Source organism: Pseudomonas putida (assembly GCF_003228315.1).
Taxonomy (GTDB): Bacteria; Pseudomonadota; Gammaproteobacteria; order Pseudomonadales; family Pseudomonadaceae; genus Aquipseudomonas; species Aquipseudomonas putida_S.
Genome location: NZ_CP029693.1, coordinates 3,647,501 through 3,705,171 on the forward strand (window position 1 = coordinate 3,647,501; position 57,671 = coordinate 3,705,171).

A 57,671-nucleotide genomic window follows, 5' to 3' on the forward strand; every position below is an offset into this window, starting at 1 on the left:
TTCGCCGTCAACACTTAATTTCGGTTTATTCGGATTTAAGCGTAATACGCGCAAACGCCTTCTTCCCGGCCTGACACACATGGGTCGCACCCAGCGCATACATAAAGGAGCGATCCACTACCTCGCCATCCACACGCACACCGCCCGACCCCAGGAGATCCCGAGCCACAGCCGAGTTTTTCACCAAGCCCGCCTTATTAAGGACAGCCGCGATCGGCATATCTTCAGTAGCGCTCAACTCAATCTCAGGAAGATCATCCGGCAGCTCACCATCTTTCATACGGTTGCCCGCTGCCCGATGAGCATTGGCCGCAGCCTCTTCACCATGGAAGCGCGCAACAATCTCTTCAGCCAGCTTGATCTTGATGTCCCGCGGGTTAGCCCCCGCCTCTACATCAGCACGGAAGGCATTGATTTCATCCATGCTACGGAAGCTGAGCAGCTCGAAATAACGCCACATCAGCGCATCGGGAATGGACACCAGCTTGCTGTACATCACGCCAGGCGCTTCCTGAATGCCTACATAGTTGCCCAAGGACTTGGACATCTTCTTCACGCCATCCAAACCTTCGAGCAGAGGCATGGTCAGAATGCACTGAGCCTCCTGGCCATAACCGCGCTGCAGCTCGCGCCCCATCAGCAGATTGAACTTCTGATCGGTGCCACCCAACTCGACATCCGCGCGCAAGGCAACCGAGTCATACCCCTGAACCAGCGGATAGAGAAACTCGTGAATGGCGATCGGCTGATTAGTGGTGTAGCGCTTATCGAAGTCGTCGCGCTCGAGCATCCGCGCCACGGTGTATTGCGAAGTCAGACGAATGAAGTCAGCCGGCCCCATCTGATCCATCCAGGTGGAGTTGAATGCCACTTCGGTCCTGGCAGGATCAAGAATCTTGAAGACTTGAGTCTTGTAGGTCTCGGCATTTTCCAAAACCTGCTCACGGGTAAGCGGAGGACGCGTCGCACTCTTGCCGCTCGGATCACCAATCATTCCAGTGAAGTCGCCGATCAGGAAGATCACCTGATGCCCCAGCTCCTGGAACTGGCGCAGCTTATTAATAAGCACGGTATGACCCAGGTGCAAATCCGGCGCGGTCGGATCGAAGCCTGCCTTAATACGCAGTGGCTGGCCACGCTTGAGCTTTTCAATCAGCTCGGACTCGACCAACAGTTCTTCCGCACCACGTTTGATCAGCGCTAGCTGCTCTTCAACCGACTTCATAACAGACCCGCAAGACTCAGATTCAAAGGGACCCAACCATACAAGAACGCGCGCCAAATACAAAGTTTGCCCGGCGCACGGACACCCATCCATGAACAGAGTGTCCGCGGACTTGCTTCGATGATGATTTGGTTATATTTTATACAGTTATTTCATATTCATCATGTCATTCATCTTTTCCAATTCATCATTTTTCAAAGTCAAAATTACTTATGACCAAAGAATCGTCTAAAGCGCCACCGCTTTACCCGAAGACCCACCTGCTTGCGGCAAGCGGTATCGCCGCCCTTCTGAGCCTGGCGCTTCTGGTATTTCCTTCCAGTGATGTTGAAGCCAAAAAGACAACCCTGAGTCTTGAACTGGAAAGCCCTGCAGAACAACTGACACAAGATCAAGACGCCGCCGAAGCTGTTCAAGCCACAAATGAGCCGACCGAGTCCCCTTTTGCGCAGATCGACAACAGTGCAGAAGATACTGCGGAAACCGCTCAAGCCACCCCCGCGCCGGTAGCTGAAGAAAAGAAGGCACCAAACCACAGGGAAGTGATCGTCTCCAAGGGAGACACCCTCTCCACCCTGTTCGAGAAAGTAGGTCTGCCAGCCACTGCAGTGCATGAAGTACTGGCCAGCGACAAACAGGCCAAACAGTTCAGCCAACTCAAACATGGGCAGAAACTGGAGTTCGAACTGGGGCATGATGGCCAGTTGGCGAATCTGCACAGCAAGATCAGCGACCTCGAAACCATCACCCTGACCAAGAATGACAAGGGCTACACATTCAACCGCATCACCGCCAAGCCGACTGTGCGCTCCGCCTATGTCCATGGCGTGATCAACAGTTCGCTATCGCAGTCTGCCGCTCGCGCCGGCCTGTCCCATAGCCTGACCATGGATATGGCCAACGTGTTTGGCTATGACGTCGACTTCGCCCAGGACATTCGCCAAGGTGACGAATTTGATGTGATCTACGAGCAGAAAGTGGTCAACGGTAAAGCCGTCGGTAACGGTCCGATCCTGTCCGCGCGCTTCACCAATCGCGGCAAGACCTATACCGCTGTGCGTTACACCAACAAGCAAGGCAACAGCAGCTATTACACCGCCGATGGTAATAGCATGCGCAAGGCATTCATCCGTACCCCGGTTGACTTCGCACGTATCAGCTCCAAGTTCTCGATGGGCCGCAAGCACCCGATCCTGAACAAGATCCGCGCCCACAAAGGCGTGGACTATGCCGCTCCACGCGGCACACCAATCAAGGCAGCCGGCGACGGCAAAGTGTTGCTGGCTGGCCGTCGCGGCGGTTATGGCAATACCGTGATCATCCAGCACGGCAATACCTACCGTACGCTCTACGGCCACATGCAGGGCTTTGCCAAAGGTGTCCAGACAGGCAGCAATGTCAAACAAGGCCAGGTGATTGGCTACATTGGCACCACCGGCCTATCTACCGGCCCGCACCTGCACTATGAGTTCCAGGTCAACGGCGTGCACGTCGATCCACTGGGACAAAAAGTGGCAATGGCCGACCCGATCTCCAAGGCCGAACGCGCTCGTTTCCTCGCGCAAAGCCAGCCGCTTATGGCGCGCATGGACCAGGAAAAAGCCACCCAACTGGCTTCGAGCAAGCGTTAAGACATGGCGTTCTATATAGGTGTGATGTCCGGGACCAGCCTCGATGGACTGGACATCGCGCTGATCGAGCAGAGTCCGGCGATCCGACTGATCGCCACACACTACATCCCCATGCCTGACTCCCTGCGCACAGAACTGCTTGGTTTGTGCGCCAGCGGCCCGGACGAGATTGCCCGCTCTGCCATCGCCCAGCAAAACTGGGTGAAACTGGCGGCGCAGGGCATCAACGCCCTCCTCGCTCAACAACACCTCAAACCTGAAGACATTCGCGCGATTGGCAGCCATGGGCAGACCATTCGCCACGAGCCAGCGCGAGGCTTCACGATACAAATTGGCAACCCCGCACTACTGACCGAGATGACCGGCATCACAGTGGTCAGCGACTTCCGCAGCCGCGACGTGGCTGCCGGCGGTCAAGGTGCACCGCTGGTTCCAGCCTTTCACGAGGCCTTGTTCGAAGAGCAGGCCGGCAACCGTGCCGTGTTGAACATCGGCGGCTTCAGCAATCTCAGCCTGATCGAGCCCGGCAAACCTGTAGCCGGTTTCGATTGTGGCCCCGGGAATGTGCTGCTGGATGCCTGGATTCACCAGCAACGGGGTGAAAACTATGATCGCGACGGCCAATGGGCAGCCACCGGCAAGGTTGAACCAGCCCTGTTAAAAGCGCTGCTTAACGACCCGTTCTTTGTGACAAAGGGCCCGAAAAGTACCGGCCGCGAAGTGTTCAACCTGCACTGGTTGATGCAGCAGCTCGCGCAGTTGCCAGCTTTTGCTGCCAACGATATCCAGGCCACACTGCTTGAGCTGACCGCACTGACTATCATCGAGTCACTGCAAAGCGCACAGGCAGACACACAGGAATTGCTGGTCTGCGGCGGCGGCGCGCACAACACTGCGCTGATGAATCGCCTGGCCAGCCTGCTGCCCAATGCATCAGTCAGCAGCACAGCCGCCTATGGCGTAGACCCGGACTGGGTTGAGGCCATGGCCTTCGCCTGGCTGGCCCACTGTTGCCTCGAAGGCATCGCAGCCAACCGCCCGAGTGTCACTGGCGCCCGGGGTTTGCGCGTACTGGGCGCCATCTACCCCGCCTGAACACCACACAGCAAAACGCCGCATGACCTTGAGGCCATGCGGCGTTTTGTTGATACAGACGCGCAGATCAGATCGAGAACGAAGAACCGCAACCACAGGTAGTGGTCGCATTCGGGTTCTTGATGACGAAACGCGAACCTTCCAGACCTTCCTGATAATCCACCTCGGCACCCGCCAGGTACTGGAAGCTCATCGGATCGACAACCAGACTTACACCTTCGCGCTCGACGATGGTGTCATCATCGGCCACTTCTTCATCGAAGGTGAAGCCGTACTGAAAACCTGAACAACCGCCGCCCGTAACGAATACGCGCAGCTTCAAGCGATCATTCCCCTCTTCATCGACCAGGCTCTTCACCTTGTGCGCGGCACCGTGGGTGAATTGCAAAGCCGTGGGGGTGAAGGATTCGACGCTCATGCTGACTATCTCCCGGCGCTAAGCCGTCATATTGCGTGATGACGCGCATTATCCGCTTGTCCTAGAAAATCGGTCAACTATTGTTATGGTATATCAACCACTCCTTTCGTCGACCCCGAATGCAAAAAGGCCCGTTCAACGGGCCTTTTTACAGCTAAGGACTAACGCCTTACGGCAGCATGCCCGCGTGGGACAGGCCCAGACGCTCATCCAGCCCGAACAGGATGTTCATGTTCTGAACCGCCTGACCCGATGCGCCCTTGACCAGATTGTCGATCACCGACAACACCACCACCAGATCGCCATCCTGCGGACGGTGCACCGCGATACGACAAACGTTGGCACCACGCACACTACGGGTTTCCGGATGACTGCCGGCCGGCATCACGTCGACGAACGGCTCGTTGGCATAGCGCTTTTCAAACAGCGCCTGCAGGTCGACCGAGCGATCAACGACCGTCGCATACAGCGTGGAATGAATGCCACGGATCATCGGTGTCAGGTGAGGAACGAAGGTCAGACCAACATCCTTGCCCGCAGCACGACGCAGCCCCTGACGGATTTCCGGCAAGTGACGATGCCCTTTGACGGCGTAAGCCTTCATGCTTTCCGACGTTTCGGAATACAGCGAACCCACAGCAGCGCCGCGACCGGCACCACTGACACCGGACTTGCAGTCCGCGATCAGACGCGAAGCATCGGCCAGACCTGCCTCAAGCAATGGCAGGAAACCCAACTGCGTTGCAGTCGGATAGCAGCCCGGCACAGCGATCAGGCGTGCCTTCTTGATCTGTTCGCGATTGACTTCCGGCAGACCGTAGACAGCCTCGTCCAGCAATTCCGGCGCGCCATGGGGCTGGCCATACCATTTGGCCCACTCATCGGCATCTTGCAGGCGGAAGTCCGCAGACAGATCGATGACCTTGGTTCCGGCTGCCAGCAGCTCGCCCGCCAAGGCATGAGCCACACCGTGAGGCGTTGCAAAGAACACCACGTCGCAAGCACCCAGGGTCTTGATGTCCGGAACACTGAACGCCAGGCCGTCGTAGTGACCTCGCAGGTTCGGATACATGTCGGCCACGGCCAGGCCAGCCTCGGATCGGGAAGTGATGACAACCACTTCAGCTTGCGGATGTTGCGCCAACAGACGCAGCAGTTCGACACCTGTGTAACCCGTGCCGCCGACGATACCGACCTTGACCATAAACCTGCCCTCAACGAACCCACTGGAAAGCCGTCGATAATAGGGGCCGCGCGCCCCTGCGACAACCGGCAAGGTGACGATCGGAGGCTCAAGCCTCTACTATCCCGGCTACCGTGAACCTGGGAATAACCAAAATGCTTTATCTATGGCTCAAAGCTTTTCACATCATCAGCGTCGTATGCTGGTTTGCCGGTCTGTTTTATCTGCCACGGCTGTTCGTTTATCACGCACAAAGTGAGGATGCGATCAGCAAGGAACGCTTCAGCGTCATGGAGCGCAAGCTGTATCGCGGCATCATGGGGCCGGCGATGATCGCTACATTGATTTTCGGTATCGCAATGATCAGCCTGAACCCAGGCATCTTCAGTCTGGGCAAGTGGATTCACGTCAAGCTGACCCTGGTGGTCTTGCTGATCGGTTACCACCACATGTGCGGCGCTCAGGTGAAGCGTTTTGCCCGTGGCGAGAACACCCGTAGCCATGTCTTTTATCGCTGGTTCAATGAAGTGCCGGTTCTGATATTGCTGGCTATCGTAATTCTGGTCGTCGTCCGACCGTTCTGAATCCAACACGCACCAGTCACCGGGGTATTCCAATGTCGCTACCCGCTTTGCTCGAAAACCGTTTGCGCCTGCCCGTGGTCGCTGCGCCAATGTTTCTGATCTCCAACCCGCAACTGGTCCTCGCCTGCTGCCGTAATGGTGTCGTGGGCAGCTTTCCTGCTCTCAACCAGCGCGAGAGCAGTGGATTCAAGGCTTGGCTGGAGGAAATCGAAGCCGGGCTGGCAACATTGGAGAACCCCGCGCCGTACGCGGTGAATCTGATTGTCCACAACAGTAATCCGCGACTGCAGGCAGACCTGGATATCTGCATCGAGCACAAAGTGCCGATCATCATCACCAGCCTGGGTGCCGTGAAAGAAGTGGTTGATGCCGTCCACAGCTACGGCGGCCTGGTGTTCCACGATGTAACGACCCGTCGCCATGCCGAAAAAGCCGCCGAGGCCGGAGTGGACGGATTGATCGCCGTCGCCGCAGGTGCAGGCGGACATGCAGGGACCTGGAGCCCCTTCTCGCTCATCGCCGAGATCCGCCAATTCTTCGACAAGACGCTATTGCTGGCCGGGTGCCTGAACCACGGTCACGAAATACTCGCCGCGCAACTGCTCGGTGCAGACCTTGCCTACTTCGGTACGCGCTTTATCGGCACCGCCGAAAGCCATGCACCCGACGCCTATAAAGACATGCTGCTCAGCTCCAAGGCCGCAGACATCATCCATACTCCAGCCGTGTCCGGCGTTCCAGCCAGCTTCATGCGTCAGAGCCTGGAAGCTGCCGGTTTCGACATGCTGGCGCTGCAAAACAAGGGTGAGGTCAACTTCGGTTCCAAGCTCAAGCCGCTGAGCGATGAAGCCAAAGCCTGGAAGACCGTATGGTCCGCAGGTCAGGGCGTCGGTGAAATCGATGATTTGCCGAGTATCGAGGAACTGGTCGCACGACTCGACACCGAGTACCGCACAGCCCTGGAACAGGCCGCACAGCTTCGCCAGCACTGGCCACGCTGAACGGAATGGGTCAGTCATCTCCTGGCTGGCCCTGCACACCAAGCCATCTAAAACTTGTGACAAGGATGCCTCGGCAATGAGCGAAAACCGCTTCAAGATCGTGTTCGACGGCACGCTGTTGCCAGGTGTCGATATCACCACTGCAAAGCGCAATCTCGCCGCGTTGTACAAAAGCGAAGTCACCGCCGTCGAACGTCTTTTCAGCGGCCGGCCCGTCACACTCAAACGCGACCTCTCACAGGCCGATGCACAGGCTTACCTGCATGCATTGAAGAACACCGGCATCGATGCCCGCATCGAACCCGAAACCTCAATCGAACTGAGCCTGTCGGATGTCCACCATGACGGACCTGTTGCCACCCCGATAGAGCCCGAATCCCCTTACGCGCCACCGAGAGCCAATGTCGGTGAAAGCGTGCCCGGGTTTGCCACCCTCAAACCGTTCAGCGTCGAAGGCCGAATCGGCCGCCTGCGTTTTCTCGCCTGGACCATGGTGCTGAGCCTGGTGACCCTGCCCATTGTCGGCGTGTTCGCGCTCATTGGCCTCGGGCTGGTCAGCAGCGACTCAACCACAGGCCTCATCATCGGCGGCATCTTTGCGTTCTTCCTGTTCCTCGCGTTCTTGATCATCAGCATTCTGTTCACCGTTCAGCGCCTGCACGATATCGGCTGGTCAGGCTGGCTCTGGCTGCTGAATCTCGTCCCCTTCGTGGGCAGTTTCTTCCCGCTGGTGATCACGGTCGTGCCCGGCAATACCGGCACCAACCGTTACGGCCCGCCTCCCCCACCCAACAGCACAGCGGTCAAGGTGCTGTGTTCACTGTGGATTGTGCTCATCGGCCTGGGTTTCGTGGGTGCAATGATGGGCGGAATCTCCACGATCCAGCAGGAATACGAAAGCAGCCTGGAAAGCAGCTACGAAAGTGGCCCGGTGGTCACCGATGAAATAGACGTCGAGAGCGAATCACCCGCAAATTCCACCGACGATGCAGCCGAACCAGCCCAGCCCCCTGTAGACTCTGCGCAAGAATGAACAGCGCTCCCTGCCCGTGACACCTGCGGTGCAGCGCGCAGCTGTTGCGATGGAGAACTGCATGACCCGTTACGCTCTGATCACCGGCGCCTCCAGCGGCATTGGCCTGGCGATGGCCGAAGCACTGGCCCGGCGCGGCCGCAGCCTGATACTGGTGGCCCGACAGCGTGATCAGCTGGAAAGTATTGCGATTGAACTGACTCAACGATTTGGCGTGGAAGTGTTGTTCCGCGCCTGCGATCTGGGTGAGCCCTTGCGCCTGTCCGGCTTTTTGCTGGAACTGGAAGAAGGTGACCGACAGATCGACTTGCTGGTCAATTGCGCAGGAATCGGCACTTGCGGCCCGTTCCTGGCGCAGGACTGGATGACCGAGCAAGACCTGATCGAAGTGAACATCCTCGCGCTCACTCGCCTTTGCCACGCCATCGGCAACAGTATGGCGCTGCAAGGCGGCGGGCAGATTTTGAACGTCGCCTCGGTTGCAGCCTTCCATCCCGGTCCGTGGATGAGCACCTATTACGCGAGCAAGGCGTATGTGCTGCACTTTTCCGAAGGCTTGCGCGTCGAACTGAAAAAATGTGCGGTCAAGGTGTCGGTGCTGTGCCCGGGTCCGACCCGTACCGGTTTTTTCCGCACGGCGCAGTTGAACGCAGACAAACTGGCGAACAGCAAATTGCTGATGAGTCCCGAAGAGGTCGCACTCTATACCGTTCGGGCACTGGATAAAAATCGCGCAATCATCATTCCCGGGCGGCGCAACCGCTGGTTTGCCACCCTGCCCCGCTTCGGCTCGCGCTGGCTGATCAGGACAATCACCGGGATGGTCAACAAGGCTTACTGCCCACGCTAAATGGCTTGCTGGCAAAAGGCTGGGCTCGAGCATGTACCGTGAGTACACTCAGGCCAGCTCAAACAACGGAGAAAACTGCTGTGGATACTCTGTTCACCAAGATCATCAACCGGGAAATCCCGGCGAAGATCATTTACGAGGACGACAAGGTACTGGCCTTCCACGACATCGCCCCACAGGCACCGGTGCATTTTCTGGTGATTCCGAAAAAACCGGTACGCACCTTGAACGACCTGACCGAGGACGACAAGGCTCTGGCCGGACACATCTTGTTCACCGCCCAGCGCCTGGCCCTGGAACTGGGCTGTGAAAAAGGCTTTCGTGTGGTGATGAACTGCAATGAAGAAGGCGGCCAGACCGTCTATCACATTCACATGCACGTGCTTGGGCAGCGTCAGATGCACTGGCCGCCGGGCTGATTCTCCACATATTCCTGTAGGAGCAAGGCTTGCCCGCGATGGCGATCTTAAGGGCGCCATCGCGGGCAAGCCTTGCTCCTACAGATTAGTTAGTACCTCACTTGAAGTGACCCAACGCAAACCATCCCCGGCCGATTGGGTTAAACTGGCCGCCGAGATTCCTCCGGAGGTCAGCATGACTACCCAACGTCACTACTCGCCAATCGACCGCCTTCTGCTGCAAGCCGATGCCGCGATGCGCACCCTGCTGCCCTTCAGTGGCCAACCGTACCGTCCATCGCCCGCCATTGTGCAGCCCGATGCAAAAATGAGCGACGAAGACACCCGGCACGTGGCCGGCCTGATGCGCATCAACCATACCGGTGAAGTCTGCGCCCAGGCGCTGTATCAGGGACAAGCCCTGACTGCCAAACTGCCGCAGGTTCGAGCCGCCATGGAACATGCCGCCGAAGAAGAAATCGATCATCTGGTCTGGTGCGAGCAACGTATTCACCAGTTGGGTAGCCACACCAGCATTCTCAATCCGTTGTTCTATGGCATGTCCTTCGGGATTGGCGCAGTCGCGGGACTGATCAGCGACAAGGTCAGCCTGGGCTTCGTCGCAGCGACGGAAGATCAGGTGTGCAAGCACTTGAACGAACACCTTGAGCAACTGCCGGCGGAGGACGAAAAGTCCCGGGCGATCCTGGAACAGATGCGCATCGATGAAGAGCAGCACGCCGAAAGCGCACTGGAGGCTGGCGGTTTCCGTTTTCCGGCACCGGTGAAGTTCGGTATGAGCTTGATGGCCAAAGTGATGACCAAGAGCACTTATCGGATCTGATATCACCCTGCCTGGAAAATCGCTTTCGCGAGCAGGCTCGCTCCCACAGGGGAACGGCGATAGAAACGAAAAAGGCGACTGCCGTGAGGGAGTCGCCTTTTTTGTGTTCGAAGATCTTAGTTCGACATGTTGCGAGCGTAGAAGATTTCGAGCATTTCATGTTTCACACGTTCGGTCACCTGAGCACGTTGCTCGGTCGACAGGTTGCTGGTGGCGTCGCCGAACAGGTAGTTATCCAGTTCGAAGTTCTTCAGCAGCATTTTGGTGTGGAACAGGTTCTCCTGGTACACGTTCACGTCGGTCATCTGGTACGCGTCGCGGGTGTCTTCGGAGAGATAGTTCTGGATCGAATTGATCTCGTGGTCGATGAAGTGCTTTTTGCCTTCAACGTCACGGGTAAAGCCGCGCACTCGGTAGTCCACGGTCACAATGTCCGAATCGAACTGGTGAATCAGGAAGTTGAGCGCTTTGAGCGGTGAAATGACCCCGCACGTCGACACGTCGATATCCACACGGAAGGTCGCAATACCGTCGTCCGGATGGATTTCCGGGTAGGTGTGCACCGTGATGTGGCTCTTGTCGAGGTGGGCCAGGATGATTTCCGGCAATGGGCCTGGGGATTCTTCGATCTGGCTTTCGGTCGGCGTGACCGGCTCTTCAGAAATCAGAATCGTGACGCTGGCGCCCTGTGGTTCGTAGTCCTGACTGGCAATGTTCAGGATGTTGGCACCAATGATATCGACAACTTCCGTGAGGATCTGCGTCAGGCGCTTGGCGTTGTACTCTTTATTGATGTACTCGACGTAAGCCTGTTGGTCTTGCGGGGTTTCCGCGTAGCAGATGTCATAGATGTTGAAGCTCAAGGTCTTTGTCAGGTTATTGAACCCGTGGAGCTTGAGTTTGCTTTTCACCGTTAAAAACTCTCTATGTATTGCGGCCCGGCCGCGTGATCAAGCATGCCCGTCAGATGCGAACGACGCACCTGCGTAGGACGGTTAACACCTCTTCGCGATGGCGATTTTGGTTGTCTGTTCGGGCGTGCGGCCTGTCGACTGACGGGCCACTACCCTGAAAAAAAGGTGGCGCATTATGCAGACGTCAGCAGGGGATCGCCAGAGTCTGCACTGCTTTTATGATAGTTGAATGTCGGTTCAACCCAGCTCGATGATTTCGTAGTCGTGGGTGATCTCGACACCCGCGGCACCCAGCATGATCGACGCCGAGCAATACTTCTCTGCGGAGAGTTCAATGGCACGCTTGACCTGGGCTTCTTTCAGCCCGCGCCCCTTGACCACGAAGTGCATGTGGATCTTGGTGAAGACCTTCGGATCTTCGGTGGCGCGCTCGGCTTCGAGGAACGCTTCGCAGCTTTCGACCGCCTGGCGGGACTTTTTGAGAATGCTGACCACGTCGAAATTACTACAACCACCAACACCCAGCAGGAGCATTTCCATTGGCCGGACACCCAGGTTACGACCGCCGGCATCGGGCGGACCATCCATGACCACGACATGACCGCTGCCGGATTCGCCGAGGAACATGGCTTCGCCAGCCCATTGGATGCGTGCCTTCATCGCCAAGACTCCACTGAATAAAAAAGGGTCGCCAGCTTAGCACAGGCCCTTGCTAGACAGCGCTGGCTTCCTAGGACGCGTCCTACAGCCTTATAGGTAATTACTCGAATAATTCAGGAAGTGTCTGTTAAGCTGACGTCAATTCACTGGCGCATAGCCAGTTATACCGTAGCTTCCGCAATTCATAAAAAAACCAAACACACCGTGCAGTCTTTTCGGGATACAACCATGGTTGCTATTACCCCCACACCCAAGATCAAGAACCTCGACAAGCTATTGATGCATTGCCAGCGCCGGCGTTATCAGGCCAAGAGCAACATCATTTGCGCCGGCGACCGCGCCGAAACGCTGTTCTTCATCCTCAAAGGTTCAGTCACGATCCTGATCGAGGATGACGACGGCCGGGAAATGATCATCGCCTACCTCAATGCCGGTGACTTCTTCGGTGAGTTGGGTCTGTTTGAACAGGCAGGCCTGGAGCAGGAGCGCAGCGCCTGGGTACGCGCCAAGGTGGAATGCGAGGTCGCGGAAATCAGCTATGCAAAATTCCGTGAATTGTCGCAGCAGGACCCAGACATCCTTTACGTGTTAAGCGGACAAATCGCACAGCGGCTGCGCAACACCACTCGCAAGGTCGGTGACCTGGCCTTTTTCGACGTGACCGGCCGCGTTGCCCGCTGCCTGCTGGAACTGTGCAAGCAGCCCGACGCAATGACTCACCCCGACGGCATGCAGATCAAGGTCACCCGCCAGGAAATCGGGCGGATTGTCGGATGTTCGCGGGAGATGGTCGGTCGCGTGCTCAAGGACCTGGAAGAACGCAACCTGGTGGACGTCAAGGGCAAGACCATGGTGGTTTTCGGTACGCGCTAAGCGCGAAACCTAGCTGTTGAACATCTGCGCCAGCATCAGCCGATAGAGTTCATCGAGACGTGCCAGCGCATCCGGCGCCGTGAACTTCTCGTGCAGGGCGATGTGGCTTTCGGCACGCACCCGCTGCTCCAGACCACACGCCTCATTGAAACGATTGACCGCAGCGACCATCGATTCACGCTCGTTGTCCACAAGCATTGCACCGTGCACCAGCCCTACCGGGCGCTGACCGCCCTGACTCTGGCGCCAGCGCTGGGCAGTGCCGACCATCTTGCGTCCATCGAGATTGACGTTGAAACGGCCATCGCAAAACGCGCCGTCGATTTCCCCCAGTGACGAAGTCCCACCCAACTCATCCAGCAAATCACAGATTGGATCGCACAAACGCCGGTAGCCGGACTCGATTCGGTTCAAGTCACCTTCGCTGCGCGGTGGTGCGTAAACCAGAGCGATATTGATCGTCGACGCCGATTGCGGGACCGGTTCGCCACCGGTTTCGCGCAGCAGTACTGGCCAGCCGGCAGCGGCGGAAACCTCACAGGCATGATCGAAGCCAGGCAGGCGATTCAATCGGCGTGGCATGACCAGCGCCCGATCGCTTGGCTGCCAGAACAGCAGACCGAATTCGGCGTTGCCGGCGCAGACCGAGGCCAGTGAATCCTGTTCGGCTTGCAGGCCAGCTTCGATGGTCAGGGAGATGGGTGAGGTCATAAGCGATTCCGTAGGACATGAAGTCTGTGGTGCATCTTATGCCGTCTTCGCGAGCAGGCTCGCTCCTACAAGGGAAAGCATTCCAATGTGGGAGCGAGCCTGCTCGCGAAGGGGTCGACTCATTTTGAAGACAATCAGTCGAGGGTCGAACCGCTGACAGGAACACCACGCTCCGGGAAGAACAAACGCTGCAACTCAGTACCCGGGCTCTCCGCACGCATGAACGCTTCACCCACCAGGAACGCATAAACGTCGCTGATTTCCATCAGTTCGACATCGGCGCGATTGAGAATGCCGCTTTCGGTGATCACCAGGCGATCGCGGGGGATGCGCGGCAACAGGTCGAGGGTGGTTTCCAAGCTGACATCAAAGGTGTGCAGGTTGCGGTTGTTGATACCCACCAATGGCGTATCAAGGGTTTTCAACGCCCGCTCCAGTTCGTCACCATCGTGAACCTCCACCAGCACATCAAGACCAACGCCTTTTGCCACGGAGGCCAGTTCGGCCATCTTCACGTCATCCAGAGCGGAAACGATCAACAGCACGCAATCGGCGCCCAGCGCACGGGCTTCGACGATCTGGTACGGATCGATCATGAAGTCCTTGCGGATCACCGGCAGCTTGCAGGCCGCGCGCGCCTGTTGCAGGTAAGCGTCGGCGCCCTGGAAGAAATCGATATCGGTCAGCACCGAAAGGCAGGTCGCACCACCCTTCTCGTAACTTTTGGCGATATCGGCGGGAACGAAGTTCTCGCGGATCACGCCTTTGCTCGGCGACGCTTTCTTGATCTCGGCAATGACTGCCGGTTGTTTCAGCTTGGCCTGAGCCAGCATCGCCCTGGCGAAACCGCGGGGTGCATCGGCCGCCTTGGCCAGATTCTCCAGCTCGGCCAGGCTGACGCGAGCGCTACGCTCGGCAACTTCCTCGACTTTTCGCGCCAGAATCTTTTCCAGAACCGTCGGTACACTCATCCCTCATTCTCCACTTTGAATACCGCGGTAAACGCACCCAACTCCTCGAGCTTCTCCCGAGCCAGACCGGTGTGCAGCGCATCGTGCGCCAGGGCAACGCCCTCTTTGAGACTGCTGGCGTGATCGGCGGCGTACAACGCGGCACCTGCGTTGAGCATGATCATTTCGGCAGCCTTCTGACCGTTTTCGGTTTTGCGCTTGCCTAATGCATCGCGAATCAGCTCAAGGGAAGCCGCCGGGCTTTCTACGGCCAGGCCATGCAGGCTCTGGCTTTTCATGCCCAGGTCTTCCGGCTCGACCCAGTATTCGGTGATCTGGTCGTTCTTCAGCTCCGCCACGTAGGTCGGTGCGGCCAGACTGAACTCGTCCAGGCCATCCTTGGAATGCACCACCAGCACATGCTTGCTGCCCAGACGTTGCAGCACTTCGGCCAATGGCCGGCACAACGCCTGAGTGAACACGCCCACCACCTGATGCTTCACACCGGCCGGATTCGTAAGCGGGCCGAGCATGTTGAACAAGGTACGCAGCCCCAGGTCCTTGCGCGGACCGGCGGCATGCTTCATGGCACTGTGGTGGGTCTGGGCGAACATGAAACCGATACCGACGTTATCGATGCAGCGCGCCACTTGTACCGGCGTCAGGTTGAGGTAGATACCGGCCGCTTCCAGCAAGTCGGCACTGCCGCTCTTGCCCGATACCGCACGGTTGCCATGCTTGGCCACGGTGCAGCCTGCCGCCGACACCACAAAGGCAGAAGCGGTTGACACGTTGAAAATATTGGCACCGTCACCACCGGTCCCCACCACATCGACCACGCCGTCGAGGGTCTTGAGCTCGACTTTGTCCGCCAGCTCACGCATCACCGATACGGCACCGACGATTTCATCGATGCTTTCGCTCTTCATGCGCATGGCCATCATGAACGCACCGATCTGCGCGTCCGTGCACTGCCCGGTCATGATCTCGCGCATCACATCGCGCATTTCTTCGGTGCTGAGGTCGAGGTGATCGACGATACGGCTCAGGGCTGTCTTGATATTCATGAAAAGTCCTTAGCGCGTGCCGCCGGTTTGTTTGAGGAAGTTGGCGAACAGTTCGTGGCCCTGCTCGGTCAGGATCGACTCGGGGTGGAACTGCACGCCTTCGATGTTCAGGGTCTTGTGACGCAGGCCCATGATCTCGTCGATCGAACCGTCCTCGAACTGGGTCCAGGCGGTCAGCTCGAGGCAATCGGGCAGGGTTTCGCGTTTGACGATCAATGAATGATAGCGGGTAACCGTCAGCGGATTATTCAAGCCCGCGAAGACGCCCTTGTCTTCGTGGAACACCGGGCTGGTCTTGCCGTGCATGACCTGGCGGGCACGGACCACATCACCGCCAAAGGCCTGGCCGATCGACTGATGGCCCAGGCACACACCGAGGATTGGCAGCTTGCCGCCAAAGTGCTTGATCACGTCAATCGAGACGCCGGCTTCGGTCGGGGTGCAGGGGCCTGGGGATACGACGATGCGCTCAGGGTTGAGGGCTTCGATTTCGGCAACGGTCAATTCATCGTTGCGCACGACTTTGACCTGGGAGCCCAGCTCACCCAGGTACTGCACAACGTTGTAGGTAAAAGAGTCGTAGTTATCGATCATCAGCAACATGGCGTTAAGAACCTCTAGAATTCACTGACTACTAATACGGCCTTCGCATGAGTGGCCCGTCGCGTCCAGCGCTTGATCGCTCAAGGCGGCCGGCAGACGGGCAACGCTCATGGGTCAGCCTTGCGGAGTTTGTTCAGCCAGGGCCACGGCACGGAACATCGCGCGGCGCTTGTTCAGGGTTTCTTCCCATTCCAGCGCCGGCACCGAGTCGGCAACGATGCCGCCACCGGCCTGTACGTGCAGTTCGCCGTTCTTGATCACCGCCGTGCGGATCGCGATGGCGGTGTCCATGTTGCCGTTCCAGGCGAAGTAGCCGACGGCGCCGCCGTAGACACCGCGCTTGACCGGTTCCAGTTCGTCGATGATTTCCATGGCGCGGATCTTCGGCGCGCCGGACAGGGTGCCCGCCGGCAGAATCGCCCGCAGCGCGTCCATCGCCGTCAGGCCGGCCTTCAATTGGCCGGTGACGTTGGACACGATGTGCATCACGTTGGAATAACGCTCGATGACCATTTTTTCGGTGAGTTTGACCGAGCCAATTTCCGACACGCGACCGGTGTCGTTGCGACCCAGGTCGATCAGCATCAGGTGCTCGGCGATTTCCTTGGCATCCGACAACAGGTCTTTTTCCAGCGCCAGATCAGCTTCTTCGTTGGCGCCGCGCGGGCGAGTGCCGGCAATCGGGCGCACGGTGATCAGGTTGTCCTCGACCCGCACCAGCACTTCGGGCGAGCTGCCGACGACATGGAAATCACCGAAGTTGAAGAAGTACATGTACGGCGTCGGGTTGAAGCAACGCAGCGCGCGGTACAGATCGATGGGCGCCGCCTTGAAGTCGATCGACATGCGCTGGGACGGTACGACCTGCATGCAGTCACCGGCCAGGATGTACTCCTTGATGGTGTCGACGGCTTTTTCGTAATCGTCCTGGGTAAAACTGGAGCGGAACACCGGGTCAGCCGATTGCTGCTTGCTGAAATCCAGGCCACGGCGCGGAGTGATCGGCTGGCGGAGTTTCTCCAGCAGCTCTTCCAGACGCGCGCGACCTTGCTCGAAAGCGTCTTCATGGGCCGGGTCGGCCAGGACAATCGCATGCATCTTGCCGGCGAGGTTGTCGAACACCACCACCGCATCGGAGACCATCAGCAGAATGTCCGGCACGCCCAGCGGATCCGGATTCGGGCACTTGCCCAGGCGTTTTTCCACATAACGCACGCAGTCGTAACCGAAGTAACCCACCAGACCGCCGTTGAAGCGCGGCAGGCCGGGGATGGTCGGCACGTTGTAGCGAGCCTTGAAGGTTTCGACGAAGGCCAGCGGGTCTTCCACATCATGGCTTTCGGTCTCGACGCCATCGACGGTCACGCTGACGTGGTGATCGTGAACTCGCAGCACAGTGCGGCACGGCAGGCCGATGATCGAATAACGGCCCCACTTTTCGCCGCCTTGCACCGACTCGAGCAGATAGGAGTTGGGTTCGTCAGCCAGTTTCAGGTAGATCGACAGCGGCGTGTCGAAGTCGGCCAGGGTTTCGCAGGCAAGCGGGATGCGGTTGTAGCCGGCAGCGGCCAAACGCAGGAATTCTTCGCGGATCATGATGTGCCTCGTGGCTTGAGGAGCTAACAGTCAGGTATGCAAACGCGCCGGATGACCGGCCAGGAACAAGTCAGGCGCGCCAACGCCAACGGGCCAGGGCCTTGATGACTTTCATCCAGAGTTTGCGAGTGACCACCACGATGGCGTTTCCAGAAGGGGGTTGAACAACGTCGGCCAACGTTATCTCAGCGGCCGGGTCCAGGCAACCGGGAATTAGCTTGCGCAGATCGTCGATCACCAATGTCGGAGACTCTTCGGCAATCGGTCGACCATGGTTGTAGCCGTAGCTCAAGGCCACGCACTTGACCCCGGCGGCTTTCGCCGCCAGCACATCACTGCGCGAATCGCCGACAAACAACGATTGCGAGGCCGGGATGTTGGTCATTTTCATCACGAAGAACAGCGCGGCAGGATCCGGCTTTTTCTGCGGCAGGGTGTCGCCGCCGATGATCAGGCGGAAATAGCGACCGATTTTCATCTGATCCAGCAGCGGCGCGACGAAACGCTCCGGCTTGTTGGTGATCAGCGCCATTTCAACGCCTTGCTTGTGCAGCCATTTCAAGGTGTCGCGCACGCCCGGATAGACCACGGTCAGCTCATGGCTCTCGCCGTAGGCCTGCATGAAGATGTCCAGCGCGCGTTCGGCTTCCGCATCATCCACCGCCGAGTGGTCAAGACCGCCGGCCAGCGCACGACGCACCAATACCGGTGCACCGTTGCCAACCCACTCACGCACCGATTCGATGCCGGCAGGTTGGCGACCGAGCTTGAGCAGCATGTTATCCACAGCCACCGCAAGATCCGGGACTGAATCGATCAGCGTGCCATCCAGATCGAACATCACCAGCTTAGGCAGGCTGCCCGGGAACAACTGCTCGAAACCACTCATGGACGAGCCAGTGCCAGTTCGGAGCGCATCTTGTCGATGACTTCCTGATAGTTCGGCGCATTGAAGATCGCCGAACCGGCCACGAAGGTGTCGGCACCTGCCGCGGCGATTTCACGGATGTTGTTCACATTCACGCCGCCGTCGATTTCCAGGCGGATGTCGCGACCGGAAGCATCGATCAACGCCCGCGCCTCGCGCAGTTTGTCGAGGGTGCCGGGAATGAACTTCTGCCCGCCAAAGCCCGGGTTGACGCTCATCAGCAGGATCATGTCGACCTTGTCCATCACGTACTTGAGCACGTCCAGCGGGGTCGCCGGGTTGAACACCAGGCCCGACTTGCAGCCGCCTTCGCGGATCAGTTGCAGGGAACGGTCGATGTGCTGGGTGGCTTCCGGGTGGAAGGTGATGTAGGTCGCGCCGGCTTCGATGAAGTCGCCGACGATGCGGTCCACCGGGCTGACCATCAGGTGTGCGTCGATCGGCGCGGTGACGCCGTACTTGCGCAGCGCCGCGCAGACCATCGGGCCGATGGTCAGGTTGGGCACGTAATGGTTGTCCATGACATCGAAGTGCACGAAGTCGGCGCCGGCGGCCAGGACGTTGTCCACTTCCTCACCCAGGCGGGCGAAGTCGGCGGAGAGAATCGACGGAGCAATTACGAAGGGCTGCATGACGCACCTTTTTTGAGCCAAATCACGATGGCGCGCATTGTATACCTCCTGCTTTGACGCGCGCACCGTGACCGCGATGATTGGGCTTTGCCTAATAGGCCGCGCGATAGATCTTCTCGATATCGACAGCACTCAGTTTGCGCGGATTGTTGCGCATCAGGCGCTCGATCCCGGCTGCCTCCACGGCCATGGCCGGGATGGCATCCTCGGGAACCCCGAAACTGCGCAGCCCGGCGGGGATTTCCACCGCAACGCACAACTCGCGCATGGCCTCCACGGCTTTGTCAGCCGCTTCATTGGCACTCAGATGAGCGGTTTTCACTCCCATGGCCTCGGCAATATTCTGCATCCGCTCGACGCAGGCCATCTTGTTCCAGGTCATGACATAGGGCAGTAACAACGCATTACTGACACCATGAGCAATGTTGAAACGCCCACCCAACGGATACGCCAGCGCATGCACCGCGCCCACCCCGGCATTGCCGAATGCCATGCCGGCCATCAGGCTGGCGGTGGCCATGTCTTCACGAGCCTGCAGGTTAGACGGGTTGGCATAAGCCTTGGGCAATGCCCGGGCGATCAGCTTGATCGCACCGATGGCCAGCGCGTCGGTAATCGGCGAGGCATTAACCGACAGATAGGCCTCGATGGCATGCACCAATGCATCGACACCACTGGCGGCAGTGACACTGCGCGGACAGGTCAGGGTCATCTGCGGGCTCACCAGCGCCACATCCGGCAACAGATAGTCGCTGACGATGCCCTTCTTCAATTGCGCGACCTTGTCCGAAAGAATCGCCACGTTGGTCACTTCCGAACCGGTGCCGGCCGTGGTCGGGATGGCAATCAGCGGCGGGCCCTTGCGCGGCACCTGGTCGACGCCGAACAGATCCTCCAGCTCCCCGTGGTACCCGGCGTACGCCGCCACGCTTTTGGCGATATCAATGGCGCTGCCGCCACCCAGGCCGATCAAGCCGTCATGTCCGCCTTCGCGGTAGACGCGCATGCAGTCTTCCACGATGGCGATTTCGGGGTCGGGGAGCACCCGATCGAAGATTTCGTAGCTGCGCCCTCCCAACTGCGCAAGCGCCAGCTCCACGGTGCCGGATTTGACCAGAGCGGCATCGGTGACGATCAACGGATTATCGATATCCAGGCGTGTCAGCTCGGCGGCCAGTTGCTCGATGGCCCCTGCGCCGGTGATCAGTTTGTGAGCGATTTTGAAAGAGGAAAGACTCATGTGCGCAGCCTCTTATAGATGTGGGAGCTGGGCACAAGAGTAGCTGGGGATTTTGGGTGGGCTGGTATTCAGGTCGTGAATGAACACAGATCCCGAAAACCACGCAGAACTACTGTAGGAGCGAGCCTGCTCGCGATGGACGTCAACGATGACGCGGGCATTCTGGATGCCCACGTCGATCTCAGGTTCCTCGCGAGCAGGCTCGCTCCTACAGGGGAACGTGTCAGGCCTGGGCAGTGCGCAGTTTCTCGCTGCGCCCACGCAGCCATTCCAGCGTCAGCAGCAGAATCACCGAGAAGGCGATCAGCAGTGTCGCGGCGGCAGCGATGGTCGGGCTGAGGTTTTCGCGGATACCGCTGAACATCTGCCGTGGCAAGGTCGCTTGCTCGGGACCGGCGAGGAACAGCGTCACTACCACTTCATCGAACGACGTGGCGAAGGCGAACAACGCACCGGAAATCACGCCAGGCGCAATCAACGGCAAGGTCACCCGGCGGAACGCCACCAGCGGCGAAGCCCCGAGGCTCGCAGCCGCCCGCACCAGATTGTGATTGAACCCCTGCAAGGTCGCCGACACGGTGATGATCACGAACGGCACACCCAGCACCGCATGGACCACGATCAGCGAGAAGAAGCTGTTGCCCAGCCCCAACGGAGCAAAGAACAGATAGCTGGCCACACCAATGATCACCACCGGCACCACCATCGGCGAAATCACCAGCGCCATCACCAGCGCCTTGCCCGGGAAGTCGCCACGGGTCAGGCCAATCGCTGCCAATGTGCCGAAGACCATGGCCAGCACCGTGGCCGCCGGTGCGACGATGATGCTGTTCTTCAGTGCCCGCATCCACTCCGCCGAGGCGAAGAAGTCGTGGTACCACTGCAGCGAGAAGCCCTGCAGCGGGTACACCAGGAAACTGCCGGAGTTGAACGACAGCGGAATGATCACCAGCACCGGCAGAATCAGGAACAACAGGATCAGGCCGCAGAGAATCCGCAAGCTGTAGAACCACACCCGCTCAATGGGCGACATATAAGGACTCAGCATTTCATTTCTCCCCTTAGCCCAGACGCAGGCGGCTTGCGCCCACCAGCCAGCTGTAAATCAGATAAAGCACCACGGTCGCCAGGAGCAGCAGGCCGCCAAGCGCAGTCGCCATGCCCCAGTTGATACTGGTGTTGGTGTAGAAGGCGACGAAGTAGCTGACCATCTGATCGTTCGGGCTGCCCAACAACGCCGGGGTGATGTAGTAGCCGATGGCGAGGATGAACACCAACAGGCAACCGGCGCCGACACCGGCATAGGTCTGCGGGAAGTACACCCGCCAGAAGCTCGCGAACGGGTGGCAGCCCAGGGAAATCGCCGCACGCATGTAGGTTGGCGAGATGCCTTTCATCACGCTATAGATCGGCAGGATCATGAACGGCAGCAGGATGTGCACCATGGAGATGTACACGCCGATGCGGTTGAACACCAATTCCACTGGCTTATCGATGATGCCCATGGCCATCAGGCCACTGTTGATCAGGCCACCCGATTGCAACAGGACGATCCACGCCGCGACACGCACCAGGATCGACGTCCAGAACGGCAACAGCACCAGAATCATCAGCAGGTTGCTTTGCCGCGACGGCAGGTTCGCCAGCAGGTAGGCCAATGGATAGGCGAGCACCAGGCAGATCACGGTGATGATCAGGCCCATCCAGAAGGTGCGGGCGAAAATGTCTAGATAAATAGCTTGGTCCGGCGTGGCTGGCGCCAGCTCACCGAGGTCGTCGATGCGGTGATCGACGGCGGCCAGCAAGTAGTACGGAGTGATGCTGCTGGTGTTGCGGCGCACCGCCTGCCAGTAGGCCGGATCACCCCAGCGCTCATCCAGACCTTCCAGTGCTTCTTTATAAGAGGCAGGCTCAGTGGCGAGTGGCAGTGCGCGGGCCGTTTTGGTTAGCAGGCTACGATAGCCGGCCAGTTCCATGTTCAGGCGCTTGGACAGGTCGCCCAGGGTCTGGTTCTTGCGGGCGTCGGCGAGATCTTCCGCCGCCGCTTTGTAAACCGGTTCAGCGGGCAGGCCTCGGCCGTCCCAGCTGGCGATGGCCGACACGGTGCGCGGCATGCCGCCGACCACTTCCGGGTTGCCAACGCTTTTGTAGAGTAGCGCCGCGATCGGCACCAGGAACACCAGCAACAGAAACAGCACCAACGGCGCGATCAACGCCTGGGCCTTCCAGCGGTTCACCCGCTCGGCGTGCTTGAGCCGTTGCTTCAAGGTGGGGTCGGTGCCCGCGTTCACGGGAACGGCGATAGCCATGGCGTACTCCGGAAATCTTTTGATCATTGCAGAGGCGGGAAACCACCTCGATCGTTTAATGCACACAACCCAAATGTGGGAGCGGGCCTGCTAGCGAAAGCGGAGTGTCAGTCAACAATGATGCTGAAAGTACTGACGTCTTCGCGAGCAGGCTCGCTCCTACAGCGTAAGCCCGCGGTGCGGTCTTACTTGGCAGCCCAGGCGTTGAAGCGCTGTTCCAGTTGCTCGCCGTTGTCAGCCCAGAAGCTGACGTCGATCTGCACCTGGTTGGCGATGTTTTCCGGGGTGGTTGGCATGTCTTTCAGGACATCCTTGGCCAGCAGCGGAACGGCCTGGGTGTTGGCCGGACCGTAGGCGATGTTTTCCGAGTAGGTCTTCTGCTGCTGCGGCTGCACGGAGTAGGCGATGAACTTCTTCGCCGCGTCGGCGCGCGCTTTATCCAGACCTTTCGGGATGGCCCATGCGTCGAAGTCGTAGATACCGCCGTTCCATACCACTTTCAGGTTGCTTTCTTTCTGCACGGCAGCGATTCGACCGTTGTAGGCCGAGCTCATGACCACGTCACCGGAGGCGAGATATTGCGGCGGCTGTGCGCCGGCTTCCCACCACTGGATGTTTGGCTTGAGTTCGTCGAGCTTCTTGAAGGCACGGTCCTGACCGTCCTTGCCGGCCAGCACTTTGTAGACGTCTTTCGGCGCTACTCCGTCGGCCATCAGTGCGAATTCCAGGGTGTACTTGGCGCCTTTACGCAGGCCACGCTTGCCCGGGAATTGTTTGACGTCCCAGAAGTCCGCCCAACTGGTCGGTGCGGTTTTCAGCTTGTCGGCGTTGTAGGCCAACACGGTGGACCACACGAAGAAGCCCACGCCACATGGCTGGATGGCGCCCTTGACGTAGTCTTCGGACTTGCCGAACAGGGCCGGGTCGAGTTGTTCGAACATGTCTTCGTCACAACCACGGGACAGTTCCGGCGATTCAACTTCTACCAGATCCCAGGACACGCTCTTGGTATCGACCATGGCTTTTACCTTGGCCATCTCACCGTTGTATTCGCCCGCCACGATCTTGCCGTTGCCTGCCGCTTCCCACGGTGCGTAGAAGGCTTTGACCTGAGCCGCCTTGTTCGCCCCGCCAAAGGACACCACGGTCAGGTCCGGGCCGGCGGCCATTGCGCCCGCCGCCCCCATCATGCCCAGTGCCAGAGCGGTGAATTTCAGGGATTTCAACATTTATTGTTCTCTCCACGTGCAGGGTTGGTGTGTTGAAGCGCGGGCGATCAGTTCGCCTCTAGAATCGGGTCGAGCGCACGTACGTGCTCGACCTGCCAGCCAAGCGGAACCACATCACCGACCGCGAGCGCGGGATCGAGCTCGGCAATCGGTTGTTTCACGAAGAAGTCGGTCTTGCCACAGACTTCCATGCGAACCCGGACGTGGTCGCCCAGATAGATGAATTCCTCGACTCGCCCGGAGAAGCGATTGACGCATTGGTCGCTGGAGCCATTGAGGCTCACCCGCTCCGGGCGAATGGACAGGGTCACTGGCTCGCCGGTCTTGCCGACATTGACCGCCAGTGCTTCAACTTTTTCACCACGCCCCAGCTCCACGATGCAGCGGTCGCCGGACTGGCTGTGCAGACGTCCGTTGAGACGGTTGTTTTCGCCGATGAAGTTGGCGACGAAGGTGTTTTTCGGCTCTTCATAGAGCGTGCGTGGGGGTGCGATCTGCTGGATCTCGCCCTGATGGAACACGGCCACGCGGTCGGACATGGTCAGGGCTTCGCCCTGGTCGTGGGTCACGTAGACCACGGTCACGCCCAAACGCTGGTGCAGATGTTTGATTTCCATCTGCATGTGTTCACGCAGTTGTTTGTCGAGGGCGCCAAGGGGTTCGTCCATCAACACCAGTTGCGGCTCGAACACCAGCGCACGGGCGAGTGCCACGCGCTGCTGCTGGCCACCGGACAGTTGCCCCGGATAGCGCTGGGCAAAGCTGTTGAGTTGCACCATGTTCAACACGCGCTTGACCTTGTCGCCAACCTCGCTCTTGACCATGCCGCGTACGGTCAGGGGGAACGCAAGGTTCTCGGCGACAGTCATGTGCGGGAACAAGGCGTAGTTCTGGAACACCATGCCGATGTCACGCTTGTGCGGCGGCACGTTGTTGATGGAACGCCCGGCCAGCAGGATTTCACCCGCCGTCGGCGTTTCGAAACCGGCGAGCATCATCAGGCTGGTGGTCTTGCCGGAGCCGGACGGCCCGAGCAGGGTGAGGAATTCGCCTTTGCGAATATCCAGGTTGAGGTCTTTGACGATCAGGTTTTCGCCGTCGTAGCTCTTCTGCACTCCACGAAAGCTGACCAGAACATCATTGGCCCCTGTACTTGAATCGACCTGGCTCATACCCACACCTTTGTTGTGATGACTGCTGTGGACTAAGCCTAGTGGACGCTGGGACGTGCGCAAATCGGGCCGCAGGAGAGATTCGCCTCAGCGGGATGGAAGGTTGGGGGTAGGGATTGCCCTACAAGGATGGCGGGAATTGGCATACGCAGCGGCAAGCTTTCAGCCACAAGCCGCAAGAACAAGCGAAAGCGCTTGCTCGGGCATGTCGCAAATGAACAAGGCGACGCGCCCCCTGTAGGAGCACAGCTTGCTGGCGATGGCGGTTTTGAGGGCGCCATCGCCAGCAAGCTGTGCTCCTACAGGGGGATCAGTGGCATTTAGAGGAGCTTGTGCTCCATGGCGTACTTCACCAATTCAGCCAGGGAGGTGATGTTGAGCTTCTGCATCAACCGCGCCTTATGGGTGCTGATGGTCTTGCTGCTCAACGCCAGTTGCTGGGCGATGTCGTTGACGTTGGCGCCCTGGGCCAGACGTTCGAACACGGAAAACTCACGTTCGGAGAGCAATGAATGTAACGGCCGCGAATCGGTCAGGCCGACTTCGAAGACCATGCGGTCCGCCAGATCCGGATCGATGTATCGCCCACCCGCCGCGACCCGGCGGATGGCCGTCAGCAACAGGGACGGATCACTGTCCTTGGTCGCGTAGCCGGCAGCGCCGACCTTCAACGCCCGGGCCGCCATCTGCGCTTCGTCGTGCATCGACAGCACCAGGATCACCGGCGGATTGTTCAGCGCGCGAATCCGTGGAATCGCTTCCAGACCATTCACCCCCGGCATGGAGATATCGAGCAACACCACTTCGCAAGGCACATGCCGCAGGGTCTCGAGCAACTGCTCGCCATTGCTCGCCTCTCCCACCACCTGCAGGTCCTTGGCCAGGCCGATCAGTTGCTTGATGCCTTCGCGGACAATGGTGTGGTCTTCGGCTACCAGTACACGGATCACTTACTTCTCCTCATCCAACGGCACACGCACGGTCAGTGTCGTGCCCTCTTCCAGCTCGCTCTCGAGCGACAATTGTCCACCCATGATCAACACCCGCTCGCGCATGCCGACCAGACCGAAGGAAGTCGGCCGCTCAGCCGACGCGACAAATCCTACGCCATCATCGGCAACGGTCAGACACAGTTCGTCGCCCTCAAGGGTCAGTGTCAGTTCGACAGTATGCGCCTGGGCGTGACGCATGACATTGGTCAGTGCTTCCTGAAGGATGCGAAACAGGCCGACCGCCTTGGCGTCGCTGAGCACCGGCAAATTGTCGGGGACCTGCACCAGACACGGAATCTGCGTACGCGCCTCGAAGCGACGCGCCTGCCACTCGATGGCTGAGGCGATGCCGGCATCGAGAATCGGCGGGCGTAACGCGGTCGCCACGTCACGCACCAGCTGGAACAGCTGGGCAATCAGGCGCTTCATGCTGTTCAAGCGTTCGTGCAGGCCGGGATCGAGTTGTGCGTAGGCCAGTTCGCACATGGAGGTTTCCAGCTTCAACACGGTCAACATCTGACCCAGTTCGTCGTGGACTTCCCGGGCTATCCGGGCCTTTTCCTCCTCACGCACGCTTTCCAGGTGCGCGGACAGTTCCCGTAACTGCTCCCGCGAGCTGGCCAGTTCCAGCTCGATGCGTTTGCTTTCGCTGATGTCCCAGACAATGCCGTCCCAGACATAGGCACCGTCCTCCAGTTGCCGGGTAATCGCCTTGATTTCCGCCCAGCGCTGTTCGCCCTGGCGCGTGAGAATCCGCCCTTGCCACGACCAGTCGCTGTCGGTGTCCAGCGCATGATCCTGGGTCTGGTGATAGCTGGCCTTGTCTTCCGGATGCACGAGGCTGCGCAGGCCTTTATCGCGATGAGCCAGGGTAGCCGGCGAGTAACCCACCAGACTTTCGCTGCCTTCGCTGATGTAGGCAAAATCGATCTGCCCTGACCCCGGCGCTCGCTCAAAGCGAAAGACCAGGCCCGGCACGTTCGCCGCGATCCCTTGCAATCGCGCTTCACTTTCCTGCAATGCCGCCAGGGCGCGGCGGCGCTCGGTGACATCGGTGAGGTAGACCACCAGGTACTCGCCATCGCGGAATCGCAGGAAACTCAGCGAGACATCCGCCGGCAGGATGCTGCCATCGGCACGCAGGCAATTGGTTTCGAAGCTTTGCGGGGATTCGTCGCTGGCCCGGGCGCGTTTCCACAGGTTCAGCCAGCGGTCCATGTGCAGGCCAGGCTCGAAGTCGATCAGCGGCCGATCGATGATCTCGCCCGCGGAATATCCCAGCATGCTTTCGGCGGCGCGGTTGGCATAACGCACGTGACTGTCCCAGTTGACCCAAAGGATGCCGACGGTGCTCTGGTCAATGGAGAACTGGGTGAGTCGCAGCGCCTCCTCGCTCGCGGCACGCAAGGCAATGTCCTCCTGCGCCGCCGCCAGTCGCTGCTCCAGGCTGCGTTGCTGACGACGCTGCCAATAGACGATGGCCATGCTGCTCAGTGCCAGCACCAGAAACAGCAAAGAGAGATTCTGCCAAAAGCCCGGTGATTCACTGAGCCGCGGATATTTGGGTTGCAGCCATTGGTCGTGCAGTTTTTCCAGATCCTTGGCCGGGATTGCACGCAGCGCGGTCTCGATGATGCCCGCCAACTCCGGCTCGTCGCGCCGGGTCGCCACCCGCAGCAATTGCGGCAGTCCGATATCGCCTACCACCACTAACCCGGCGAACTCGGGTTCGCTGGAAAGACGCCCCAATTGCGCCTCATCCACCACGGCGTACCCGGCTTGCTGGCTCAACAACAGTTGCAACGCCTGGCGCTCGAGCGGAACGCCCTGCAGGTTCAGGTGCGGGTAGTTGCTGCGCAGGTACTCGGCGGTCGCACTGGGCATGCGGACGGCGACGCGGGTCTGGCTGTCGAGTTTTTCCAGCTCCACCGCGCCCGTGCTTTTCTGGTCACTGACCACCAGTTGTGGAACGCGCATGTACGGGTCAGTGAACTGCCAGAGGCGCAGGCCACCGGGGGTTTGGATCAGGCCCGGGGCGATATCGATTTCACCGGCACGCGCCGCCGCTTCCAGCTGTTCGACGTCAGGGAAATTACGCCAGCTCAACTCGACCTTGAGCGCTTTGGCGAGCCACTTCATCACCTCGACGTTGACCCCGGAAAGGCGCTGCAAGCGGCGATCGTATTGCGCATAGGGCGCCTGCAGCACCAGCCCCACACGCAATTCGCTCTGTTGCGCCAGCCATTGCTGCTGTTTGGGCGATAACGCCGCGACGTGCGCCGGGGGCACGACCGCCGCCCAGCCCATCAAGGGAAACCACAACCAGCCGATAACCCACAGGCAGCGAAAACGCATCATCGAACTCTCACACACTGACAAATACTGACCAACCCATTAGGCTGCCGGAATCACTTCTGGCCTGGAATATCCGATGCCCCCTGTCTACCGCCTGGCACTGCCAGCATTGTGCCTGTCGCTGATCCTGCCATGGGCTTTTTCCGTCGAGGCTGCCGCCCCGGTTCCCGCTGCGCCCGACGCCACGGAAAAGCCTGCCGAAGAAAAGCCGGCCGAGCGTCAACCTCTGCCCGAGCGTAGTCAGGAAGAAGCCGCAGCGCTGGAACGAAAAATTCCCGCCCAGGAGCAACAACAACTGCAAGCGGGCGGCGACACCTTCCTGGCCCTGTGGAAACCGGCCAATACTGCCGATCCCAAAGGTGCGGTGATTATCATCCCCGGTGCCGGCGAAACAGTTGACTGGCCTCAAGTCATTGGCCCATTGCGACGCAATTTGCCGAACGCCCAGTGGAGCAGCCTGAGTATCACCTTGCCGGATCTGCAAAGCGATGCCATCGCGCCACGGGTTGTGGAAGTGCCGCCGGCGCCCAAGGCTCCGGACACCGCAAGCAAGGATTCGACAACCGCCGCCCCTATCGAACAGGTGGCCGGCGGTGAGGCCGACGTCGCTGACAAGCCCATTGCCGAAACCAGCGAGGAGCACGCCAAGGAGGATGCCGAGCGAATTTTCGCCCGCATCGACGCGGCCATCGCTTTCGCCGAACAGCAAAGCGCCCGCAGTATCGTCGTATTGGGTCATGGAACCGGCGCCTATTGGGCCGCGCGCTACCTGAGCGAGAAGCAGCCCTCGCAAGTCGAGCGGTTCGTCATGGTCGCCGCGCAGACACCGGTCCAGGCCAAGCCGAAACTGGACGAACTCGCGCCAGCTTTGAAGTTGCCCACCGCCGACATTTTCTATGTGGATAAACCGCTGGATCGCAATGCGGCGCTGGATCGCTTGCAGGCCAGCAAACGCTTGAAGTCCTCGGCGTTCAGCCAGGTATCGCTCAAAGCGTTGCCGGGGGATGGCAAGGCGCAGCAGGAGCAATTGGTGCGGCGGGTGCGGGGTTGGTTGAATCCGCAGAATGTGGCGGACTGAAAGACCGGGGCGACCCAATCGCGAGCAGGCTCGCTCCCACATTTGATTTTCAGTGTTCGAAAATCCAGTGTGGGAGCGAGCCTGCTCGCGATTGGGCCATCAAAAACAACGCATCACTGTCCGGCTTAGCGAAAATCCCGCCGCTGACGAATCAATGTGTAGGCGTTATGCAGTTCCCGGGTTTTCTCGGTCGCCTCGCGCACTTGCGACGCCGTCGCGCCGCTGCCCGCGATCTTGTCCGGATGATGGCGACTGAGCAGCCGCCGGTAGGCGCGTTTGATCTGCGCCGGCTCAGTGGTGGCAGACACGCCCAGCAGTCGCATGGCCTCCTGGTAAGTCACGACACCGCTGACCTGCGCACGTTTGTGCGGCTCATAGTCCGTCGCCAGCGCCTGCACTTGATGCGGTGTCCATCCCAGCCACTTGCCCCATTGCGCGATCAGCTCACGCTCGCTGCTACCCGCCCGACCATCAGCCCAGACCATCCGCCAACAAGCGCGCAAAACGCCTTCGGCCGCATGGGGCTGAGCGCTCAGGCGGCGCAAGTATCCGCGCAACCGGTCATTGCCCGATTTGCCACGGTTGAACGCAGCAATGGCCCGGCGCTGGGCCGGTTCGTTCATTTCCAGTGAGCGCATTTCCTGGCGCGCCTGCTGGATATGACCATCCACGACACGCCCGTCACACTTGGCCAGCCTTCCCAGCAAAACGAAGAGCAACTCATCGTTACGCAGGACGGGACGACCACCAAGTCGCTCGAGCAGATGCGCCCAACTCTGCAAATGCAAACGTCGATCCAGCGCCTGGCCCAACAAAGCGCCGAGCATGGCCCCCGGAATACTGGCAATGGCAAAGCCTGCTCCGGCTCCAATCAGAGTCCCTGGCCACAGCATGTCAGCGTCTCGCTTCAATCAGTGCTTCAGCCTCGGCCAGACGCTCGTGCGTGCCGACATCGACCCACTGCCCGTTCAGGCGTTCGCCGGACACCTGCCCGTTCGCCATCGCGGTACGCAGCAGAGGCGCCAGCTTGAACGCACCCGCCGAGCAACCTTCGAACAGTTGCGGGTGCAGCACGGCGATGCCGCTATAGGTCAGATTGGAGTTGCCCGGCTGACCGTCGCGGACCTGCCCGTCTATCAACTGAAAGTCCCCGGACGGGTGATGAGCCGGGTTTTCGGCCAAAACCAGGTGAGCCAGGCCGACGATGTGCTGATGCAACACGCTGAAGTCGTAATCGGTCCAGATATCGCCATTGACCACGACGAAAGCTTCATCGCCCAGCAACGGCAACGCCCGGAAAATCCCACCCCCGGTTTCCAACGGCTCCCCCTCAGCCGAGTACTGGATGCTGACGCCATAACGCGAGCCATCACCCAGGTAATCTTCGATCTGCTGACCGAGCCAGGCGTGGTTGATCACGATCTCGGTAAAGCCGGCAGCGGCCAACGCGCGCAGGTGATACTCGATCAACGGCACCCCGCCGGCACGAACCAGGGGTTTTGGCGTGGTCAGCGTCAGCGGACGCATGCGCTCGCCTTTGCCTGCCGCCAGAATCATCGCCTTCATGCTTTCACTCCGGCGCGCAAACTGGCCAGCAACACGTCCAGCTCTGCAAGTTCGGGACGACGGGCAATCACGGCTTCTATATAGGCAAAGAAACGCGGCACATCGGTCAGGTAACGCGGCTTGCCATCGCGATGGCAGATGCGGGCGAAGATGCCGATCACTTTCAGGTGACGCTGTACGCCCATGAGGTCACTGGCACGCAGGAAGTCTTCGAAGTCCGGCTGCACGGGAATATTCAGTGCGACAGCCTGTTGCCAGTAACGCTCCAGCCAGACGCGCACGCGCTCTTCGGGCCAACTGAGGAACGCATCCTTGAACAGGCAGGTCACGTCATAGGTCACCGGACCGTAGACCGCGTCCTGAAAATCCAGCACGCCGGGATTCGGCTCGCTGAGCATCAGGTTGCGCGGCATGTAGTCGCGGTGCACCAGGACCTTCGGCTGGGCGAGGGCGCTGTCGATCAGCAGATCACTGACCTGCTGCCAGAGCACTTGCTGGGCCGCGTCGAATTCGATGCCCAGCTCGCGCTTGACGTACCACTCGGGGAACAGTTCCAGCTCCCGGCGCAGCAGCGCGACGTCATAACTGGGCAGCGGCGCAACCATCGGCAACTGCTGGAAAGCCAACAGCGCCTGCAGGGCATCGTTGAACAAATCGTCGGCGTTTTCGCCGTCGATCACGTCCAGATACGTCTTGTTGCCCAGGTCATTGAGCAAAAGAAAACCGCGCTCGAGGTCTTCGGCATAAATTTTCGGCACATTTATTCCGGATTTCGCCAGCAAAAAAGCGATATCCACGAAAGGTTTGCAGTTTTCCTGGGGCGGTGGCGCATCCATCACGATGAAACTTTTGCCTGCGCCCTCCCAACGGAAATAACGCCGGAAACTCGCGTCGCTACTGGCCGCGGTCAACGTGGCCGGGGGTACGGCACCCCAACCCTGTTCTGCAAAAAGGATCGCCAACTGTTCATCGAGCCAAACTTTCAGGTGTTGCAAACGTACATCTTGGTCAGGCATTGCAAGGGTCTCCGACGGCGCTAGCCGTCAAGCGGGTCATGCTTTATTATCCAGCATCTTTTTCAGACCATCGAGAGGCGTGCGGCCCACACCGCGGGCAGATGGCACGCAGGAAGCCCGGACTAATAAGATGGCATTGAAATCCCCCGCGTTTCGTAAAAAATTTCCGTTGTTGGTAACCGGCAGTTTGCTGGCCTTGCAACCTCTAGCTACTTCCTTCGTGGTCGCCGGCGAACAGTATGACTGCTCAGTCTCTGCTTCGGGCGCCTGGGATTGCTCGCCAAAGACGCCAGCGGCTGCATTGCCTCCGCGTCCCGTGCATGACGGCAGTGCCGTTTCCGCTACTGGTGAAGCTGCGGCCGAAAGCGGTTCCGCTGAAGAAGCTGGCGCCAAGCCTGTACTCGTTACCGAGTCCAAGGGCCGCGGCCTGAAGTCGCGTAGCGCAGACTACAGCCACCTCGACTGGGTTCCCCGCGAGCAACTCACAGCAGCTCAATTGGCCGAAACCGGTCCTTACTGCTCTGGTTCCTATATCGAACCGACTCGTCCTGGCATGAATGACAAGACGAATAAAAGTGACGCGCCAACCTTTATCGGCGCAAAAGCCTCGCGCTATAACTCCGAAGATCAGGTCGGCACACTGGCTGGTGACGTCGTACTGCGTCAGGGCAGCATGCAGGTCGAGTCCGACGAGGCGAGCCTGTACCAGGCCGAGAGCCGCGCAGAACTGAGTGGTGACGTGCGCATCCGCGACAACGGCGCACTGATCGTTGGCGACCACGCCGACGTGCAGCTCGACACCGGTGAGGCCAAGGTCGACAACGCCGAATACGTGATGCACAAGTCCCGTATCCGCGGTAACGCGCTATACGCCAAGCGTGCCGAGAACGCGATCATCCGCCTCAAGGACGGTACGTACACCACGTGCGAACCGAACAGCAACGCCTGGCAGCTCAAGGGCAACAACATCACCCTGAACCCGGCCACCGGCTTCGGTACCGCGACCAACGTGACGCTGCGAGTCAAGGACATTCCGGTCCTGTACACGCCGTACATCTATTTCCCGATCGACGACCGTCGTCAGTCCGGTTTCCTGCCGCCGACCATCGGCACCGGCAGCGACACCGGCTTCCTGTTGGTCACGCCGTACTACTTCAACCTGGCACCGAACTACGATGCCACGTTGTATCCACGCTATATGAGCGATCGCGGCCTGTTGATGGAAGGCGAATTCCGTTACCTGACCAAGTCCAGCGAAGGTCAGTTCGGTGCTGCGTACCTCAACGACGAAAACACTGATCGCAAGCTGCAGAGCGATTACGACAAGACCCGCTACATGTACAACTGGCAGCACAAGGGCGGTCTTGACTCGCGCGTATTCACGCAAGTCGATTACACCAAGATCAGCGATCCTTATTACTTCCAGGATCTGCAGACTGATCAGATCGGCGTAAAGAGCGCCGATTATGTGAACCAGCAGGGTTCCGTCACCTATCGTGGCGACAGTTATGTGGCACGTGTGAATGCCCAGCAATACGAGCTGGCAACCGTATCGGCCATCACCCCGTATGGGCGTCTGCCACAGATAACCTTTGATGGTGCGCTGCCGTATCATCCGTCAGGCTTGAACTTCGCCTACAACACTGAAATCGTGCGGTTCGACCGGGACCTGCAGAACGGCAACTTCACTGACGAAGATGGCAATGTGTCGCCGCGCTTGGACAGAAACGTTCAAGGTCTGGCACGCGCCAATGGCGATCGCCTGAACCTTGCGCCTTCTGTCAGCCTGCCGATGCAAGCGACTTACGGCTTCCTGACGCCAAAGCTCAAGTACCAGTACACGCAGTACCAGCTTGACCTCGACAGCATTGGTAAAAGCCAAATTGCGGCTCAAAATCAAGCCGCGGCAGCAGCCGGGACGGAAAATTTCAACGGCAATTTCGGCAGCAACCAGAACCGTGGCGTTCCAATCGCCAGCATCGACAGTGGCCTGTATTTCGACCGCAACACTTCCTGGTTCGGCAAGAACTTCCGTCAGACACTTGAGCCACGCCTGTACTATCTCTACGTGCCTGAGAAGGACCAAGTAGATATTCCAGTGTTCGACACCAGCGAATACACGTTCAACTATGCGTCACTCTTCCGCGACAACCGGTTCTCCGGCTCCGACCGTGTCGGCGACGAGAACAAATTGTCCCTGGGTGTAACCAGCCGCTGGATCGAAGACAATGGCTTCGAGCGTCAACGCATCAGCGTTGGCCAAGCTTTGTACTTCAAGGATCGCGAAGTCCAGCTTCCGGGGATCAATCCAAATACGCGTGAAGACGCGCATTCGAACGTTTCTCCTTACGCGCTGGAATATGAGTATCGCTGGAATCGTGATTGGCGTACTACCGCCGATTACAACTGGGACCCGGACAGCCGCAGCCCTCGCTCGGGTAGCGCGATGTTCCACTACCAGCCTGAAGACAACCCGAACAAGGTTATCAATGCGGGCTATCGCTACCGTAACGACCAGGTCCGCTACGACCAAAATACCGGCCAATGGACTGTGGGTGGTGGAAACCTGGGTGTTGAAGGCCAACCTGGCTTCGTGAAGGACTACTACAAGATCGAACAGCACGACTTCTCTGTAATCTGGCCCGTAGTACCGCAATGGAACGCCATCAGTCGCTGGCAGTACGACTACAACCGCAACCGTACACTGGAAGCCTTCGGTGGCTTCGAGTACGACAACTGCTGCTGGAAGCTGCGCCTGATCAACCGTTACTGGGTTTCCTATGACGAGTTCAATCAAGACGTTGCGCAAAACGAAAAAGGCGACCATGGCGTCTTCCTCCAAATTGTTCTGAAGGGACTCGGCGGCCTCACCGGCGCCAAGGTAGAGAGCTTCCTCGACAAAGGCATTCAAGGTTATCGTGAACGTGAAGACCAAGCTTTCTGATTGTCTGCGCCCGCTGATGCTGGGCGCGCTGTTCCTGAGTACTGCGGCCAGCGCCGCAGTACAGTCCATCGATAAAGTGGTGGCCATCGTCGACAACGACGTGGTCATGCAGAGTCAACTGGATCAACGGGTTCATGAAGTCCAGCAAACCATCGCCAAGCGTGGTTCGGCCGTACCGCCAGCCAGCGTGCTGGAGCAGCAGGTTCTTGAACGCCTGATCGTCGAAAACCTGCAACTGCAGATCGGCGAGCGTTCCGGCATCCGCATCACCGATGAAGAGCTGAACCAGGCTGTCGGCACCATCGCCCAGCGTAACAACATGTCGGTCGAGCAATTCCGCGCCGCCCTGACTCGCGACGGCCTGTCTTACGACGACGCCCGCGAGCAGATCCGCCGTGAAATGGTCATCAGCCGCGTACGTCAGCGTCGCGTGGCAGAGCGCATCCAGGTCACCGAGCAGGAAGTGAAGAATTTCCTGGCTTCGGACCTTGGCAAGATGCAGCTGTCCGAAGAGTTCCGACTGGCCAATATCCTGATTCCTACGCCGGAAAGCGCAAGCTCCGACGCCATTCAGGCAGCAGCCAAACAGGCTGACGCGGTTTACCAGCAACTCAAGCAAGGCGCTGACTTTGGCCAGCTTGCCATTGCCAAATCCGCCAGTGAAACTGCACTGGAAGGCGGCGACATGGGCTGGCGCAAAGCCGCTCAATTGCCACCTCCCTTCGATCGCCTGCTGAGCACCATGGCCGTGGGTGACATCACCCAGCCAATGCGCACACCAGGCGGGTTCATCATCCTGAAAGTCACCGACAAGCGTGGCGGCGGCGCTCAGGTGCGTGACGAAGTGCATGTGCGGCACATCCTGGTCAAACCGAGCCCGATTCGTGACGAGGCCAAGACCAAGGCTCTGGCTGAGTCGCTCTATGCCCGTATCCAGTCCGGTGAAGATTTCGGCGAACTGGCGAAAAGCTTCTCGGAAGACCCGGGTTCGGCCCTCAACGGCGGCGACTTGAACTGGATCGATCCAAGCGTACTGGTCCCGGAATTCCGCGAAGTGATGGCCAAGACCCCACAAGGTCAGCTGTCCAAGCCATTCCAGACCCAGTATGGCTGGCACGTACTGGAAGTCCTTGGCCGTCGCGCCACTGACAGCACCACCCAGGCGCGTGAGCAGCAGGCAATGACCGTACTGCGTAACCGCAAATACGACGAAGAGCTGCAAACCTGGCTGCGTCAGATCCGTGACGAAGCGTACGTGGAAATCAAACTCCCTGGCGCCGACCAGGCAGCGCAGTGAAACCCAAACGTTTCGCGCTGACCCCCGGCGAACCGGCCGGCATAGGTCCAGACCTGTGCCTGCTGCTCGCCTCGCAAGCACAGCCACACCCCCTGATTGCCATCACCAGTCGCGACCTGCTCCTTGAGCGGGCCGCGCAACTGGGCGTGGCAGTCGACTTGCTGCCGGTCACCCCGGACAGCTGGCCAGATGTTCCTGCGCCGGCAAATAACCTGTATGTCTGGGATACACCACTGAACGCCAGGGTCGTTGCCGGGCAACTGGACAAGGCCAATGCAGCTTTCGTACTGGAAACCCTGACTCGAGCTGGCCAAGGCTGCCTGGACGGGCATTTCGCCGGGATGATCACCGCACCTGTGCACAAGGGTGTGATCAACGAGTCCGGCATTGCCTTTTCCGGGCACACCGAGTTTCTGGCCGACCTGACCCACACCGCGCAAGTGGTCATGATGCTTGCCACACGCGGATTGCGCGTGGCACTGGTCACCACTCACCTGCCGCTGCGAGAGATTGCTGATGCAATCACACCGGAGCGTCTGGAGCGAGTTACGCGAATCCTGCATACCGACCTGCAGGAAAAATTCGGCATCGCCCAGCCTCGCATTCTGGTCTGTGGGCTCAATCCCCACGCCGGCGAAGGCGGACACCTGGGTCATGAAGAAATCGATATCATCGAACCCACACTGGAGCGCCTGCGCGGCGAAGGCATGGACCTGCGCGGTCCCCTGCCCGCCGACACGCTGTTTACCCCCAAATATCTGGAGCACTGCGACGCAGTGCTGGCGATGTACCATGACCAGGGCCTGCCTGTGCTGAAATACAAAGGCTTCGGCGCTGCCGTCAACGTGACCCTCGGTTTGCCGATCATCCGCACATCGGTCGACCATGGCACCGCCCTGGACCTGGCCGGCAGCGGCAAGATCGATACCGGCAGCCTGCAAGTCGCCCTGGAAACTGCCTACCAGATGGCCGAGACCCGTTTATGACCGAGCAATACCAACACAAGGCGCGCAAACGCTTTGGCCAGAACTTTCTGCACGATGCCGGCGTTATCGACCGGATCCTGCGCTCCATTCACGCCAAGCCTGAAGACCGGATGCTGGAAATCGGCCCGGGCCAGGGCGCGCTGACCGCCGGCCTGCTCGGCAGTGGCGCCCAGCTTGACGTGGTGGAGCTGGACAAGGACCTGATTCCGATCCTCAACCAGCAGTTCGCCGGCAAGAGCAACTTCAACCTGCATCAAGGCGATGCGCTGAAGTTCGACTTCAACAGCCTGAACGCGGCTCCGAACAGCCTGCGCGTGGTGGGCAACCTGCCCTACAACATTTCCACCCCACTGATCTTCCACCTCCTGCACAACTCGCACCTGATTCGCGATATGCATTTCATGCTGCAAAAGGAAGTGGTTGAGCGTCTGGCGGCAGGCCCGGGCGGTGGTGACTGGGGCCGTTTGTCGATCATGGTCCAGTACCACTGCCGGGTTGAGCACCTGTTCAACGTAGGCCCGGGCGCATTCAACCCGCCACCGAAAGTCGACTCGGCCATTGTGCGCCTGGTGCCCCACGCCGTACTGCCACACCCGGCCAAGGACCATCGGCTGCTGGAGCGCGTGGTGCGCGAAGCGTTCAACCAGCGCCGCAAAACCCTGCGCAATACCCTCAAGTTGCTGCTGAGCAACGCCGAAATCGAAGCTGCCGGCGTCGATGGCAGCTTGCGTCCGGAGCAACTGGATCTGGCAGCCTTCGTGCGCCTGGCCGACAAACTCAGCGAACAGTCTCAGCAGAAGACTACCGACGCCTGACAGCTCCCAAGCGCCATCGGGTAGGACACCAGCACTCATGTCTGGTTTACTACCCGATACTTGGCCTAGACTGATCTGAATCAGCTACGCCCCGCGTCCCGCTTAGTTTTTAAGGCCCCTTGCATGTCCGATCCTCGTTATCAGGTCGACGTCAGCGTCGTCACCCGCTATCTGGCAGAACAATCGCAACCCGAACAAGACCGCTTTGCCTTCGCCTACACCATCACCGTGCAAAACAATGGCCTGATTCCGGCCAAACTGCTGTCACGGCACTGGGTCATCACCGATGGCGACGGGCATGTCGAAGAGGTTCGCGGTGCGGGTGTGGTCGGCCAGCAACCGCTGATCGAAGCCGGCAAGAGCCACACCTACAGCAGCGGCACCGTCATGACCACCAAGGTGGGTACCATGCAGGGCAGCTATCAAATGATTGCCGACGACGGTAAGCATTTCGACGCCATCATCGCCCCGTTCCGCCTGGCGGTGCCCGGAGCCTTGCACTGATGGCGACGTACGCGGTTGGCGACCTGCAAGGCTGCCTTGAAGCGTTGCAATGCCTGCTCAAGCAAGTCGCGTTCGACCCGGCAAAAGATCGTCTATGGCTGGTGGGCGACCTGGTCAACCGCGGCCCTCAATCGCTGGATACCTTGCGTTTCCTCTATAGCATCCGTGAATCACTGGTTTGCGTGCTGGGCAACCACGATCTGCACCTTCTGGCCGCCGGACAAAACATCGAGCGCCTGAAGAAAGCCGATACCCTGCGTGAAATCATCGACGCACCGGATCGCGCCGAGCTGCTGGACTGGCTACGTCAGCAAAAACTCATGCATTACGACGAACAACGCAACATCGCCCTGGTCCATGCCGGCATTCCACCGCAGTGGTCGCTGCGCAAAGCCTTGAAGCACGCTGCCGAGGTCGAGACAGCCTTGCGCGATGACAACCTGTTTCCGCCCTATCTGGATGGCATGTACGGCAACGATCCGGCGAAATGGGACAATGACCTCAAAGGCGTGACCCGCCTGCGGGTGATCACCAACTATTTCACCCGGATGCGCTTCTGCACCGCCGAAGGCAAGCTTGATCTCAAGAGCAAGGAAGGCCTCGACAGCGCACCGCCGGGTTACAAGCCCTGGTTCCAGCACAAGGACCGCAAGACCAAGGATGTGAACATCATTTTTGGTCACTGGGCCGCGCTGGAAGGCAAAGTCCTTGAACCGGGCGTCTCGGCCCTCGACACCGGCTGCGTATGGGGCGGCGCCCTGACCCTGATGAATGTCGACAGCGCCGAACGCCTGTCCTGCAAATGCGACGAGCACGGCCATGTCGCCAAGCCAGCAGTCGCCCCACTTGTTTCCGAACCATCGCCAGCCAGCGCCCCGCGCTAGACTGCGCGTTCAGCCGAGCCACAGGAGCCCGCCATGAGCGAATTCAAACGCATCCCCCCGGAACAGGCCCATGCCCTGCGCGAACAAGGCGCAGTGGTGGTCGACATCCGTGACCCCGCCACTTATGCCGCCCTGCACATCAGCGGCTCAAAGCATCTGGACAACCACTCGGTTGCCGACTTCATTCGCGGCGCCGACCTTGATGCGCCAACCGTGGTGGTCTGCTATCACGGCAACTCCAGCCAGAGCGCAGCCGCCTACCTGATCAGCCAGGGCTTCTCCGACGTTTACAGCATGGATGGCGGTTTTGAGCTGTGGCGTACGACTTTTCCTTCGGAAACGGCGCAAGGCACTTCCGAATAATTTTTTTGTAACGCGCAAGCCCACGGCTTGCGCGGGCTGGCGAGGTGGCAGACGAACGGTCAGCTCCAACTAATTGCGTATCTCGCCTTTACCTCCTGAATTCCCAACTATCCTTAAGCGCAGGCCATCCAAAACAGGGGAGAGCCGGTACACCGGCGCGCGGATCATCGGGAGTAGCTTTCGGAGTAGTCAACTTCGGAAGGTTTCTGGGGGGTAAACAGCAACCGCCTGTTCGGTTGCTGCCAGCATCGACTGAGTGATCCGGCGTCGGCTCCACGTATCGAGCGAGGTGACGTCATGAGTATCTTTAGCCACTTCCAACAACGTTTCGAGTCCACACGCCAGGAAGAATTCTCGCTGCAAGAATATCTGGAACTGTGCAAAAAGGACCGTAGCGCCTACGCTTCCGCCGCCGAGCGCCTGCTCCTGGCCATCGGTGAACCCGAGTTGCTCGACACCTCGACCAACTCGAGACTGTCGCGGATCTTCTCCAACAAGGTCATCCGCCGTTATCCGGCCTTTGAAGACTTCCACGGGATGGAAGAATGCATCGACCAGATCGTGTCGTATTTCCGCCACGCCGCTCAGGGCCTGGAAGAGAAGAAACAGATTCTCTATCTGCTCGGCCCTGTCGGTGGCGGTAAATCGTCCCTGGCCGAGAAGCTCAAACAACTGATGGAAAGAGTGCCCTTCTACGCGATCAAGGGCTCGCCGGTTTTCGAATCACCTCTGGGTCTGTTCAACGCCACTGAAGATGGCGCCATCCTCGAGGAAGACTTCGGTATTCCACGTCGTTACCTGAACACCATCATGTCGCCGTGGGCCACCAAGCGTCTCGCCGAATTCGGCGGTGACATCAGCCAGTTCCGCGTGGTGAAACTCTACCCGTCGATCCTCAACCAGATCGCAGTGGCCAAAACCGAGCCGGGAGATGAAAACAACCAGGACATCTCGGCACTGGTGGGCAAGGTCGATATCCGCAAACTGGAAGAATTCCCACAGAACGATGCCGACGCCTACAGCTACTCGGGCGCCCTGTGCCGGGCCAACCAGGGCCTGATGGAATTCGTCGAAATGTTCAAGGCCCCCATCAAGGTGCTGCACCCACTGCTGACCGCTACCCAGGAAGGCAACTACAACAGCACGGAAGGTCTGGGGGCGATTCCGTTTACCGGGATCCTGCTGGCCCACTCCAACGAATCGGAATGGCATACCTTCCGCAACAACAAGAACAACGAAGCGTTCATCGACCGGATCTACATCGTCAAAGTGCCGTACTGCCTGCGGGTCAGCGACGAAGTGAAGATCTACGACAAACTGCTGTTCAACAGCTCCCTGGCCAAGGCTCATTGCGCTCCTGACACCCTGAAGATGCTCGCCCAGTTCACCGTGCTCTCTCGTCTGAAGGAGCCGGAAAACTCCAACATCTATTCCAAGATGCGCGTGTATGACGGCGAAAACCTCAAGGACACCGATCCGAAGGCCAAGTCGATCCAGGAATATCGTGACAACGCCGGTGTCGACGAAGGCATGAACGGTCTGTCGACCCGCTTTGCGTTCAAGATCCTGTCGAAGGTCTTCAACTTCGATCCGCACGAGATCGCCGCCAACCCAGTGCACTTGCTCTACGTGCTGGAGCAACAGATCGAACAGGAACAGTTCCAGGCGGAAACCCGCGAACGCTACCTGCGCTACCTCAAGGAGTATCTGGCTCCACGCTATATCGAATTCATCGGCAAGGAGATCCAGACCGCCTATCTCGAGTCTTACAGCGAATACGGGCAAAACATCTTCGATCGTTACGTGCTGTACGCCGACTTCTGGATCCAGGACCAGGAATACCGCGACCCGGAAACCGGCGAAATCCTCAACCGCGTGGCACTCAACGAGGAACTGGAAAAAATCGAGAAACCGGCCGGCATCAGCAATCCGAAGGATTTCCGCAACGAAATCGTCAACTTCGTATTGCGCGCCCGGGCCAACAACAACGGCAAGAACCCGACCTGGCTCAGCTACGAAAAACTGCGGGTGGTCATCGAGAAAAAAATGTTCTCCAACACCGAGGACCTGCTGCCGGTCATCAGCTTCAATGCCAAGGCCAGCAAAGAAGACCAGCAGAAGCACAACGACTTTGTCACTCGGATGGTCGAACGGGGCTACACCGACAAACAGGTACGACTGCTGTCCGAGTGGTATCTGCGGGTCAGAAAGTCCCAGTAACCCGCCGCCGGCAAGACCGGTTGTCGTCAGCCGGAGGCCTGTCTACGCATTTTCTGCTACACAGGCCTCTGGAAGGTGTTCGAAAGTCGGTAGCGAGGTTCATGCAGTATCCACGGCGCTTGGGGGAGCGTGCATATCCCTTGGCACTTGGCGTGCTGCCTGATCGCTCGCCCCTTTCGGGACAGCTTCTAAGGAGCAGTCATGAGCTATGTGATCGACCGACGTCTCAATGGCAAGAACAAGAGCACGGTAAACCGTCAGCGGTTTCTGCGGCGTTATCGTGACCACATCAAAAAGGCCGTCGAAGAGGCAGTCAGCCGGCGCTCCATCACGGATATGGAACACGGCGAGCAAATCAGCATTCCCGGTCGCGACATCGATGAGCCGGTACTTCACCATGGTCGCGGTGGCAAACAGACCGTCGTGCATCCCGGCAACAAGGAATTCACCAGCGGCGAGCACATCGCGCGTCCGCCGGGAGGTGGCGGAGGCCGGGGGCCGGGCAAGGCCGGTAATTCGGGTGAAGGGATGGACGAGTTCGTCTTCCAGATCACCCAGGAGGAGTTCCTCGAGTTCATGTTCGAGGATCTTGAATTGCCCAACCTGGTCAAACGCAACCTGACCGGTACCGACACGTTCAAGACTGTGCGCGCCGGGATCAGCAACGAAGGCAATCCGTCGCGGATCAATATTATCCGTACGCTGCGTTCGGCCCATGCGCGGCGTATTGCCCTGTCCGGCAGCAGCCGCGCGAAACTGCGCGAAGCCAAGGAAGAACTTCTGCGAATCAAGCAGGAAGAACCAGACAATTTCGGCGATATCCAGAAACTCGAAGCCGAAATCGAAAAACTCAGCGCGCGAATTCATCGCGTGCCATTCCTCGATACGTTCGACCTCAAATACAACCTGCTCATCAAACAACCCAACCCCAGCTCGAAGGCGGTGATGTTCTGCCTGATGGACGTGTCTGGCTCCATGACCCAGGCAACCAAGGACATCGCCAAGCGCTTCTTCATCCTGCTGTATCTGTTCCTGAAGCGTAACTACGACAAGATCGACGTAGTCTTCATCCGTCACCACACCAGCGCCCGCGAAGTGGACGAAGAGGAGTTTTTCTATTCCCGCGAAACCGGCGGGACCATCGTATCCAGCGCCCTGAAACTGATGCAGGAGATCATGGCCGAGCGCTATCCCGCCAATGAATGGAACATCTACGCCGCCCAGGCCTCCGATGGTGACAACTGGAACGATGACTCGCCGATCTGCCGCGACATCCTGATCAACCAGATCATGCCATTCGTGCAGTACTACACTTACGTAGAGATCACCCCGCGCGAACATCAGGCCCTGTGGTTCGAATACGAGCGCATTGCCGAAGCCTTTTCCGACACTTTTGCCCAGCAACAACTGGTCTCGGCCGGAGATATCTACCCGGTCTTCCGTGAACTCTTCCAGCGCAGGTTAGTGACATGACCGCCAAAGAGCAGAAGCGCCAACCCATTTCCACCGGCTCCGAATGGACGTTCGAGCTGATCCAGGCCTACGACCGTGAAATCAGTCGTATCGCGGCTCGCTATGCCCTCGACACCTACCCTAACCAGATCGAAGTGATCACCGCCGAACAGATGATGGACGCCTACGCCTCTGTCGGCATGCCGCTGGGATATCACCACTGGTCCTACGGCAAACATTTCCTCAGCACCGAAAAATCCTACAGCCGCGGCCAGATGGGGCTGGCCTACGAAATTGTCATCAACTCCGATCCGTGCATTGCCTACCTGATGGAGGAAAACACCATCTGCATGCAGGCACTCGTCGTGGCGCACGCCTGCTACGGGCACAACAGCTTCTTCAAGGGCAACTACCTGTTCCGCACCTGGACCGACGCCAGCTCGATCATCGATTACCTGGTGTTCGCCAAGCAGTACATCATGCAATGCGAGGAACGCCACGGTATCGACGCGGTCGAGGACCTTCTCGATTCCTGCCATGCTCTGATGAACTACGGCGTCGACCGTTACAAACGCCCTTACCCGATTTCCGCCGAAGAAGAACGTCGTCGGCAAAAAGACCGGGAAGAACACCTGCAGAAACAAATCAATGACCTGTGGCGCACCATTCCAAAAGGCGCGGACAAGTACAGCGAGAAAGACAACGCACGCTTCCCTGCCGAACCCCAGGAAAACATCCTCTATTTCATTGAAAAACATGCGCCGCTACTGGAGCCGTGGCAGCGGGAAATCGTGCGTATCGTACGCAAGATCGCCCAGTATTTTTATCCACAACGCCAGACTCAGGTCATGAACGAAGGTTGGGCCACATTCTGGCACTACACCCTGATGAACGACCTGTACGACGAAGGCCTGGTCACCGACGGCTTCATGATGGAGTTCCTGACGTCCCATACCAGCGTGGTGTTCCAGCCCGGCTTTGACAGTCCCTACTACAGCGGTATCAACCCGTATGCCCTGGGCTTTGCCATGTATCGCGACATCCGGCGCATGTGCGAAGAACCAACGGAAGAAGATCGTCGCTGGTTCCCGGAAATTGCCGGCAGCGACTGGCTGTCGACCATCAAGTTCGCCATGAGCAGCTTCAAGGATGAGAGTTTCATCCTGCAGTACCTGTCTCCCAAGGTGATCCGCGACCTGAAACTGTTCAGCATCCTCGATGACGACCAGAAGGACGACCTACTGGTCCCGGCAATTCACGACGAAGGTGGCTACCGGATCATTCGTGAAACCCTCGCCGCCCAGTACAACCTGGGCAATCGCGAACCCAACGTGCAGATCTACAGCATCGACCGCCGCGGTGATCGCTCTCTGACCCTGCGCCACCAGCAACACGACCGTAAACCGCTTGGCGAGTCCACTGAAGAAGTGCTCAAGCATCTGCACCGCCTCTGGGGCTTCGATATCCATCTGGAGACCCTGCAAGGGGAGCAGGTGATGAAGACCCATCATGTACCACCAAAAAGTGAACATGCCGAAGGTGATTACGGCCGCCTGGACCTGGCCGTCATCCATCTTTGATCCTGTATAAGCCTCCGAAAGTTCGACGCAACGGTTATCCTGTCGAGCTAACGGAGGTTTTTTATGCGGATCTATAAAGTTGGCGGCGCTGTACGTGATCGCCTGCTGGGACTACCGGTTACCGACATTGATCGGGTCGTGGTCGGTGCCACGACCGAAGAGATGCTCGCCCTGGGCTATCGCCCGGTCGGCGCGGATTTTCCGGTGTTTCTTCACCCCAAGACCGGTGAGGAGTACGCCCTCGCCCGAACCGAACGCAAAAGCGGGCGCGGTTACGGTGGATTCACTTTTCACGCCAGTCCCGAAGTCACCCTCGAAGAAGACCTGATCCGCCGCGACCTGACGATCAACGCCATGGCCGAGGACGACGATCAGAATCTGACCGACCCCTATCACGGCCAGCGCGACCTCGAAGCGCGCATTCTGCGTCACGTTTCCCCTGCGTTTGCCGAAGATCCACTCAGAGTCCTGCGCGTTGCCCGTTTTGCCGCACGTTATGCCGAACTGGGCTTCACGGTCGCACCGGAAACACTGGAACTGATGCGCCAACTCAGCGAATCCGGTGAGCTGGAAGCCCTGACGGCGGAACGGAGCTGGAAAGAAATTTGCCGCGCCCTGATGGAAAACCAGCCACAGGTATTCGTCGAAGTGCTGCGCGCCTGCGGTGCACTCAAGGTGCTGATGCCGGAAGTCGACGCGCTGTTTGGGGTGCCGCAACCGGAGGCTCACCACCCGGAAATCGACACCGGCGTGCATACCCTCAGCGTTTTGCAGCAAGCAGCCCGGCATAAACAGCCACTGACCGTACGCTGGGCCTGCCTGCTGCATGATCTGGGCAAGGGGCTGACGCCGGAAGAGGAATGGCCACGGCATATTGCCCACGAATTCAAGGGGCTCAAGCTGATCAAGGCCGTCAATGAGCGCTTCAAGGCGCCAAGGGATTGCCAGGAACTGGCGCTGCTGGTGGGTGAATATCACACCCATGGCCACCGCGCGCTGGAGCTGAAACCAACGACCTTGCTGGAGCTGCTGCAAAGCTTCGACGTCTATCGTCGGCCACAGCGTTTCGAGGAGTTCATCGCGGCGTGCGAGATGGATGCCCGTGGGCGCAAAGGGCTGGAAGAGAGAAGTTATCCACAGGCGGATTATTTACGCGGAGCCGCGAATGTTGCCCGGAGCGTGGCGGTTCAGCCGTTGCTGGAGAAAGGATTCAAGGGGCCGGAGCTGGGTGAAGCGATCAAACGTGAGCGGCTCAAGGCGCTGAAGGCTTACAAAGAGACTGCGTCGGCTTGAAAAGCTTCGCGGGCAAGCCCGCTCCCTCAAGTACAGTGAAAATCCTGTGGGAGCGGGCTTGCCCGCGAGGGTGCCAGCAGCGTCACAACAAATTCGAAGGCGTCAGTTGCTTGCCACACCACTCGAACGCCACCGGCGCCAACACCTGATCAATCTGCGATTCGCGCCACAAAGTCGCAAAGCTTTTGCCTACACCAGGATGCACTCGATCCGGCGCAATCAGCGACAGCGGCCACAGCACAAAGGCATTTTTCAGAATTTCGGCCCGCGGCAAAATCAGCCCATCGAAGTTACCTGCCAGATCGCCAAACAACAGCACATCGATATCCAGCGGTAGACCCTTGCGGTCCGGCGCGTAGCGGCCGTTGTCGGCTTCGATGAACTTCAGCCGGCGATCCAGCTCCATCAGCGGCAGATCAGTAAAGGCCGAAACCACGAAATTAAAGAACGGCCCACTCTTGATCCCCACGGGCTGGCTTTCGAAGACCGGCGAGCAGTGAATATCCACCAAAAAGCCTGCCAGAGCGTCCAGGCCGGCCTGCAAATGGGCTTCGCGCTCGATATTGCTACCGAGCCCGAGGTACACCTGAGTCAGCGACATCCGCGCTCGATCTCCACGCCCACCCCACCGGTAGCGGCAGGAACAGCACCCGGCTTGGTCAGTTTGAGACGCATCCAGGTAATCTTGAACTCGCTCATCAACACTTCGGTCAGGCGTTCGGCGAAGGTCTCAACCAGCTGGAACTGCGCCTGCTCGGCAAAGGCCTGGATGCGCGACGAAACACTGGCGTAATCAAGCGCCAGGGTCAGGTCATCACCGGCGGCGGCCGGGCGGTTATCCCAGGCAAAACTCAGATCAAGACGCAAGCACTGTCGGATGCCTCGCTCCCAGTCGTAGGCACCAATCACGGTGTCGACTTCCAGGCCCTCGATAAACACTCTGTCCAAGCACTTTTCTCCGCTAGACGACAAGGGCGCATTGCGCCGTTAGAATCAGGGCGTCCTCGCCCGGAATAGTTAGCATGTTTTGGTTACTGGCGATCCTCGCCTACCTGCTCGGCTCTCTGTCCTTCGCCATTTTGCTCAGCCGCCTGACCGGTAACCCCGATCCGCGAATGAGTGGCTCAGGCAATGCCGGCGCCACCAACATGTTGCGCCTGGCTGGCAAGAAACTCGCCATCCTGACTTTACTGGGTGACCTCTGCAAAGGCTTGCTCCCCGTGCTGATCGCCGGCATTGCGGGACTTTCGCTGCAGGATCAGGCCTGGATCGGCGTTTGCGCCGTCATCGGCCACCTGTTCCCGCTTTACTTCCGCTTTCGCGGCGGCAAAGGTGTCGCCACCGCTGCCGGCATGTTACTCGGGCTTTATCCACCCGCTGCCCTGCTGGCCATCTGCACCTGGATGCTGACGTTTTACCTGACCCGCACCAGCTCGCTGGCGGCCCTGATCGCCACGCCGCTGACCCTGCCGTTGCTGGCTTGGCAAGAACCGGCGGCACTGCTGCCGATGACGACGCTCACGGGATTGATCGTCTGGCGCCATCGCGGCAATTTACGCGACCTGTTCGCCGGGCGCGAACGGCATTTTTAGATGCCGGGCGTGAGCACCACTCATGACAACGCCGACAACTGCTCCATCGGCCAGCGGGCCTGCACGCTGATCGCCAGGCTTTCCTGCTGGCCGGCCTGCAAGCGCTGACAGCCGGCGAACGCGATCATCGCGCCGTTATCGGTGCAAAACTGTGGGCGGGCATAGAAAACATTGCCTTTCATGTCGCCAAGCATCTTCTCCAGGGAGGTGCGCAACGCCTTGTTGGCACTCACACCCCCGGCGATCACCAGACTTTTCATGCCGGCCGCCTTGAGGGCGCGCTTGCACTTGATGGTCAAAGTCTCCACCACGGCCTGCTGGAACGCCAGCGCGATGTCGCAACGGGCTTGCTCACTGTCGTCCCCGGCACTCACACACTGTTGCCAGGTGTTCAAGGCAAAGGTTTTCAGGCCGCTGAAACTGAAGTCCAGGCCAGGGCGATCACACATCGGACGCGGGAAGGTGAAACGCCCCGAAATCCCTTGCTCGGCCAGGCGAGCGATTTCCGGGCCACCCGGATAGTTGAGGCCCATCATCTTGGCCGTCTTGTCGAAAGCTTCACCCGCGGCGTCGTCCAACGTCTCGCCCAACAGTGTGTATTGACCGATGCCGTCGACCTGAACCAGTTGCGTATGGCCGCCGGATACCAACAAAGCGACGAACGGGAATTGTGGCGGTTGCGACTCCAGCATCGGCGCCAGCAAATGACCTTCCATATGGTGCACGCCCAGCGCCGGAATGCCCCAGGCAAAGGCCAGCGCCTGGGCACAGGAAGCACCCACCAGCAAGGCGCCTACCAACCCGGGACCCGCGGTGTAGGCGATGGCGTCGATCTCGGTCGGAACACAGTCGGCTTCGGCCAACACCTGACGGATCAAGGGCAGCATGCGCTTGACGTGATCGCGCGAGGCCAGTTCCGGGACCACACCGCCATAGGCGCGGTGCAGGTCGATCTGACTGAACAGCGCGTCGGCCAGCAGGCCGCGCTCACTGTCGTAAAGTGCGACGCCGGTTTCGTCGCAAGATGTCTCTAATCCCAGTACTAGCATGGGTCTGCGCCTTGTTTAGGCTGAATTCGAAGGCGCGCATAATAGTCGCCGCGTGATGCCCCGACCAGCGGTTTTCGATCAGAGGCTTTGCATTCCGAGCCACGAGGGGTTAACATCCGCAACCCTTAAAAACCGACGTCTTCAAGTGCTCTTTTGCCGCGAGGATGTTGACCCCGGTAATGAATGAAGGTAGCTCTGGATGCCAGCCGTCAAAGTAAAAGAGAACGAACCCTTCGACGTAGCTCTGCGTCGTTTCAAGCGCTCCTGCGAAAAAGCCGGTGTACTGGCTGAAGTTCGTAGCCGCGAATTTTACGAGAAGCCAACTTCTGAGCGTAAGCGCAAGGCAGCTGCTGCTGTTAAGCGTCACGCCAAGAAAGTTCAGCGCGAACAGCGCCGCGCCGTTCGTCTGTACTAATACACAGACGATCGTAGCAAGCTTCTGCCAAGCCCGGCCCTCAGCCGGGCTTATGGCATTTGCGTAAAACGCTTGATGCTTCACCGTCAAAGCCGCAGACGCGACCGAGACAAATCCGCTTCACCGCGTCAGACCTGGCTCTTTTGCCAGCGGTGCACGTCTTTTCTGACGGGCCTTCCAAGGCTACTGACGAGCACACCCACTGATTCCTCTCACGACGATCAGCCCAAGGCACCGCTTGCGTGCCAAATGATGAGCTATCCGAGACCGACGACCGGTCGCAGCCGGATTCAGCGAAACACTTTCAAATAGTCGAATACTGATCGGTATTAATGTCAGTGGATTTTCGGCAGATACACTTCCCGACAGCGATTATGCAGACGACACCGGTCGAGCCGCCTATTTTGTGCGCCTCAAACAACGACCCGCGTTCGACCGCCCATCGTTAAGGGCACCCTTCAGAGCAGACGACGAGAACGCCATGGCCGGGCTGATTCCCCAGAGCTTCATTGACGACCTTCTGAACCGCACCGACATCGTCGATGTGGTCAGCTCGCGCCTGCAACTGAAGAAAGCCGGCAAGAACCACACGGCCTGCTGCCCGTTTCACAAAGAGAAAACACCGTCCTTCAGCGTGAGCCCCGACAAGCAGTTCTACTACTGCTTCGGCTGCGGCGCTGGCGGCAATGCCCTCGGCTTCATCATGGACCACGACAACCTGGACTTTCCCCAGGCTGTCGAAGAACTGGCCAAAGCCGCCGGCATGGAAATCCCCCGCGAAGAGAGCGGCCGTCGGCAAAAACCACGGCAGCCGACCGATTCGCCGCTGTATCCGCTGCTGACGGCCGCCGCTGACTTCTACCGCCAGGCCCTGAAAAGCCATCCGGCGCGCAAAGCCGCCGTGGATTACTTGAAGGGTCGTGGGTTGACGGGTGAAATCGCCCGGGATTTCGGCCTTGGCTTCGCCCCACCGGGCTGGGACAACCTGTTCAAACACTTGAGCAGCGACACCCTGCAGCAGAAAGCCATGATCGATGCCGGCCTGCTGATCGAGAACGCCGAAACCGGCAAACGCTATGACCGCTTCCGCGATCGCGTGATGTTTCCGATTCGTGACAGCCGCGGGCGCATCATCGCATTCGGTGGCAGGGTGCTGGGCGACGACAAGCCCAAGTACCTGAACTCGCCTGAAACCCCTGTATTTCATAAGGGCCAGGAACTCTACGGCCTGTATGAGGCGCGCAAGAACAACCGTAGCCTCGATGAAATCATCGTCGTCGAAGGCTACATGGACGTCATTGCCCTGGCCCAACAAGGTCTGCGTAATGCTGTCGCGACGCTAGGCACCGCCACCAGTGAAGAACACTTGAAGCGACTGTTCCGCGTGGTGCCCAACGTGTTGTTTTGCTTTGACGGCGACCAGGCTGGCCGCAATGCCGCCTGGCGTGCACTGGAGGCAACGCTGTCGAGCCTGCAGGATGGTCGTCGCGCGCGCTTCCTGTTCTTGCCCGAGGGCGAAGACCCGGACACCCTGGTCCGCTCCGAAGGCACCGATGCTTTTCGCGCTCGAATCAACCAACATGCGCAGCCGCTGGCCGATTACTTCTTCCAGCAACTGACCGAAGAAGCCGACCCTCGCTCCCTCGAAGGCAAGGCCCACATGGCCACTCTCGCCGCACCGTTGATCGAAAAAGTGCCGGGCGCCAACCTGCGCACCCTGATGCGCCAGCGCCTGATGGAAATCACGGGCTTGAGTGGCGAGGCTGTCAGTCAGTTGGTGCAAAGTGCACCCCAGGATGCGCCACCCGCCTATGATCCGGGCATGGATTACGACGCCATGCCGGACTATTCCGACTTCCATCAGCCTCAGGAGGCCTACGCGCCCCAGCAGGAATGGACGCCCAAGAAACAGGGTGCCGGCAGTGGCAAGAAATGGGAGAAGAAACCCTGGAGCAAAAACGGCAAGCGCGGTGATCGCGATGAGTCCTATGCTCCACGCACGCCTGTGGCGGTAGAAGCGCCGACACTGATCGCCCTGCGCACGCTGATCCACTACCCGCAACTGGCCGGCAAGGTCGAGAGTGCCGATCATTTTGCCAACGAGAGCAACACCTATGCTCAGGTACTGATCGCCTTGATCGAAGCGGTGCAGAAAAATCCTAAGCTAAACTCAATTCAGTTGATGGCCCGCTGGCACGGAACAGAGCAAGGGCGCCTGTTGAAAGCACTCGCGGAAAAGGAGTGGTTAATTGACGGCGACAACCTTGAACAGCAGTTTTTAGACACCATTACAAGGTTATCCGCGGGCCAGCACACGCAGACCCTCGACGAACTCATCAAGAAAGCAAGGCAGCCGGGATTATCGGCTGAAGAGCAATCCCAGATCGCAAAACAGATGCGAGACCTCTTAAAACAGAATGTTTCCGCATCCAACCCGACCTCAACTGGCGCGTGAGGTCATAGCTCAGGTATAATCCTCGGCTTGTTTTTTGCCCGCCAAGACCTTCAGTGGATAGGGTGTTATGTCCGGAAAAGCGCAACAGCAGTCTCGTATTATCGATTTGATCAAACTGGGTCGTGAGCAGGGTTACCTGACTTACGCCGAGGTCAATGACCACCTGCCCGAGGATATTTCAGATCCGGAGCAGGTGGAAGACATCATCCGCATGATTAACGACATGGGGATCCCCGTACACGAGGTTGCTCCGGATGCGGACGCCCTTATGCTGGCCGACGCCGATACCGACGAGGCCGCTGCGGAAGAAGCAGCCGCTGCGTTGGCAGCGGTCGAGACCGATATCGGCCGCACTACCGACCCGGTGCGCATGTACATGCGCGAAATGGGTACGGTGGAGCTTCTGACCCGTGAAGGCGAAATTGAAATCGCCAAGCGTATCGAAGAAGGCATCCGTGAAGTGATGAGCGCGATTGCGCACTTCCCTGGCACGGTTGAGCACATTCTCTCCGAGTACACTCGCGTCACCACCGAAGGCGGTCGCCTGTCCGACGTTCTGAGCGGTTATATCGACCCGGACGACGGCATTGCGCCACCTCCCGCCGAAGTACCTCCGCCGATCGACGAGAAGGCCGCAAAAGCGGATGACTCCGACGATGACGAGGAATCTGAAGGCTCGGATGACGAGGAAGAAGCCGAAAGCGGTCCGGATCCGGTCATCGCTGCACAGCGTTTTGGCGCTGTTGCCGATCAGATGGACATCACTCGCAAGGCCCTGAAAAAGCACGGTCGCCACAACAAGGCGGCAATTGCCGAATTGCTGGCCCTGGCCGAGCTGTTCATGCCGATCAAACTGGTGCCGAAGCAGTACGAAGGCCTGGTCGAGCGTGTACGCAGTGCCCTGGATCGTCTGCGCCAGCAAGAGCGTGCAATCATGCAGCTCTGCGTTCGTGATGCGCGCATGCCGCGTGCCGATTTCCTGCGCCAGTTCCCGGGCAATGAAATCGACGAAAGCTGGACCGACGCACTGGCCAAAGGCAAAGCCAAATACGCTGAAGCCATCGCCCGCCTGCAACCGGACATCGTTCGTTGCCAGCAGAAGCTGACCGCGCTGGAAGCCGAAACCGGCCTGACCATCGCCGAGATCAAGGACATCAACCGTCGCATGTCGATCGGTGAGGCCAAGGCCCGCCGCGCGAAGAAAGAGATGGTGGAAGCGAACTTGCGTCTGGTGATCTCCATCGCCAAGAAGTACACCAACCGTGGCCTGCAATTCCTCGACCTGATCCAGGAAGGCAACATCGGCTTGATGAAAGCGGTAGACAAGTTCGAATACCGTCGCGGCTACAAGTTCTCGACTTATGCCACCTGGTGGATCCGTCAGGCGATCACTCGCTCGATCGCCGACCAGGCCCGCACCATCCGTATTCCGGTGCACATGATCGAGACCATCAACAAGCTCAACCGTATTTCCCGGCAGATGCTGCAGGAAATGGGTCGTGAACCGACGCCGGAAGAGCTGGGCGAACGCATGGAAATGCCTGAGGACAAGATCCGCAAGGTATTGAAGATCGCCAAAGAGCCGATCTCCATGGAAACCCCGATCGGTGATGACGAAGACTCCCATCTGGGCGACTTCATCGAAGACTCGACCATGCAGTCGCCAATCGATGTAGCAACCGTTGAGAGCCTTAAAGAAGCGACTCGCGAAGTTCTCTCCGGCCTCACTGCCCGTGAAGCCAAGGTACTGCGCATGCGCTTCGGTATCGACATGAATACCGACCACACCCTCGAGGAAGTTGGTAAGCAGTTCGACGTGACCCGTGAGCGGATTCGTCAGATCGAAGCCAAGGCACTGCGCAAGCTGCGCCACCCGACGAGAAGCGAGCATCTGCGCTCCTTCCTCGACGAGTAATCACAAGACCCCCGGCCCAGGCCGGGGGTTTTGTTTTATGAAGATTAAATCCCCCCGCTCTACCCTCCCGCCGATTTGCCCGTCTACACTCGAAACATTCCCCGTGCCATAACGAGACCGTTATGCCCAGACTGTCGACTGTGCTTTTTTTACTGTCGCTGATGACCTGGACCGCAACGGCTGGCGCGTTGACTCTGACTGACGAAGAACGTAGCTGGCTGGCGGCCCACCCGGACTTGCGCCTGGGTGTCGATGCATCCTGGCCCCCCTTTGAGTTTCGCGACGATCAGGGGCGTTACCAGGGCCTTGCGGCAGACTATATCGACCTGATCCGCCAGCGATTGGCGGTGAAACTCACCCCCATAGAACCGGTCAGTTGGACGGTGGTGCTGGATCAGGCCAAACAAGGCAAGCTGGATCTCTTGCCTGGCATCATGTCGACTCCGGAACGCCAGGCATTCCTGTCGTTCACTCGCCCCTATCTGGATTTCCCGATTGTCATCCTGGCCCATGTCGGCGGCCCTCAACCGCGCAAAATCGAAGAGCTGTACGGCCTGAAGATCGCCGTGGTGGAAAACTACGCTCCCCATGAGCTGCTGCGTACCCACAATCCCGACCTGAACCTGGTGGCCATGCCCAATGTCAGCTCGGCCTTGCAGGCGCTGGCCACCGATGAAGTGGATGCCGTGGTGGGTGACCTGGCTTCCAGCGTCTGGAGCTTGCGTCAGCTCAAGCTGGAAGGGCTGTATGTCAGTGGCGAGACCCCTTATCGATATCAGTTGGCCATGGGCGTGCCACGGGACAACAAAATACTGGTCGGCATCCTGGATAAAGTCCTGGCGGACATGAGTCCGGCAGAAATCAGCGCCATACAAGAACACTGGGTGGGTAACGTCCTCGATCATCGGACATTCTGGTCGGACCTTGTGATCTATGGCCTTCCCGGCCTGCTGTTGCTGGTCGCCGTGCTGGCAGGCGTTATCCGGGTCAATCGCCGACTGAGTTCGGAAATCGCCCGCCGGGTGGATCTGGAGCAGGAGCTTCGCAGCAGCGAATATCACTACCGCGGGCTGGTGGAGAGCCTGTCGGCCATCGCTTGGGAAGCGCGGATGAGCGACTTCACCTACAGCTATGTGTCGCCGCACGCTGAGGATTTGCTCGGCTACCCCCTGTCTCACTGGCTGATCCCGGGCTTCTGGCGCAACATCATTCACCCTGCGGATCTAACCCGAGCACAGAGCTTTTGCGATCACGAGGTCCTCGCCGGACGCGATCACAGCCTTGATTACCGAGTGATCACCGCTGACGGTCGTACCCTGTGGGTTCGCGATATCGTCAGCCTGATCGAACACGGTCACGAGCCCGTAATGCGCGGGCTGATGATCGACATCAGCGAAGCCAAGCGCACCGAAGAAGCGCTGCGGCTGTCGGAACAGAAATTTGCCTCGGTGTTCCAGCAATGCCCGGACATACTGGTCATCGCCCGGCTTTCCGACGGCTGCCTGCTGGAGGTCAACGAAGCGTTCGAAGAACAGATCGGCCTCAAGGCCGAAGAGGTCATCGGCCTGACCGCCACCGACCTCAACATCTGGGGCATTCCCGGCGTCGGGCCGGGCCTTTTGCAGCGCTTGCAGGCCGGCAGCATCCGCAACCTGGAGATGCCCTTTCGCCGCAGCAATGGCCAGGTGTTTACCGGCCTGATCTCGGCCGAACCCTTCGACCTCGATACCACCCCGGCACTGGTCGTGGTGGTGCGCGACATCACCCAACTCAAGGAAACCCAGCAGCAACTGCAAACCTCCGAAGAAAAATTTGCCAAGGCCTTCCACGCCTCTCCCGATGGCTTGCTACTGTCACGGCAGAGCGATGGCCTGCTACTGGAAGTCAACGAAGGTTTCAGCCGCATCACCGGTTTCAACAGTGCCATGTCGGTGGATCGCTCGGCACTGGACCTGGGGATCTGGGTCAACCTCAACGAACGCAAGCAGATGCTCGATCTGCTGCACCGCGATGGTTTCGTCCGCGATTTCAGCTGCCACATCCGCCGCAGCGACGGGCAAATCCGCCTCTGCGAAGTCTCCAGTCGTCCGCTGCCGATTGGCGATGAAGACTGCATGCTGACCATCGCCCGGGACATCACCGAGCGCCACCTGATGCAGGAAAAACTGCAACAGGCCGCCACCGTATTCGAGAGCACCGCCGAAGGCGTGTTGATCACCGATACCCAGCAGCACATCAGTGCGGTCAACCGCGCCTTCACCGAGATCACCGGCTACAGCGAAAGCGAAGCATTGGGCCATACACCACGCCTGCTGGCCTCGGGCCTGCATGACAGTGCGTTCTACGCTGCGATGTGGCACCAACTGACTGCCGAAGGCCACTGGCAGGGCGAGATCTCAAACCGACGCAAGAATGGCGAGCTCTACCCGAGCTGGCTGACCATCAGCGCTGTGCGCAACCGGGACAGGTTCATCACCCACTTTGTCGCCGTGTTCGCCGATATTTCCAGCCTCAAGCACGCCCAGGCCAAGCTCGACTATCAAGCTCACCACGACCCGCTGACCGGGCTTCCCAACCGCACACTGTTCGAAAGCCGCCTACAGAATGCACTCAATGCCCAAAGAGAAAACGGCGGCCAGGGCGCGGTGCTGTTCCTGGATCTGGACCGTTTCAAACACATCAACGACAGCCTCGGCCACCCGGTTGGCGACCTGCTGCTCAAGGGCATCGCCGTGCGCCTCAAGGAACAATTGCGCGACATCGACACCGTGGCGCGGTTGGGCGGCGACGAATTCATCATCCTGCTGCCCGGTCTTCAACAGCCCAGCGATGCCGACAACATCGCCAACAAGCTGCTCAATTGCTTCACCGCACCGTTCCAGGCCGGCGAACACGAGTTCTTTATCAGCTCCAGTATCGGTACCAGCCTGTATCCACAAGACGGCAGCGATGTGGCCACACTGATCAAAAACGCCGATGCGGCGATGTACCGCTCCAAGGCCAAGGGCCGTAACCGGGTCGAAAGCTACACCTGCGACCTCACCGCACAGGCCAGCGAACGCGTGGCGCTGGAGCATGAATTGCGCCGCGCCATCGAGCGCAACGAACTGCACCTGTACTACCAACCGAAGATCAGCCTCGATGACTACCGCCTCGTCGGCGCAGAAGCACTGATTCGCTGGCGCCACCCGACTTTTGGCGACGTGCCGCCGGAACACTTCATTTCCCTGGCCGAAGAAAACGGCATGATCCTGCAGATTGGTGACTGGGTGCTGGAGACCGCCTGCCGGCAACTGCACGAATGGAACAAGAGCTACGTCGGCCTCGGCCCACTGTCGGTCAACCTGGCAGGCGCGCAATTGCGTCAACCGAACCTGCTCGGCCGAATCGAACAATTGCTCAAGGACTACCGCCTCAAACCCGGCCTGCTGCAACTGGAAATCACCGAAAACTTCATCATGAGCCAGGCCGAAGAAGCGCTGGCCGTGCTGCATCAGCTCAAACACCTGGGCGTGCAACTGGCGATCGACGATTTCGGCACCGGCTACTCGTCCCTGAGCTACCTCAAGCGCCTGCCGCTGGACATCCTCAAGATCGACCAATCGTTCGTTCGCAGCCTGCCGGATGACCCCCACGACGTCGCCATCGTGCGCGCCATCATCGCGCTTGGCCGAAGCATGCAATTCACCGTGATCGCCGAAGGTGTCGAAACCCAGGCGCAGCAGCAATTCCTCGCCTACGAGGGCTGCGAGCA

General features: G+C 59.2%; 51 protein-coding genes (1 of these 51 cut by a window edge). 26 read left to right on the plus strand and 25 right to left on the minus strand.

Annotated elements, in window-relative coordinates; translation table 11 throughout:
- Positions 1-25 precede the first annotated feature (25 nt).
- On the minus strand, positions 26-1,225 hold the full coding sequence (gene tyrS / locus DKY63_RS17065) for a tyrosine--tRNA ligase (protein WP_110965142.1): 1,200 nt from the start codon (positions 1,223-1,225) through the stop codon (positions 26-28).
- Positions 1,226-1,437: 212 nt separating this feature from the next.
- Here tyrS and DKY63_RS17075 point away from each other — a divergent pair, with 212 nt between their 5' ends.
- Both DKY63_RS17075 and DKY63_RS17080 read left to right on the plus strand, forming a co-directional pair.
- Positions 1,438-2,856 carry a peptidoglycan DD-metalloendopeptidase family protein gene (locus DKY63_RS17075; RefSeq protein WP_110965143.1) on the plus strand — a complete coding sequence of 473 codons (1,419 nt, stop codon included), beginning with the start codon at positions 1,438-1,440 and terminating at the stop codon, positions 2,854-2,856.
- Positions 2,857-2,859: 3 nt separating this feature from the next.
- The gene (locus DKY63_RS17080; protein WP_110965144.1) at positions 2,860-3,951 is read left to right on the plus strand and encodes an anhydro-N-acetylmuramic acid kinase; all 1,092 of its coding nucleotides are present in this window, start codon (positions 2,860-2,862) and stop codon (positions 3,949-3,951) included.
- Positions 3,952-4,018: 67 nt separating this feature from the next.
- On the opposite strand, the gene erpA is transcribed toward DKY63_RS17080, so the two are convergent.
- Both erpA and argC read right to left on the minus strand, forming a co-directional pair.
- Positions 4,019-4,369 carry an iron-sulfur cluster insertion protein ErpA gene (gene erpA / locus DKY63_RS17085; protein WP_007906865.1) on the minus strand — a complete coding sequence of 117 codons (351 nt, stop codon included), beginning with the start codon at positions 4,367-4,369 and terminating at the stop codon, positions 4,019-4,021.
- Positions 4,370-4,538: 169 nt separating this feature from the next.
- A complete protein-coding gene (gene argC / locus DKY63_RS17090) occupies positions 4,539-5,573 on the minus strand; it encodes an N-acetyl-gamma-glutamyl-phosphate reductase (protein WP_020798783.1) in 1,035 nt (344 codons plus the stop codon).
- A gap of 134 nt (positions 5,574-5,707) precedes the next feature.
- On the opposite strand from argC, the gene hemJ reads away from it, so the two are divergent.
- The 6 genes from hemJ to coq7 all read left to right on the plus strand — a co-directional run bounded on the left by hemJ (position 5,708) and on the right by coq7 (position 10,262).
- Positions 5,708-6,136: a protoporphyrinogen oxidase HemJ gene (hemJ, locus tag DKY63_RS17095; protein ID WP_110965145.1), complete on the plus strand. Its 429-nt coding sequence runs from the start codon at positions 5,708-5,710 to the stop codon at positions 6,134-6,136.
- A gap of 32 nt (positions 6,137-6,168) precedes the next feature.
- Positions 6,169-7,137 carry an NAD(P)H-dependent flavin oxidoreductase gene (locus DKY63_RS17100; RefSeq protein ID WP_110965146.1) on the plus strand — a complete coding sequence of 323 codons (969 nt, stop codon included), beginning with the start codon at positions 6,169-6,171 and terminating at the stop codon, positions 7,135-7,137.
- A 76-nt stretch (positions 7,138-7,213) separates the two neighbouring features.
- Positions 7,214-8,170, plus strand: a complete 957-nt coding sequence (locus DKY63_RS17105) for a DUF805 domain-containing protein (protein ID WP_110965147.1) — start codon at positions 7,214-7,216, stop codon at positions 8,168-8,170.
- A 61-nt stretch (positions 8,171-8,231) separates the two neighbouring features.
- Entirely contained in the window at positions 8,232-9,020 is a 789-nt protein-coding gene (locus DKY63_RS17110; protein ID WP_110965148.1) for an SDR family NAD(P)-dependent oxidoreductase, read from the plus strand.
- An 80-nt stretch (positions 9,021-9,100) separates the two neighbouring features.
- Positions 9,101-9,439, plus strand: coding sequence for a histidine triad nucleotide-binding protein (locus tag DKY63_RS17115; protein ID WP_110965149.1), 339 nt, complete (start codon positions 9,101-9,103; stop codon positions 9,437-9,439).
- A 175-nt stretch (positions 9,440-9,614) separates the two neighbouring features.
- Positions 9,615-10,262 (plus strand): 2-polyprenyl-3-methyl-6-methoxy-1,4-benzoquinone monooxygenase, encoded by a 648-nt coding sequence (gene coq7, locus DKY63_RS17120; RefSeq protein WP_096515638.1) that lies wholly within the window; start codon positions 9,615-9,617, stop codon positions 10,260-10,262.
- Positions 10,263-10,378: 116 nt separating this feature from the next.
- On the opposite strand, the gene speD is transcribed toward coq7, so the two are convergent.
- Together speD and DKY63_RS17130 are read right to left on the minus strand one after the other, a co-directional pair.
- Positions 10,379-11,173, minus strand: a complete 795-nt coding sequence (gene speD, locus DKY63_RS17125; RefSeq protein ID WP_110965150.1) for an adenosylmethionine decarboxylase — start codon at positions 11,171-11,173, stop codon at positions 10,379-10,381.
- 240 nt (positions 11,174-11,413) lie between these two features.
- Positions 11,414-11,836 (minus strand): OsmC family protein, encoded by a 423-nt coding sequence (locus DKY63_RS17130; protein ID WP_008061600.1) that lies wholly within the window; start codon positions 11,834-11,836, stop codon positions 11,414-11,416.
- Positions 11,837-12,064: 228 nt separating this feature from the next.
- Here DKY63_RS17130 and crp point away from each other — a divergent pair, with 228 nt between their 5' ends.
- The gene (gene crp / locus DKY63_RS17135; protein WP_110965151.1) at positions 12,065-12,709 is read left to right on the plus strand and encodes a cAMP-activated global transcriptional regulator CRP; all 645 of its coding nucleotides are present in this window, start codon (positions 12,065-12,067) and stop codon (positions 12,707-12,709) included.
- Between the two features lie 9 nt (positions 12,710-12,718).
- Here the strand turns inward: crp and DKY63_RS17140 are convergent, their stop codons facing one another.
- From DKY63_RS17140 to DKY63_RS17210, 14 genes are all read right to left on the minus strand, one after another.
- Complete coding sequence (locus DKY63_RS17140; RefSeq protein ID WP_110965152.1) at positions 12,719-13,420, minus strand: lipoate--protein ligase family protein; 702 nt, start codon at positions 13,418-13,420, stop codon at positions 12,719-12,721.
- A 134-nt stretch (positions 13,421-13,554) separates the two neighbouring features.
- Positions 13,555-14,391, minus strand: a complete 837-nt coding sequence (gene trpC / locus DKY63_RS17145) for an indole-3-glycerol phosphate synthase TrpC (RefSeq protein WP_110965153.1) — start codon at positions 14,389-14,391, stop codon at positions 13,555-13,557.
- Positions 14,388-15,437, minus strand: coding sequence for an anthranilate phosphoribosyltransferase (gene trpD / locus DKY63_RS17150; protein ID WP_110965154.1), 1,050 nt, complete (start codon positions 15,435-15,437; stop codon positions 14,388-14,390). The genes trpC and trpD overlap by 4 nt, the downstream gene beginning before the upstream one ends.
- 9 nt (positions 15,438-15,446) lie before the next feature.
- A complete protein-coding gene (locus tag DKY63_RS17155) occupies positions 15,447-16,040 on the minus strand; it encodes an aminodeoxychorismate/anthranilate synthase component II (protein WP_110965155.1) in 594 nt (197 codons plus the stop codon).
- Between the two features lie 114 nt (positions 16,041-16,154).
- Positions 16,155-17,636 carry an anthranilate synthase component I gene (trpE, locus tag DKY63_RS17160; RefSeq protein WP_110965156.1) on the minus strand — a complete coding sequence of 494 codons (1,482 nt, stop codon included), beginning with the start codon at positions 17,634-17,636 and terminating at the stop codon, positions 16,155-16,157.
- 70 nt (positions 17,637-17,706) lie between these two features.
- Entirely contained in the window at positions 17,707-18,525 is an 819-nt protein-coding gene (locus tag DKY63_RS17165) for a phosphoglycolate phosphatase (RefSeq protein WP_110965157.1), read from the minus strand.
- Positions 18,522-19,196 (minus strand): ribulose-phosphate 3-epimerase, encoded by a 675-nt coding sequence (rpe, locus tag DKY63_RS17170; RefSeq protein WP_077048203.1) that lies wholly within the window; start codon positions 19,194-19,196, stop codon positions 18,522-18,524. Before rpe ends, DKY63_RS17165 begins: the two co-directional genes overlap by 4 nt.
- A 91-nt stretch (positions 19,197-19,287) precedes the next feature.
- Positions 19,288-20,436, minus strand: coding sequence for an iron-containing alcohol dehydrogenase (locus tag DKY63_RS17175; protein WP_110965158.1), 1,149 nt, complete (start codon positions 20,434-20,436; stop codon positions 19,288-19,290).
- A 223-nt stretch (positions 20,437-20,659) separates the two neighbouring features.
- Positions 20,660-21,484, minus strand: coding sequence for an ABC transporter permease (locus DKY63_RS17180; RefSeq protein WP_110965159.1), 825 nt, complete (start codon positions 21,482-21,484; stop codon positions 20,660-20,662).
- A 13-nt stretch (positions 21,485-21,497) separates the two neighbouring features.
- Positions 21,498-22,745 (minus strand): ABC transporter permease, encoded by a 1,248-nt coding sequence (locus DKY63_RS17185; RefSeq protein ID WP_110965160.1) that lies wholly within the window; start codon positions 22,743-22,745, stop codon positions 21,498-21,500.
- Positions 22,746-22,930: 185 nt separating this feature from the next.
- Positions 22,931-23,974 carry an ABC transporter substrate-binding protein gene (locus tag DKY63_RS17190; protein WP_110965161.1) on the minus strand — a complete coding sequence of 348 codons (1,044 nt, stop codon included), beginning with the start codon at positions 23,972-23,974 and terminating at the stop codon, positions 22,931-22,933.
- Positions 23,975-24,021: 47 nt separating this feature from the next.
- Positions 24,022-25,146, minus strand: coding sequence for an ABC transporter ATP-binding protein (locus tag DKY63_RS17195; RefSeq protein WP_110965162.1), 1,125 nt, complete (start codon positions 25,144-25,146; stop codon positions 24,022-24,024).
- Between the two features lie 320 nt (positions 25,147-25,466).
- Positions 25,467-26,096 carry a response regulator gene (locus DKY63_RS17205; RefSeq protein WP_110965164.1) on the minus strand — a complete coding sequence of 210 codons (630 nt, stop codon included), beginning with the start codon at positions 26,094-26,096 and terminating at the stop codon, positions 25,467-25,469.
- Positions 26,097-28,496, minus strand: coding sequence for a PAS domain-containing sensor histidine kinase (locus DKY63_RS17210; RefSeq protein WP_110965165.1), 2,400 nt, complete (start codon positions 28,494-28,496; stop codon positions 26,097-26,099). It abuts the gene before it with no gap.
- A 73-nt stretch (positions 28,497-28,569) separates the two neighbouring features.
- Between DKY63_RS17210 and DKY63_RS17215 the strand changes: the two genes are divergently transcribed.
- The gene (locus DKY63_RS17215; protein ID WP_110965166.1) at positions 28,570-29,571 is read left to right on the plus strand and encodes an alpha/beta hydrolase family protein; all 1,002 of its coding nucleotides are present in this window, start codon (positions 28,570-28,572) and stop codon (positions 29,569-29,571) included.
- Between the two features lie 125 nt (positions 29,572-29,696).
- Here DKY63_RS17215 and DKY63_RS17220 read toward each other — a convergent pair whose 3' ends face one another.
- From DKY63_RS17220 to DKY63_RS17230, 3 genes are read right to left on the minus strand one after another with little or no spacing between them, the layout of a single operon-like run.
- Positions 29,697-30,464 (minus strand): TerB family tellurite resistance protein, encoded by a 768-nt coding sequence (locus DKY63_RS17220; RefSeq protein WP_110965167.1) that lies wholly within the window; start codon positions 30,462-30,464, stop codon positions 29,697-29,699.
- Between the two features lies 1 nt (position 30,465).
- The gene (gene murU / locus DKY63_RS17225) at positions 30,466-31,137 is read right to left on the minus strand and encodes an N-acetylmuramate alpha-1-phosphate uridylyltransferase MurU (RefSeq protein ID WP_110965168.1); all 672 of its coding nucleotides are present in this window, start codon (positions 31,135-31,137) and stop codon (positions 30,466-30,468) included.
- A complete protein-coding gene (locus DKY63_RS17230; protein WP_110965169.1) occupies positions 31,134-32,153 on the minus strand; it encodes an aminoglycoside phosphotransferase family protein in 1,020 nt (339 codons plus the stop codon). The genes murU and DKY63_RS17230 overlap by 4 nt, the downstream gene beginning before the upstream one ends.
- A gap of 130 nt (positions 32,154-32,283) precedes the next feature.
- Here DKY63_RS17230 and DKY63_RS17235 point away from each other — a divergent pair, with 130 nt between their 5' ends.
- From DKY63_RS17235 to DKY63_RS17285, 11 genes are all read left to right on the plus strand, one after another.
- On the plus strand, positions 32,284-35,097 hold the full coding sequence (locus DKY63_RS17235; RefSeq protein WP_110965170.1) for an LPS-assembly protein LptD: 2,814 nt from the start codon (positions 32,284-32,286) through the stop codon (positions 35,095-35,097).
- Positions 35,078-36,394: a peptidylprolyl isomerase SurA gene (gene surA / locus DKY63_RS17240; RefSeq protein ID WP_162634910.1), complete on the plus strand. Its 1,317-nt coding sequence runs from the start codon at positions 35,078-35,080 to the stop codon at positions 36,392-36,394. The genes DKY63_RS17235 and surA overlap by 20 nt, the downstream gene beginning before the upstream one ends.
- A complete protein-coding gene (gene pdxA, locus DKY63_RS17245) occupies positions 36,391-37,380 on the plus strand; it encodes a 4-hydroxythreonine-4-phosphate dehydrogenase PdxA (protein ID WP_110965171.1) in 990 nt (329 codons plus the stop codon). The genes surA and pdxA overlap by 4 nt, the downstream gene beginning before the upstream one ends.
- Positions 37,377-38,195: a 16S rRNA (adenine(1518)-N(6)/adenine(1519)-N(6))-dimethyltransferase RsmA gene (gene rsmA / locus DKY63_RS17250; protein WP_110965172.1), complete on the plus strand. Its 819-nt coding sequence runs from the start codon at positions 37,377-37,379 to the stop codon at positions 38,193-38,195. The genes pdxA and rsmA overlap by 4 nt, the downstream gene beginning before the upstream one ends.
- Before the next feature lie 123 nt (positions 38,196-38,318).
- Positions 38,319-38,699: a Co2+/Mg2+ efflux protein ApaG gene (apaG, locus tag DKY63_RS17255; protein WP_110965173.1), complete on the plus strand. Its 381-nt coding sequence runs from the start codon at positions 38,319-38,321 to the stop codon at positions 38,697-38,699.
- Positions 38,699-39,583, plus strand: a complete 885-nt coding sequence (locus tag DKY63_RS17260; RefSeq protein ID WP_110965174.1) for a symmetrical bis(5'-nucleosyl)-tetraphosphatase — start codon at positions 38,699-38,701, stop codon at positions 39,581-39,583. The genes apaG and DKY63_RS17260 overlap by 1 nt, the downstream gene beginning before the upstream one ends.
- A gap of 33 nt (positions 39,584-39,616) precedes the next feature.
- Positions 39,617-39,946, plus strand: a complete 330-nt coding sequence (glpE, locus tag DKY63_RS17265) for a thiosulfate sulfurtransferase GlpE (RefSeq protein WP_110965175.1) — start codon at positions 39,617-39,619, stop codon at positions 39,944-39,946.
- Positions 39,947-40,243: 297 nt separating this feature from the next.
- A complete protein-coding gene (locus tag DKY63_RS17270) occupies positions 40,244-42,166 on the plus strand; it encodes a PrkA family serine protein kinase (RefSeq protein ID WP_110965176.1) in 1,923 nt (640 codons plus the stop codon).
- Positions 42,167-42,367: 201 nt separating this feature from the next.
- The gene (locus DKY63_RS17275) at positions 42,368-43,639 is read left to right on the plus strand and encodes a YeaH/YhbH family protein (protein WP_110965177.1); all 1,272 of its coding nucleotides are present in this window, start codon (positions 42,368-42,370) and stop codon (positions 43,637-43,639) included.
- A complete protein-coding gene (locus DKY63_RS17280; protein WP_110965178.1) occupies positions 43,636-45,198 on the plus strand; it encodes a SpoVR family protein in 1,563 nt (520 codons plus the stop codon). Before DKY63_RS17275 ends, DKY63_RS17280 begins: the two co-directional genes overlap by 4 nt.
- Positions 45,199-45,261: 63 nt before the next feature.
- Complete coding sequence (locus tag DKY63_RS17285) at positions 45,262-46,491, plus strand: multifunctional CCA addition/repair protein (RefSeq protein ID WP_110965179.1); 1,230 nt, start codon at positions 45,262-45,264, stop codon at positions 46,489-46,491.
- Between the two features lie 82 nt (positions 46,492-46,573).
- On the opposite strand, the gene folK is transcribed toward DKY63_RS17285, so the two are convergent.
- Entirely contained in the window at positions 46,574-47,092 is a 519-nt protein-coding gene (gene folK / locus DKY63_RS17290) for a 2-amino-4-hydroxy-6-hydroxymethyldihydropteridine diphosphokinase (RefSeq protein WP_110965180.1), read from the minus strand.
- Positions 47,083-47,439 (minus strand): dihydroneopterin aldolase, encoded by a 357-nt coding sequence (gene folB / locus DKY63_RS17295; RefSeq protein WP_110965181.1) that lies wholly within the window; start codon positions 47,437-47,439, stop codon positions 47,083-47,085. Before folB ends, folK begins: the two co-directional genes overlap by 10 nt.
- 74 nt (positions 47,440-47,513) lie before the next feature.
- On the opposite strand from folB, the gene plsY reads away from it, so the two are divergent.
- Positions 47,514-48,083, plus strand: a complete 570-nt coding sequence (gene plsY / locus DKY63_RS17300; RefSeq protein ID WP_110965182.1) for a glycerol-3-phosphate 1-O-acyltransferase PlsY — start codon at positions 47,514-47,516, stop codon at positions 48,081-48,083.
- 20 nt (positions 48,084-48,103) lie between these two features.
- Here the strand turns inward: plsY and tsaD are convergent, their stop codons facing one another.
- Positions 48,104-49,132 carry a tRNA (adenosine(37)-N6)-threonylcarbamoyltransferase complex transferase subunit TsaD gene (tsaD, locus tag DKY63_RS17305; protein WP_110965183.1) on the minus strand — a complete coding sequence of 343 codons (1,029 nt, stop codon included), beginning with the start codon at positions 49,130-49,132 and terminating at the stop codon, positions 48,104-48,106.
- A 199-nt stretch (positions 49,133-49,331) separates the two neighbouring features.
- On the opposite strand from tsaD, the gene rpsU reads away from it, so the two are divergent.
- From rpsU to DKY63_RS17325, 4 genes are all read left to right on the plus strand, one after another.
- Complete coding sequence (gene rpsU / locus DKY63_RS17310) at positions 49,332-49,547, plus strand: 30S ribosomal protein S21 (protein ID WP_002551877.1); 216 nt, start codon at positions 49,332-49,334, stop codon at positions 49,545-49,547.
- Positions 49,548-50,028: 481 nt separating this feature from the next.
- Entirely contained in the window at positions 50,029-52,002 is a 1,974-nt protein-coding gene (gene dnaG, locus DKY63_RS17315) for a DNA primase (protein ID WP_110965184.1), read from the plus strand.
- Between the two features lie 67 nt (positions 52,003-52,069).
- Positions 52,070-53,917: an RNA polymerase sigma factor RpoD gene (rpoD, locus tag DKY63_RS17320; RefSeq protein WP_110965185.1), complete on the plus strand. Its 1,848-nt coding sequence runs from the start codon at positions 52,070-52,072 to the stop codon at positions 53,915-53,917.
- 122 nt (positions 53,918-54,039) lie between these two features.
- Positions 54,040-57,671: the 5' portion of a bifunctional diguanylate cyclase/phosphodiesterase gene (locus DKY63_RS17325; RefSeq protein WP_110965186.1), read on the plus strand. 115 nt of this gene lie beyond the right edge of the window; only the first 3,632 of its 3,747 coding nucleotides appear in the window; the start codon lies at positions 54,040-54,042; its stop codon lies beyond the right edge, outside the window.

Coding starts and splice junctions, on each gene's coding strand:
- DKY63_RS17180 (WP_110965159.1), bottom strand. CDS start 21,484: ATGCTGAGTCCTTATATGTCGCCCATTGAGCGGGTGTGGTTCTACAGC.
- DKY63_RS17210 (WP_110965165.1), bottom strand. CDS start 28,496: ATGATGCGTTTTCGCTGCCTGTGGGTTATCGGCTGGTTGTGGTTTCCC.
- DKY63_RS17195 (WP_110965162.1), bottom strand. CDS start 25,146: ATGAGCCAGGTCGATTCAAGTACAGGGGCCAATGATGTTCTGGTCAGC.
- dnaG (WP_110965184.1), top strand. CDS start 50,029: ATGGCCGGGCTGATTCCCCAGAGCTTCATTGACGACCTTCTGAACCGC.
- DKY63_RS17260 (WP_110965174.1), top strand. CDS start 38,699: ATGGCGACGTACGCGGTTGGCGACCTGCAAGGCTGCCTTGAAGCGTTG.
- coq7 (WP_096515638.1), top strand. CDS start 9,615: ATGACTACCCAACGTCACTACTCGCCAATCGACCGCCTTCTGCTGCAA.
- DKY63_RS17165 (WP_110965157.1), bottom strand. CDS start 18,525: ATGAGTGGTTTCGAGCAGTTGTTCCCGGGCAGCCTGCCTAAGCTGGTG.
- tsaD (WP_110965183.1), bottom strand. CDS start 49,132: ATGCTAGTACTGGGATTAGAGACATCTTGCGACGAAACCGGCGTCGCA.
- murU (WP_110965168.1), bottom strand. CDS start 31,137: ATGAAGGCGATGATTCTGGCGGCAGGCAAAGGCGAGCGCATGCGTCCG.
- DKY63_RS17105 (WP_110965147.1), top strand. CDS start 7,214: ATGAGCGAAAACCGCTTCAAGATCGTGTTCGACGGCACGCTGTTGCCA.
- DKY63_RS17100 (WP_110965146.1), top strand. CDS start 6,169: ATGTCGCTACCCGCTTTGCTCGAAAACCGTTTGCGCCTGCCCGTGGTC.
- rpsU (WP_002551877.1), top strand. CDS start 49,332: ATGCCAGCCGTCAAAGTAAAAGAGAACGAACCCTTCGACGTAGCTCTG.
- apaG (WP_110965173.1), top strand. CDS start 38,319: ATGTCCGATCCTCGTTATCAGGTCGACGTCAGCGTCGTCACCCGCTAT.
- folK (WP_110965180.1), bottom strand. CDS start 47,092: ATGTCGCTGACTCAGGTGTACCTCGGGCTCGGTAGCAATATCGAGCGC.
- plsY (WP_110965182.1), top strand. CDS start 47,514: ATGTTTTGGTTACTGGCGATCCTCGCCTACCTGCTCGGCTCTCTGTCC.
- DKY63_RS17185 (WP_110965160.1), bottom strand. CDS start 22,745: ATGGCTATCGCCGTTCCCGTGAACGCGGGCACCGACCCCACCTTGAAG.
- DKY63_RS17075 (WP_110965143.1), top strand. CDS start 1,438: ATGACCAAAGAATCGTCTAAAGCGCCACCGCTTTACCCGAAGACCCAC.
- glpE (WP_110965175.1), top strand. CDS start 39,617: ATGAGCGAATTCAAACGCATCCCCCCGGAACAGGCCCATGCCCTGCGC.
- erpA (WP_007906865.1), bottom strand. CDS start 4,369: ATGAGCGTCGAATCCTTCACCCCCACGGCTTTGCAATTCACCCACGGT.
- trpD (WP_110965154.1), bottom strand. CDS start 15,437: ATGAATATCAAGACAGCCCTGAGCCGTATCGTCGATCACCTCGACCTC.
- rpoD (WP_110965185.1), top strand. CDS start 52,070: ATGTCCGGAAAAGCGCAACAGCAGTCTCGTATTATCGATTTGATCAAA.
- DKY63_RS17275 (WP_110965177.1), top strand. CDS start 42,368: ATGAGCTATGTGATCGACCGACGTCTCAATGGCAAGAACAAGAGCACG.
- crp (WP_110965151.1), top strand. CDS start 12,065: ATGGTTGCTATTACCCCCACACCCAAGATCAAGAACCTCGACAAGCTA.
- DKY63_RS17110 (WP_110965148.1), top strand. CDS start 8,232: ATGACCCGTTACGCTCTGATCACCGGCGCCTCCAGCGGCATTGGCCTG.
- DKY63_RS17190 (WP_110965161.1), bottom strand. CDS start 23,974: ATGTTGAAATCCCTGAAATTCACCGCTCTGGCACTGGGCATGATGGGG.
- DKY63_RS17080 (WP_110965144.1), top strand. CDS start 2,860: ATGGCGTTCTATATAGGTGTGATGTCCGGGACCAGCCTCGATGGACTG.
- DKY63_RS17155 (WP_110965155.1), bottom strand. CDS start 16,040: ATGTTGCTGATGATCGATAACTACGACTCTTTTACCTACAACGTTGTG.
- DKY63_RS17130 (WP_008061600.1), bottom strand. CDS start 11,836: ATGAAGGCACGCATCCAATGGGCTGGCGAAGCCATGTTCCTCGGCGAA.
- DKY63_RS17270 (WP_110965176.1), top strand. CDS start 40,244: ATGAGTATCTTTAGCCACTTCCAACAACGTTTCGAGTCCACACGCCAG.
- DKY63_RS17175 (WP_110965158.1), bottom strand. CDS start 20,436: ATGAGTCTTTCCTCTTTCAAAATCGCTCACAAACTGATCACCGGCGCA.
- DKY63_RS17235 (WP_110965170.1), top strand. CDS start 32,284: ATGGCATTGAAATCCCCCGCGTTTCGTAAAAAATTTCCGTTGTTGGTA.
- argC (WP_020798783.1), bottom strand. CDS start 5,573: ATGGTCAAGGTCGGTATCGTCGGCGGCACGGGTTACACAGGTGTCGAA.
- trpE (WP_110965156.1), bottom strand. CDS start 17,636: ATGATCCGCGAAGAATTCCTGCGTTTGGCCGCTGCCGGCTACAACCGC.
- DKY63_RS17280 (WP_110965178.1), top strand. CDS start 43,636: ATGACCGCCAAAGAGCAGAAGCGCCAACCCATTTCCACCGGCTCCGAA.
- trpC (WP_110965153.1), bottom strand. CDS start 14,391: ATGAGTGTACCGACGGTTCTGGAAAAGATTCTGGCGCGAAAAGTCGAG.
- DKY63_RS17285 (WP_110965179.1), top strand. CDS start 45,262: ATGCGGATCTATAAAGTTGGCGGCGCTGTACGTGATCGCCTGCTGGGA.
- rpe (WP_077048203.1), bottom strand. CDS start 19,196: ATGCAGCCCTTCGTAATTGCTCCGTCGATTCTCTCCGCCGACTTCGCC.
- tyrS (WP_110965142.1), bottom strand. CDS start 1,225: ATGAAGTCGGTTGAAGAGCAGCTAGCGCTGATCAAACGTGGTGCGGAA.
- DKY63_RS17220 (WP_110965167.1), bottom strand. CDS start 30,464: ATGCTGTGGCCAGGGACTCTGATTGGAGCCGGAGCAGGCTTTGCCATT.
- DKY63_RS17230 (WP_110965169.1), bottom strand. CDS start 32,153: ATGCCTGACCAAGATGTACGTTTGCAACACCTGAAAGTTTGGCTCGAT.
- rsmA (WP_110965172.1), top strand. CDS start 37,377: ATGACCGAGCAATACCAACACAAGGCGCGCAAACGCTTTGGCCAGAAC.
- hemJ (WP_110965145.1), top strand. CDS start 5,708: ATGCTTTATCTATGGCTCAAAGCTTTTCACATCATCAGCGTCGTATGC.
- DKY63_RS17215 (WP_110965166.1), top strand. CDS start 28,570: ATGCCCCCTGTCTACCGCCTGGCACTGCCAGCATTGTGCCTGTCGCTG.
- DKY63_RS17140 (WP_110965152.1), bottom strand. CDS start 13,420: ATGACCTCACCCATCTCCCTGACCATCGAAGCTGGCCTGCAAGCCGAA.